Below are 56,915 nucleotides of genomic sequence, written 5' to 3' on the forward strand. Positions count from 1 at the left end.
GTCGTCGATGGGCGTCGAGGTCGCGTGGGGACGGTTCATGCTCGCGGGGCTCGGGGTGGCGGCGGTCGCCGTGCCGCTCGCGGTCGTCGCGACGGTCCTGGTCGTCTGAGGGGGCCGGTCGACGGCGCCCGACGTGGGTGTGGTCGCCAGGTGACGACGCGCGAAGGCGAGCGTCCGCCTCAGCTGGCCGAGCCGCGCCTCCTCGTCCCCGGCGGTGTGCACCTCGGCGGCGACGACGCCGGACCATCCCGACCGGGCCAGGTGGGAGAGGACCTCGGCGACCGGCTGCGTGCCCTGACCCGGCACGAGGTGCTGGTCGTGCAGCCCACCCGGCCGGGATGACACGACGCCGTCGGTCAGGTGGACGTGGCGCAGGCGGGGCCCCAGGGCCAGGGCGAGGTCGAGTGCGTCGCGACCGGCGACGGCGGCGTGCGAGAAGTCGAGGGTGGCCGCGTCGACGTCGGTCGCCACGGGATCGGGCCCGGGGCGGTAGGCGTCGAACCCCACGGGCCCGAAGCGGAGGGGGAACATGTTCTCGACCGCCAGGGTGACGCCCGTCACCTCGGCGATCTCGCGGACGACGTCCACGAAGCGGGCCGCGAACGACCTCTGCCAGACGAACGGCGGGTGGACGACGACGGTCGAGGCACCCAGCTCGAGGGCCAGCTCGGCCGACCGACGGAGCTTGTCGACCTGGTCCCGGCCGAAGGCGAAGTGCGCGACGGGCAGCACGGGGGCGTGCACCGAGAGCACGGGCAGGCCCCAGCGCGCGGTCGTGGCGCGGAGGAGGTCGGCGCGACGGGTCGTCCGGTCGGCCGTCACCATCACCTCCATCCCGTCGAAGCCGGTGAGCCGCGCGAGCCGGAAGGCCTCGTCGGTCGACAGCGGGAAGACGCAGGACGTGCTCATTCCGACCGTGATCACGCGGCCAGGCTACGACCGGGGCGGCAGGGCGACGTCGACCCCGCGGTGAACAGTGCGGGAACGGCGGACTACAGCCAGTCGCGACGCTTGAACTGCCACCAGAGCAGGCCGCCGATCGCCACGATCAGCACGCACGACGTGACGAAGCCCGCGGGGGACTGGAACCCCGGGTACGGCACGTTCTGACCGTAGAACCCCGTGATCGCCGTGGGGACGGCGATGATGGCCGCCCAGCTCGTCACCTTCTTCATGATGAGGTTCATGCGGTTGGACTGCAGGTTGAGGTTCGTGTCGAGGATGGTCGAGACGAGGTCGCGCAGGGAGTCGTTCTGCTCGGCCACGCGCAGCACGTGGTCGTAGACGTCCTGGAAGTACGGGTGCATGGCGGAGTCGACCTCCTTGAGGTCGCGGCGCAGCAGGGTGTTCAGCACCTCGCGCATCGGCGACGCGACCCGCCGCAGCTGGACGAGGCTCTTGCGCAGGGCGAACGAGCGCTTCTGCACGTCGATGGTGCGGGGCGCGGGGTCGAAGAGGTCGTCGGCGATGCCCTCGATCTCGTCGTCCAGCGCGTCCGTGGCGTCGAAGTGCCGGTCCACGACGCAGTCGAGCAGACCCCAGAGGAAGTACGAGACGCCGTGCGACGCCAGGTCGCGGTTCTGGTCGAAGGTCGCCTGCAGCCGGGTGACGTCGAACTCGGGATGGTGGATCGTCACGAGGGCGCGCTCCGTGATGAACGCCTTCACCTCGCTCGTGTCGAGCACGCCGCTGGCCCGGTCGAACCGCACGTCGTAGAGAGCGGTGAACAGATGGTTGTCGTACCGGTCGACCTTGGGTCGCTGTCCGTCCTGCAGCGCGTCCTCGACGGCGAGCTCGTGCAGACCGAGTTCGTCCTCGAGCGAGGCGAGGTCGCCTGCTGTCGGGTCGGTGAGGTCGATCCACACGTGGCAGCCGTCGGTCTCGAGGTGGTCGCTCACCTCGTGCAGCGGGAAGTCGTGGGCGATCAGCTCGCCCCCGCGGTAGGCGCGCGTGACGATGGTCGTGTCGGACTGGTCGCCCTCGTCGGCGGTGCCGTGGGGCCCCTCGGTGCGCGGGGGACGGGTGTCGGTCATGAGGCGCATGCTATTCCCGTGACCTCGTACACGAAGCAGCGTGCCGACGCCCCCGTCGGGTTCTTCGAGGCCGAGGCGGCCGGGCTCGCCTGGCTCGCCGAGGCCACACCCCGAGGAGGCGCGCGCACCGTGGGCGTGCAGGCCGCGTCCCCGGGGCGCATCGACCTCGATCCCGTGCACGAGGTCCACCCCACGGCCGAGGCCGCCCGGGCATTCGGCGAGGCGCTCGCGGTGACCCACGCGAGCGGCGCGGACGCGTTCGGCGCGCCTCCTCGGGGGTGGACGGGCCCGTGCTTCATCGGCAGCCGATCGATGACCGTGCGACCGAAGGCGACCTGGGGCGTCTTCTACGCCGAACAGCGAGTCCTGCCGTACGCCCGCGTGGCCGTCGAGGCGGGCAGCCTCGACCGGGCGGGCCTCGAGGTCGTCGAGCGGGCGTGCCGCGTCGTCGCCGACGGTGCCTTCGACGACGACGTCCCGCCGGCTCGCCTCCACGGCGACCTGTGGGCCGGCAACGTGCTCTTCGACGGCGGGGGAGTCGTGCTGATCGACCCGGCGGCCCACGGCGGGCACCCCGAGACCGACCTGGCGATGCTGGCGTTGTTCGGTTGCCCGCACCTCGACGACGTGCTGGCAGGCTACGAGACGCGCTCGCCGCTGGGGGAGGGATGGCAGGGCCGCGTGCCGCTGCACCAGCTGCATCCGCTGGCCGTGCACGCCGCCGGTCACGGGCCGAGCTACGGCGTGGCGCTGGTGCGGGCCGCCGAGGCGACCCTGCGCCTCGTCTGACCGGCGCCGCAGAGGGGTACGCCGGCCGCCAGGGGGCGTCTGGGCGCCGCTGATAATCTGGCCGTCCCGCGTCCGTGCGGGCGATCCGACAGGAGCTGACCCACCCCCATGCCTGACACCCCCGCACGCTACGGCTTCGTCGTCGTCTCCAACCGCCTCCCCGTCGACCGGGTCGTCGCCGACGACGGTTCGGCGTCCTGGCAGCACTCGCCCGGGGGTCTCGTCACCGCCCTCGAGCCGGTCATGAAGGCCAACGACGGTGCGTGGGTGGGCTGGGCGGGACAGCCCGACCTCGAGTTCGAGCCCTTCGAGGCGGACGGGATCGAGATCGTCCCCGTGCCGCTCAGCGCCGACGAGGTGCAGCGCTACTACGAGGGCTTCAGCAACGACACGCTGTGGCCGCTCTACCACGACGTCATCGCGGCACCGACCTACCACCGGGTCTGGTGGGAGTCCTACGTGCAGGTCAACCAGCGCTTCGCCGACCGGGCCGCCGAGATCACCGAAGAGGGCGGCACCATCTGGGTGCAGGACTACCAGCTGCAGCTCGTGCCGAAGATGCTGCGCGAGGCCCGACCCGACGTCACCATCGGGTTCTTCAACCACATCCCGTTCCCGCCGCTCGGCATCTTCTCGCAGCTGCCCTGGCGGCAGCAGATCGTCGAGGGCCTGCTCGGCGCCGACGTCATCGGCTTCCAGCGGGCCGACGACGCGTCGAACTTCTCGCGCGCCGTCCGACACCTGCTCGGCTACTCGACGACGCGCCCCTACATCGAGGTGCCGGTCGACGACGAGTCCGCGCCGGTGTCGCGCCGCGGCACGAAGGTGCGCCGGGTGCTGGCGAAGCACTTCCCGATCTCGATCGACGCCGCCAGCTACGAAGAGCTCGCCGCCCGACCCGACGTCCAGGCCAGGGCCCGCGAGATCCGCGAGGGCCTCGGCAACCCCAAGACGATCATGCTCGGCGTCGACCGTCTCGACTACACCAAGGGCATCCGGCACCGCATGAAAGCCTTCGGCGAGCTGCTCGCCGACGGTCGGCTCAGCGTCGAGGACGCCACGCTCGTGCAGGTCGCGAGCCCGAGTCGCGAGCGGGTCGAGACGTACAAGCAGCTGCGCGACGAGATCGAGTTGACCGTCGGCCGCGTGAACGGCGACTACGGCACCATGAGCCACACGGCCATCAGCTACCACCACCACGGTTACCCCCGTGAAGAGATGGTGGCGCTGTACCTCGCCGCCGACATCATGCTGGTCACGGCGCTGCGCGACGGGATGAACCTGGTCGCGAAAGAGTACGTGGCGGTGCGTCGAGACAACGACGGCGTGCTCGTGCTCAGCGAGTTCGCCGGCGCGGCCGACGAGCTCAAGAGCGCCCTGCTGATCAACCCGCACGACATCGGCGGCCTCAAGAACACGATCATGCGTGCCGTCGAGATGCCCAAGCGGGACCGCACCACGCGCATGCGGGCCCTCCGCCGCCGCGTGCTCGAGAACGACGTGGCCAAGTGGTCGGCGTCCTTCCTCCAGGCCCTCGAGAACGTGCGACCGGGGCAGCAGATCACCCCGGCCCCGGCCCCGGCCTCGGCCTCGGACGCGACGGGCGGCGACGCCTCGTGACCGGTTCCGACTCCCTGGCGCTCAGCGACGCGCTCGGTCGCCTCGCGACGACCCCGCGCCTCCTCGTGGCCCTCGACTTCGACGGCACCCTCGCCCCCGAGGTCGACGCGCCCCTGCAGGCCCGGGCGCTGCCCGCGGCCCTGGACGCGATCACGCGCCTGTCGGCCCTCGACCAGACCACCGTGGCCCTGGTGTCCGGGCGCGACCTCGCCTCGCTGGTCGAGGTCAGCCAGACCCCCGACGAGGTGCTGCTGGTCGGCTCGCACGGCATCGAGGTGCGGATCGACGGTCACGAGACCTCCTTGAGCGACGACGAGCGGGCTGCCCGCGCGCGCCTGTCCGACGCCGTCCACGGTGCGGCCGAGGGGCGTGAGGGCGTCTTCGTCGAAGAGAAGCCCGCTGGCCTCGCCCTGCACACGCGGCTCGCGGACGCCGCGACGACCGAGGCCGTCCACGGTGCCGCCCGCGAGGCCGTCGGTGCGCTCGGCGGCATGCACGAGCGGATCGGCAAGAACGTGCTCGAGTTCGCCGTCCGGGCGACCGGCAAGAACGACGGCATCGACCGACTCCGTGAAGCCGTCGAGGCCACGGGCGTCCTCTACGCGGGGGACGACGTGACGGACGAGGACGGCTTCCGAGCGCTCGGCCAGGGCGACCTGTCGATCAAGGTCGGCCCCGGACAGACGGGGGCGATGCACCGCGTCGCGGACCCCGCCGCGATGGCCGACCTGCTCGTCGAACTGGCCGGTCTGCGTGAGCACCTGGGGCATGCCTGACCCCGCATGTCTTGCACGGGTGTGATGATCCGGTCTGAGCATTCCCAGGCGACCGCAAGGTAGTCTGGACACTCCGCCGCGACTCCCCGCCGCCGCTCAGCCGAGCCGGTTCGACGAGGTCGCCAGCCGACGGAGGTCGCCGTGATCGTAGTCCTGACAACGTTCGCCGTGGCGGCCGTCGTCGTGGCCTGCGTCGGAGGGCGACTCGGTCGATCGCTCTTCCTCTGGGCGTCCGTCGTGCCCTTCGTCGCCTTCGTCTTCACGGCGTTCCAGGGGCCCGCGGTGCTGTCGGGTGAGGTTCCCACCGAGGCCGTGCCCTGGATCCCGCAACTCGCCATCTCGCTCACGCTGCGCATGGACGTGCTCGCCTGGGTGCTCGGGCTGGTCGTGACCGGCGTCGGCGGCCTCGTGCTCGTCTACTGCGCCCGGTACTTCGAGCGCGACGAGGCCGGTCGAGCTCGGTTCGCGGCCGTGCTCGTGGCCTTCGCGGGGGCCATGTACGGCCTCGTGACGAGCGACGACGTCTTCGTCCTGTTCGTCTTCTGGGAGGCCACGAGCGTCTTCTCGTACCTGCTCATCGGGCACTACACGGCGAAGCAGGCGAGCCGCGGTGCCGCGTTGCAGGCCCTCATCGTCACGACCGCGGGCGGGCTGGCGATGCTCGTCGGCCTCGTGATCCTCGCCGTCCAGGGCGGCACCAGTTCGCTGTCGCAGCTCGTCGAGCAGCCGCCCACCGGCACGGTGGTCACGGTGGCCGTCGTGCTCGTGCTCGTCGGGGCCCTCTCGAAGTCGGCACTGGTGCCGTTCCACTTCTGGCTGCCGGCCGCCATGGCCGCACCGACGCCGGTCAGTGCTTACCTCCACGCCGCGGCGATGGTCAAGGCGGGCATCTACCTCGTCGCCCGGCTCGCGCCCGGCTACCACGACCAGCCCGGCTGGCAAGAGATCATCGTCACCGTCGGGGTCGTCACGATGGTCCTGGGCGGCTACCGCGCCCTCCGCCAGCACGACCTGAAACTCGTCCTGGCCTACGGCACGGTGAGCCAGCTGGGCTTCCTGACGATCGTGGTCGGTTTCGGCACCCGCGACGCGGCCCTCGCCGGGCTCGCCCTGCTGGTCGCCCATGCCCTGTTCAAGTCGACGCTCTTCCTCGTGGTGGGGGTCATCGACCACCGGGCGGGCACGCGAGACCTCCGCAAACTGTGCGGGCTGGGTCGCCAGGCGCCCGTCCTCCTCGTGGTGACCATCCTCGCCCTCGCGTCCATGGCCGGCGTGCCGCCCACCTTCGGCTTCGTCGCGAAGGAGGCCGTCTTGACGGCACTCTACGACGACGCCGTGACCGGCTCGGCCTGGGGCGTGATCGCGCTGGTGGGTGTGATCGTCGGGTCGATCCTGACCACCGCGTACAGCCTGCGTTTCCTCTGGGGGGCCTTCGGGCGCAAGAAGGGCGTCGAACCGGTCGACTTCGTCCGCGAGCACGTGGACTTCCTCGCGTCGCCGATCGTCCTGGCCGTCGCCGGTGTGGTCCTCGGTCTGGTCTCGTACCAGGTCGGCCCGGTGTTCGCGCGCTACGCCGACACGCTCCCCGCCTCACCGGGCGAGCACGAGCCGTACTACCTGGCGCTGTGGCACGGAGTCGAGCCCGCGCTCGGTTTCACCGCGATCTCGCTCGTCGTCGGCGGCCTGCTGTTCTGGCAGCGTGACCGGGTGTCGCAGGTGCAGAAGGCCGTCTCGTTCCTGCCCCGCGCCTCCGACGGGTACGTGCGCATCATGGCGACCATCGACCGCACGGCGTCACGGACGACCGCGACGACGCAGCGCGGCTCGCTGCCGTTCTACCTCGCGACCATCCTCGTCGTGTTCATCGCCTCGTCGGCGGTGACGCTGGCGCTCAACAGCGACTGGCCGACCACCGCCGTGCTCTGGGACTACCCCGCGCAGCTCGCCATCGGCGGGTTGATGATCATCGGCGCCATCGCGTCGGCGCTGTCGAACAAGAGGTTCCAGGCCGTGGTCCTCGTCGGCGTGACCGGCTACGGCATGGCCGCGCTCTTCGCCCTGCACGGGGCCCCCGACCTGGCCTTGACGCAAGCCCTCATCGAGACCATCACCCTGATCGCGTTCGTCCTCGTGCTGCGTCGGCTGCCGGCCCGCCTGGGCGAGCGGAACGGGCGCACCCACCGCGCGATCCGGGCCGTCATCGGCGTCTCGGTCGGCTCCGTCATGGCCGCCATCGCCGTCGTCGCCCTCGGGGCGCGTTCGATCCCCACCATCTCCGGCGCCTTCCCCGATCTCGCCGTCGACGGTGGCCACGGCCGAAACGTCGTCAACGTGACGCTCGTCGACATCCGCGGGTGGGACACCATGGGCGAGATCGCCGTCCTCATCGTCGCCGCCACGGGCGTGGCGAGCCTCGTCTTCCTGACCTCCCGCGCCGACGTCCTGCCCCGGCCCGAGCGGCGGACGCGGGCGCAGCGCTTCCTGGCACGGGTCCGACCCGTGCGCGAGCCGGCTCCGGTCGTGCCCGTCGGTGGGGCGACGGCGCAGATCGGCGACAGCACGGAGGGCGACCGGCGTGCCTGGCTGTTGGCCGGGCGCAAACTCGCTCCTCAGAACCGGTCCATCCTGCTCGAGGTCGTCGTCCGGCTGATCTTCCACGCCATCATCGTCGTCTCGATCTACCTGCTCTTCGCCGGTCACAACCTGCCCGGCGGTGGCTTCGCCGGCGGTCTGGTCGCAGGCTTCGCCTTCGTGGCGCGGTACCTCGCCGGCGGGCGGTACGAGCTCGGCGCGGCCGCACCCCTCGACGCCGGCAAGCTCTTGGGCGCCGGTCTACTGACGGTCGCCGCGACGGCACTCGTCCCGCTCTTCTTCGGCGTCGACGCCCTCACGTCGACCTGGTTCGAGGCCGAGGTGCCGCTGCTCGGCCACGTCGAGTTCGTCACGTCGACGTTCTTCGACGTCGGCGTCTACCTCGTGGTCGTCGGACTGGTCCTCGACGTGCTCCGCAGTCTCGGAGCCGAGGTCGACCGTCAAGAAGAAGAAGACGCGTTCGGCCACCCGAGCGAGGTGTCCGAACCCGAAGAGGAGTCGCTCCCCGTGTCCGTCGCCGGTACGTCCCCGACCGAGCGGGGGCGCGCATGAGCGTCTCCCTCGTCCTGATCGTCGTCATGGCCGCGCTCTACGCCTGCGGCGTCTACCTGCTGCTCGAGCGCAGCATGACCCGGGTGCTGCTGGGCTTCCTGCTCGTCGGCAACGCCACGAACATCCTCATCCTGCTCATGTCCGGGCGACGCGGCGCGGCTCCCGTGGTCGACGGACAGGCCGATCCGGCCGACTTCGCCGACCCGCTGCCGCAGGCCTTCGTGCTGACGGCCATCGTCATCACCTTCGGCATCTCGGCCTTCATGCTCGCGCTGATCTACCGGTCGTGGCGACTCGCCCAGGGCGACACCCTCGCGGACGACGCCGAAGACCTCGAGATCGGACGTCGAGGCGTCCCGGCCGAAGAAGAGTCCGAGCAGGGCGACGGCGACGACGAGGCGGGTGGTGACAGCGAGTTCGGCAGCCGGGCCGAAGCGGCCGTCTCGGCCGACGATCGGCGGGCGAGCGACGACCGTCTGCCCCACAGCGACCGGCCCCACCACGACGAGAAAGGGCACCGAGCATGACCACCAGCTACCTCGTGCCGCTCGTCGTCCTGATCCCGCTGCTCGGTGCGGCCGCAGCACTGATCGCGGGTCGGCGGCCCCGGCTGCAGGCCGTCGTCTCGATCGTCGCCCTGGCCCTCGTCGTCGTGATCAGCCTCGTGCTGCTCGTCGTCGTGGACACGCAAGGAGCGATCGCCGTGCAGGTGGGCGGTTGGCAGGCGCCGTTCGGCATCACGCTCGTCGTCGACCGTCTCGCCGCGCTCATGCTCAGCATCTCGTCGATCGTCCTGCTGGCGGTGTTCGTGTTCTCGGTCGGGCAGGGCCAGGCCGACGGTGACGGCGAGGCCCCGGTCTCGATCTACAACCCGACCTACCTCATCCTCGCCACGGGCGTCTTCAACGCCTTCATCGCGGGTGACCTCTTCAACCTCTACGTGGGCTTCGAGATCCTCTTGGTGGCCAGCTACGTGCTGATCACCCTCGGCGGCACCGAGCAGCGCATCCGGGCCGGCGTGGTCTACATCGTCGTCAGCCTGGTCTCGTCCGTGCTGTTCCTCGCGTCCATCGCGATGATCTACGGCGCGCTCGGCACGGTCAACATCGCCGACATCGCCCAGAAGATGGACACCATCCCGCCCGACGTGCAGACGATCATCCACGTCATGCTGCTGACGGCGTTCGGCATCAAGGCCGCCATCTTCCCGCTGTCGTTCTGGCTGCCGGACTCGTACCCGACCGCTCCGGCCCCCGTGACCGCCGTGTTCGCCGGGTTGCTGACGAAGGTGGGCGTGTACGCCATCATCCGCACCGAGACGGTGTTGTTCGTCGAGAGCAACGTCAACGTCTATCTGTTGATCATCGCGTTGCTGACGATGATCGTGGGCATCCTCGGAGCGGTGGCCCAGGCCGACATCAAGCGACTGCTCTCGTTCACGCTGGTCAGCCACATCGGCTACATGATCTTCGGGATCGCCCTCGGCACCGTCGAGGGTCTGGCGGCGACCATCTACTACGTCGTGCACCACATCACGGTGCAGACCACGCTCTTCCTCGGGGCGGGGTTGATCGAACGGCGAGGCGGCACGGCGTCGATCACCCGGCTGGGCGGTCTGCTCAAGGCGGCGCCGATCGTGGCCGTCCTCTTCTTCATCCCGGCGCTGAACCTGGGTGGCATCCCGCCGTTCTCGGGTTTCATCGGCAAGGTGGCGCTCTTCGAGGCCGGCGCCCGGCTCGACGATCCGCTCGTGTACGTCCTCATCGGAGCCGGGGCGCTCACGTCCCTCCTCACGCTCTACGCCCTCATGCGTGCCTGGAACCTCGCGTTCTGGCGTCCCAAGGCCGACGTGGACGACCACGAGTCGCCCTTCACCGAGCATCTCGAAGAGGCCCCGGGGCGGGTGGCCGTCCAACAGCGTCGCACCAACCCCCGCACCATGGTGGGCGCGACCGCGGGCATGGTGCTCGTCTCGCTCGCCCTCACCTTCGCCGCCGGCCCGCTCTACGGCGTCGCCGAACGGGCGGCCGGTCGGGTGTACGGGTCGAACGACTACGTGCAGACGGTCTTCCCGGGCGGCCGAGGCGAGACGACGTCCGACCCGTCGTCGCCCGAGCCCGAACCGGCCTCGGACTCCGCCGACGAGGGGAGCACCCCGTGACCGGTCGTCCCACGCGCGGCGAGGTCGGCCGCAGCCTCGCCCGTCAGCTTCCCCTGCTCGTCGGGCTGGTCGTCCTCTGGATGGCCTTGTGGAACCAGTTCACCGTCCTGGCCTTCGTCACCGGCGTGGCCGTGGCTCTGCTCGTGACCCGGGTGTTCTTCCTGCCGCCGGTCGAACTGAGCGGCCGGTTCAACCTCTGGTACGCCGTGGTCTTCCTGGCGCACTTCGTGGTCGACCTGGTGCGCGCCTCCGTCATCGTCGCCTGGCAGGCCGTGCGTCCTCGTGGGGTGACCTCGAACGCCATCGTCGCCGTCCAGCTGCACACGAGGTCGGACTTCATCATGACCCTGGTCGCCGAGGCGATCTCGCTCGTTCCCGGGTCGCTCGTGGTCGAGGCCGACCGCGAACGGTCGATCCTCTACCTGCACGCCCTCGCCGTCGAGGACGTCGCCGGCGTCGAGGACGTCCGTGACGGCGTCCTGGTCGTCGAGGCCCGCCTCGTCCGGGTGCTCGGCAGCGACGACGACCGACGTCGCATCGCCGACGGCACCCCGGCCGCCGCCGAGGTCCACGAACCGATCAGCCCGTCCTCGTCCCACGAAGGAGGTCCCTCGTGACCGTCGTCGCCTACGTCGTCGGTGCGCTGTTCGCGTTCGCCGGACTCGCGTCGGTCATCCGCATCGTGCGGGGGCCGTCGATCCTCGACCGCATGATCGCGTCCGACATGCTGCTGACCACCCTGATCTGCGTCCTCGCCGCCGACATGGTGTTCAACGGCCACACGCGGACCATCCCGGTCATCCTCGGCCTGGCGCTGACGGCAGTCCTCGGTTCGATCACGGTCGCGCGGTACGTCTCGAAGCAGGACCCGTCGTGATCCCCGAGATGGTCTACGAGGTCGCCGCCTCCGTCATGCTGATCGGTGGGGCGCTGCTGTCGGTCGCGGCAGGCATCGGGCTCCTGCGGTTCCCCGACGCCCTGTCGCGCATGCACGCCGCGACCAAGCCACAGATATTCGGCCTCATCCTCGTGCTGGCGGCGATCGCGCTCGACCAGCACACCGTCGGCACGATCGCGTCCCTGCTCGTCGTCCTCGTCTTCCAGATGCTCACCGCCCCCATCTCGGCGCACATGATCGGGCGGGCGGGGTACCGCAACGGCGACCTGTTGCGGGACCAGTTGGTCGTCGACGAACTCGACGACGCCGTGGCCCGGGCCGCCGGCGAGATCGCCGAGACCACCGAGGGCGACGTCGCCGATCTCGACGTGTCCGACCTGCCCGTCGGGTCGGCCGACGCCCTCGCCGTCGAGATGGACCGGGTGGGCGACTCCTCAGGGCTCGACGACAGTGAGGGCGACGACGAGGCCCGCGACCACGAGGGCCGGCGCACCCGCTCACGCGACGCCGCGGCGGGGGAGCCGGGCGAGCTCTGAGGCCTCCGGCCACGATGGACGGCACGGGCCCGGTCACGGCCTAAACTCGACCCATGCCAGAGAAGCCCACCCCGGACGGGATCGACATCAAACCCCGCAGCCGCGTCGTCACCGACGGCGTCGAGGCCACCACGTCGCGAGGCATGCTCCGTGCCGTCGGCATGGGCGACGAAGACTGGAGCAAGCCCCAGATCGGCATCGCCAGCAGCTGGAACGAGATCACCCCCTGCAACCTGTCGCTCGACCGACTGGCCCAGGGCGCCAAAGAGGGCGTCCACGCCGGCGGTGGTTACCCGCTGCAGTTCGGCACGGTCTCGGTGTCGGACGGCATCTCGATGGGCCACGAGGGCATGCACTTCTCGCTCGTCTCGCGCGAGGTGATCGCCGACAGCGTCGAGGTCGTCATGAACGCCGAACGTCTCGACGGGTCGGTGTTGCTCGCCGGCTGCGACAAGTCGCTGCCGGGCATGCTCATGGCCGCGGCCCGCCTCGACCTCGCCAGCGTCTTCCTCTACGCCGGCAGTGTCGCCCCCGGCTGGGTCAAGCTCAGCGACGGCACCGAGAAGAACGTCACGATCATCGACTCGTTCGAGGCGGTCGGTGCCTACAAGGCCGGCAACATGAGCGACGACGACCTCAAGGCGATCGAGTGCGCCATCGTTCCGGGCGAGGGTGCCTGCGGCGGCATGTACACCGCCAACACCATGGCCAGCGTCGCCGAGGCCCTCGGCATGAGCCTCCCCGGTTCCGCGGCCCCGCCGTCGGCCGACCGCCGCCGCGACTACTTCGCCCACCGTTCGGGCGAGGCCGTCGTCGAGATGCTCCGCCTGGGCATCACGACGCGCGACATCCTCACGAAGAAGGCTTTCGAGAACGCCATCGCCGTGGCGATGGCCTTCGGCGGCTCGACCAACGTCGTGTTGCACCTGCTCGCCATCGCGTACGAGGCCGAGGTCGACCTCACCATCGACGACTTCAACCGCATCGGTGACAAGGTGCCGCACATCGGCGACCTGAAGCCCTTCGGCAAGTACGTCATGAACGACGTCGACCGCATGGGCGGCGTGCCCGTCGTCATGAAGGCCCTGCTCGACGCGGGCCTGCTGCACGGCGACTGCCTGACCGTCACGGGCAAGACCGTGGCCGAGAACCTCGAGTCGATCAAGCCGAAGCCGCTCGACGGCGAGGTGCTGCGGACGCTCGACAACCCGATCCACGCGACCGGCGGTCTCACGGTCCTCAGCGGCTCGATGGCTCCCGAGGGCGCCGTCGTCAAGACGGCCGGCTTCGACGCCTCGGTCTTCGAGGGGCCTGCGAAGGTCTTCGAACGCGAGCGTGGCGCGATGGACGCCCTCACCGAGGGGCGCATCGAGGCCGGCGACGTGGTCGTGATCCGCTACGAGGGCCCCAAGGGCGGCCCAGGCATGCGCGAGATGCTCGCCATCACCGCAGCCATCAAGGGCGCTGGGCTCGGCAAAGATGTACTACTCTTGACGGACGGACGATTCTCAGGCGGCACAACCGGCCTGTGCATCGGCCACATAGCACCCGAAGCGGTCGACTCCGGTCCGATCGCCTTCGTGCGCGATGGTGACTTGATTCGGGTCGACATCGCCGCTCGCTCGATCGACCTACTCGTCGACGCCGCAGAGCTGGACGCCCGCCGAGACGGCTGGGCACCGCTTCCTCCGCGCTACACCCGCGGTGTCCTCGCGAAGTACGCACGCCAGGTCCGTTCCGCGGCCGAGGGCGCCGTCACCTACTGACGCCTCCCGCCCTCGGGCCGAGCCGACCTGTCGTCGCACCCACGTGCACGGCGGCGTCCCGTACCGTCACCATCGATCACCGACCACGAACAGGGAACCGGCACTGATGCCTGCAGAGTCCACCCCCACGCCCGGCACCGCGACACGGACGGCCCGGCCGAGCGCTGGCGCGTCCGTCGGGGCGCCCCCCGCGCCTCCCGTGCTGACCGGATCGGGTGCCATCCTCAAGTCGCTCGAGCACCTCGGCGTGACCGACGTCTTCGGGTTGCCCGGCGGCGCCATCATCCCCTTCTACGACGAGTTGATGGCCTCGACCGCGATCCGGCACATCCTGGTCCGCCACGAGCAGGGTGCCGGCCACGCCGCCGAGGGCTACGCCGCCGCGTCCGGCCGCGTCGGCGTCGCGATCGCGACGTCCGGCCCCGGTGCGACCAACCTCGTCACGGCCATCGCGGACGCCTACATGGACAGCATGCCGCTGCTGGCCATCACCGGGCAGGTCTTCTCGACCCTCATGGGTACGGATGCCTTCCAGGAGGCCGACATCGTCGGCATCACGATGCCGATCACGAAGCACTCGTTCTTGGTGACCAAGCCCGAGGACATCCCGGCGACGCTCGCCGCGGCGTACCAGATCGCGAGCACGGGCCGTCCCGGCCCCGTGCTCGTCGACATCACGAAGGACGCGCAGCAGAACAGCGCCCCCTTCATCTGGCCGCCCGTCGTCGACCTGCCGGGCTACCGGCCGGTCACGAGGGCACACGGCAAGCAGATCACCGCTGCGGCCCAGATGATCGCCGATGCGAAGAAGCCGGTCTTCTACGTCGGCGGCGGCGTGATCCGCGCCGAGGCATCGGCCGAGCTCAGAGCCCTCGTCGAGTTGACCGGGGCTCCCGTCGTCACCACGCTGATGGCCCGCGGCGCGTTCCCCGACACCCACCCGCAGCACCTCGGCATGCCCGGCATGCACGGCACCGTCCCGGCCGTGCTCGGCCTGCAAGAGAGCGACCTCATCATCGCCCTCGGCGCGCGGTTCGACGACCGGGTGACGGGCAAGGCCGAACTGTTCGCGCCCGATGCGAAGGTCGTGCACGTCGACATCGACCCGGCCGAGATCTCGAAGATCCGCATCGCCGACGTCCCGATCGTGGGTGACGCCAAGATCGTCATCCCCGACCTCACGAGCGCCTTCGCCGAGGTCACGGGCGGCGTCAAGCCCGACATCGCCGCCTGGTGGGAGCACCTCGACGGGCTGCGCGAGCAGTTCCCGCTCGGCTACACCCAGCCCGACGACGGCTTGCTCTCGCCGCAGGCCATCATCCAGCGCATCGGTCAGCTCTCCGGCCCCGAGGCGATCTACGCCTCCGGCGTCGGCCAGCACCAGATGTGGGCGGCCCAGTTCATCGAGTACGAGCGACCGCACGCCTGGCTCAACTCGGGAGGCGCGGGCACCATGGGCTATTCGGTCCCGGCCGCCATGGGGGCCAAGGTCGCCCAGCCCGACCGGGTGGTGTGGGCGATCGACGGCGACGGTTGCTTCCAGATGACCAACCAAGAGCTGGCGACCTGCGTCATCAACGACATCCCGATCAAGGTCGCGATCATCAACAACTCGTCGCTCGGCATGGTGCGGCAGTGGCAGACGCTCTTCTACGAGGGGCGCCACTCGTTCACCGACCTCAACACCGGTCACGAGACGCGGATGGTGCCGGACTTCGTCAAGCTCGCCGATGCCTACGGCGCCCTCGGCATCCGGGTCCGCACCGAGGACGAGGTCGACGCGGCCATCGAGCTCGCCCTCGCGACGAACGACCGACCGGTCGTCATCGACTTCGTCGTCAGCCGCGACGCGATGGTCTGGCCGATGGTGCCGCAAGGGGTCTCGAACTCCGAGATCCAACACGCCCGTGCCCTCGCTCCCGAGTGGGACGACGAGGCGCCCGGCACGAGCGCCTCCGACACCACCCGTGACGGCGACATGACCGGAGAACACGCATGAGCCACGTCCTGTCCCTGCTCGTCGAAGACAAGCCGGGTCTGCTGACCCGGGTGGCCGGCCTCTTCGCCCGCCGCGGGTTCAACATCGAGAGCCTCGCCGTCGGCAAGAGCGAGGTCGAGGGCCTGAGCCGCATCACGGTCGTCGTCGACGTCGAAGAACTGCCGCTCGAACAGGTCACCAAGCAGCTGAACAAGCTGATCAACGTGATCAAGATCGTCGAGCTCGACTACTCGCAGTCCGTGCAGCGCGAGCACCTGTTGATCAAGGTGCGCGTCGACAACACGACCCGCTCACAGGTGCTCGAGGCCGTCACCCTCTTCCGCGCCTCGGTCGTGGACGTGTCGACCGACGCCCTCGTCATCGAGGTCACGGGCGACACGGGCAAGACGACCGCGCTGCTCCGGGTGCTCGAGCCCTACGGCATCAAGGAGATCTCGCAGTCCGGCCTGCTGGCCATCGGCCGCGGTGCGAAGTCGATCACCGACCGCGTCTTCAAGAACTGAACCCGCGAGGGGTCGCGCACCGCGCCTCCTCGCCCGCACGCCCCACCGTCACCACCCAAGGAGAACCACACCGTGACTGAAATCGTCTACGACAACGACGCCGACCTGTCGATCATCCAGGGCAAGAAGGTCGCCGTCATCGGCTACGGCTCGCAGGGCCACGCCCACGCGCTGAACCTCCGCGACTCCGGCGTCGAGGTCGTCGTCGGGCTGAAGGAGGGCTCGAAGAGCCGCGCCAAGGCCGAGGAGGCCGGCTTCACCGTGCAGACGCCCGCCGAGGCCTCGGCCTGGGGCGACGTCATCGTCATCCTCGCTCCCGACCAGGTGCAGCGCCACGTGTACGCCGACGACATCGCCCCCAACCTCGCCGACGGCAAGGCCCTCGTCTTCGGACACGGCTTCAACATCCGCTTCGGCTACATCGAGGCGCCCGAGGGCGTCGACGTCGTCCTCGTCGCCCCCAAGGGCCCCGGACACACCGTCCGTCGCGAGTTCGAGGCGGGCCGCGGCGTCCCCGTGATCGTCGCCGTCGAGAAGGACGCCTCGGGTTCGGCCTGGGACCTCGCCTGGTCGTACTCCAAGGGCATCGGTGGCCTGCGTGCCGGCGGCATCAAGACGACCTTCACCGAAGAGACCGAGACCGACCTCTTCGGCGAGCAGGCCGTGCTCTGCGGCGGCACCTCGCAGCTGATCCAGTACGGGTTCGAGACCCTGACCGAGGCCGGTTACCAGCCGCAGATCGCCTACTTCGAGGTGCTCCACGAGCTGAAGCTGATCGTCGACCTGATCTGGGAGGGCGGCCTGGCCAAGCAGCGTTGGAGCGTCTCCGACACGGCCGAGTACGGCGACTACGTCTCGGGACCCCGCGTCATCACCCCCGACGTCAAGGACAACATGAAGGCCGTCCTCGCCGACATCCAGTCGGGTGCCTTCGCGAAGCGCTTCATCGACGACCAGGACGCCGGCGCCCCCGAGTTCAAGGAACTCCGCAAGAAGGGCGAGGAGCACCCGATCGAGGCCACCGGCCAAGAGCTGCGGGCCCTGTTCGCCTGGAAGCAGCAGGACTCCGACTACGTCGACGGCAGCGCTGCGCGCTGACGCGAGGCGACACCGGAACCACCCGAGAGGGCCCCGCACCACCCGGTGCGGGGCCCTCTCGCCGTCCGTCGGCCAGGTGACGTCGTGGCATGATCTAAGGCATGGCTCAGAGCAAGAAAGCAGTGCACTTCGGCGCCGGCAACATCGGCCGCGGCTTCGTCGCCCAGTTCCTCCACGCGAGCGGCTACGAGGTCGTCTTCGCCGACGTGAACGACGACCTGATCGGGGCGCTGCAGTCGCAGTCGTCGTTCGAGGTCCACGAGGTCGGTGAAGACAGCCGCACGACGGTGGTCGACGGCTACCGAGCGATCAACAGCCGCACCGACGAGGCGGCCCTCGTCGCCGAGATCGCGACCGCCGACGTCGTGACCACCGCGGTCGGCGCCCGCATCCTGCCGTTCGTGGCACCTGTCATCGCCAAGGGGCTGGCCCAGCGGTCCGCCGACTTGGCGCCGCTCTCCGTCATCGCGTGCGAGAACGCCATCAACGCGACCGACTCGCTCGCGGCCGCCGTGCGTGAGCACGACCCTGCCGAGAACGCCGTCTTCGCGAACTGCGCCATCGACCGCATCGTGCCCGAGCAGGCCGGCGGCACGCTCGACGTCACCATCGAGTCGTTCTTCGAGTGGGTCGTCGAGAGCACGCCGTTCGGCGAGCACCGCCCCGACATCGAGGGCGTCACCTGGGTCGCCGACCTCGAGCCCTTCATCGAGCGCAAGCTCTTCACGGTCAACACCGCCCACGCCGCGGCCGCCTACCACGGGTTCCGCAAGGGGCTCGCGAGCATCCGCGAGGCCCTCGACGACGCCGAGGTCATGGCCGAGGTCCGCGGCGTCCTCGCCGAGACCAAGGGACTGCTCGTGGCCAAGCACGAGCTCGACGCCGACGAGCAGCAGGCCTACATCGAGAAGAACCTGGTCCGCATCGCCAACCCGCATCTTCCCGACACCACCGAACGCGTCGGCCGCAATCCGCTCCGCAAGCTCAGCCGCCACGAGCGGTTCGTCGGACCGGCGGCGCAGGCCGCCGAGCGCGGGCTGCCCTATGACGCCCTCGTGCGCGCCGTGCGTGCCGCTCTCGACTTCTCGGTGCCCGACGACGTCGAGAGCGTCGAGCTGCAGTCGCTGCTGACCTCGGGCCTCGGGGCCGACGAGTTCACGCGCACGCTGACGGGCGTCCAGGACGACCACCCGCTGTTCCCCGCGTTGCTCGCGGCGGTCTCGTCCAAGCTCACCGCATGACGCCAGCCGAGCCGCAGGCGCCGGCCGGTGGCGACCCCGACGACGCCCTGACCTGGGGCGACGAGGCCGACAGCAGTCACGTCGAAGGGCCCACGCCGACGGGTCGTCCGCGGCGCGGCAGGCGGTCCGACTCCACCGACGACGAGCTCGGCGTCGACCTCGACGACGAGTCGGGCGACGCGGACGACGAGGACGACGTCGACGACGGCCCAGCCGTGATGAGCTCGGCGTCGCTGGTCGTGCACGGCGTGCTCGGTGGCGTGTTCCTCCTCTGGGCCGCGGGCTGGATCGTCGCCGTGGGCGACTTCACCAACCCGTTCACCGACGCGATCTCGTCGCTCATGTGGAACCTCGGCGAGTTGTTCGCCGTGGCGGCTCCGATCGCGTGGTTCGTGGCGGTCATCGTGCTCGTCCCCGTCGACCGCACCGGGCGCCGTCTCGCCTGGATGGCCCTCGGGGCGCTTCTCGTGGCCCCCTGGCCCCTCGTGATCGGAGGCTCCGCATGAGCGACCACGAGCACGACGCCGTCTCGGTGACGGCCGGTGACGCGAGCGAACCGGGCCGCGCCTCCTTCTTCTTCTACCTCGCGGTGGCGATCGTCTTCGCCGTCTTCTTCGCCTTCGACCTGTTCGAGGCGATCTCCAACCTCGTTCTCGTGCCGCAGGTCTTCACGCAGAACAACGACTTCTACCGTGAGAACGGCCTCGACGGCCTCGTGGTGTCGCCGCCTTGGGTGCCGCTGATCGTCGGGGTCGTCGTGCCGCCGCTGGCGTTCGTGGCCGCGATCGTGGTGGGTCGCCGTCGCGAACTGTGGAAGTTCACGCTCGCGCTGTTCGCGGCCCTCGGTCTCGTGGCTGCCGTCTCGCTGACCCTCACGACGTACGTCACGACCGTCTGAGCGAGCCGAGGAGGCGCGGGTCGGGTCCTCGACGCCGCCCGTCGGGTCCAGCGTCATCCGGGCGTAACGATCCTCGCGAGTCGATAGAGTCGTCACCAGCCGCGCCCACGGCGCGTCGCGGCTCCTCACCGAACACCACCCAGAGAAGGACGTCCGCCCCGTGGCCAAGCCCGTCGTGTTGATCGCAGAAGAACTGTCACCCGCCACCGTCGACGCCCTCGGGCCCGACTTCGACGTGCGATCGGTGGACGGCACCGACCGCCCCGCCTTGCTGGCCGCCCTGGCCGACGCCGACGCGATCCTGGTGCGATCGGCGACGCAGGTCGACGCCGAGGCCATCGCCGCCGCTCCGTCGCTCAAGGTCGTCGCGCGCGCCGGTGTCGGGCTCGACAACGTCGACATCAAGGCGGCCACCACGGCCGGGGTCATGGTCGTCAACGCTCCGACGTCGAACATCATCTCGGCCGCCGAGCTCACGGTCGGCCACATCCTGAGCCTTGCGCGCCACATCCCGGCCGCGCACTCCGCCCTGGCACAGGGGCAGTGGAAACGGTCGAAGTACACCGGCGTCGAGCTGTACGAGAAGACGGTCGGCATCGTCGGCCTCGGGCGCATCGGCGCCCTGATCACGGCGCGCCTGCAGGCCTTCGGCGTGAACGTCGTGGCCTACGACCCCTACGTCACGCCGGCCCGCGCCCAGCAGCTCGGGGTCACGCTCCTGTCGCTCGACGAGCTGCTGGCCACGAGCGACTTCGTGACCATCCACATGCCCAAGACCCCCGAGACCACCGGCATGATCGGCCTCGAGCAGATGAAGGCCATGAAGAAGTCGGCATTCGTCGTCAACGTCGCCCGCGGCGGCCTCATCGACGAGGACGGCCTGTACGAGGCCCTCACCACCGGCGAGATCGCCGGCGCCGGGCTCGACGTGTTCGTGAAGGAACCCCCGGTCGACCAGAAGCTCCTGGGTCTCGAGAACGTCGTGGTGACCCCCCACCTCGGTGCCTCCACGGACGAGGCGCAAGAGAAAGCCGGCGTCTCGGTGGCCCGATCGGTACGGCTCGCGCTCGGCGGCGAGCTCGTGCCCGACGCGGTCAACGTCGCCGGTGGCGTCATCGACCCCTACGTGCGTCCCGGCATCCCCCTGGTGGAGAAGATCGGCCAGGTGTTCTCGGGCCTCGCCGACAGCCCGTTGACGAGCGTCGACGTCGAGGTGCGCGGCGACCTGGTCGAGTACGACGTCAGCGTGTTGAAGCTGGCGGCCCTGAAGGGCATCTTCACGAACATCGTCAGCGAGTCGGTGAGCTACGTGAACGCCCCGTTGCTGGCCGAGCAGCGCGGCATCACCGTGCGTCTGCTCACCGACCCGACCAGCGACGAGTACCGCAACGTCATCACCCTGCGCGGCTCGCTCAGCGACGGTTCGCAGATCTCGGTCTCGGGCACCCTCACCGGGACGAAGCAGGTCGAGAAGATCGTCGAGATCAACGGCTACGACGTCGAGGTGCCCATCGCGGCCCACCACCTCGTCATGGTGTACACCGACCGCCCCGGCATCGTCGCGGTCTACGGTCGCGAGTTCGGCGACGCCGGCATCAACATCGCCGGCATGCAGATCGCCCGACAGAGCGCCGGCGGTCAGGCCCTCAGCGTCCTGACCATCGACAGCCCGGCCCCCGACGAGCTGGTCGAGAAGGTGCGCGTCGCCATCGACGCGAAGACCCTGCGCGAGATCGACGTCACGCTGTAGTCGTCACGGCGCCCGACGACGAACCGCCCCTCATCCGGTCAGACCGGAGAGGGGCGGTTCGTCGTCGGGGGACCTACAGGTCGAGTGACTCGTGGGCCTCGAGCTTCACCGCGTCACCGCCGACCGATTGCGCGGAGGCCTTCATGCGGTCGAAGTGCATGGCGAGTCCGGGCGCGGAGAGGGTCTGCTCGTGGGTCGGGAACGCCAGTCGGGGGTTGACCGCCGCGACGTAGTCGATGACCTCGGACACCTTGAGCCACGGTGCTCCGACGGGGGTCGCGAGGACGTCCACCGGCACCGGCGGCACCGTGAACTGGTCGCCCGGGTAGAACAGCGAGCCGTCGACGAGCACGCCGACGTTGTCGATGACCGGGATGCTCTCGTGGATGACCGCGTGGCGCGAGCCGTGGAACGCGAGCGTGAAGGGGCCGACCTCGACGGTGTCGCCGTCGGCGACGACGTGCACGTCGAAGCCCTCGGCGGCCGTGGCCACGCCCGAAGGACCGTAGACGGTCGCGTCGGGGTTTGTGGCGAGCAGGTGGGTCAGCTGGTCGGGGGTCCAGTGGTCGGCGTGCTCGTGGGTGACCACGACGGCGTCGACGTCGTGCAGGTCGACGAGGGGGGCCGTGAACGACCCGGGGTCGACGACGAGCTTGCGCCCGTCCTTCTCGAGGATCAGGCAGGCATGTTCGAGCTTCGTGAGGCGCATGACAGCGACTGTACGCGTGTCGGGTGGCTCGATCTCGACGCGCCGGTGCCTCGATTTGTGACGGGCTCGCGGGGTGTGGCATACTCGACGAGTTGCAAATACGGCCCCATCGTATAGCGGCCTAGTACGTCGCCCTCTCACGGCGGTAACACGGGTTCGAATCCCGTTGGGGTCACCACCAGCACCGACAAGAAACCGCCAGGCTCTCGCCTGGCGGTTTTCTCGTTTCCGGGATGGCACGGGACGTCACGGCGCGGAACGGCACGACCCGAGACAGAACGAGACCGCCGGGCTCGCGCCGGGCGGTCTCGTTCCGTGCCTGCTGGCTCAGCCCTTCGTGGCACCTGCCAGCAGGCCGCGGACGAAGAACCGCTGCAGGGCGAAGAACACGATCAGCGGCACGATGATCGAGATGAACGCTCCGGCCGTCAGCAGCTCCCACGACTGGCCGTACGACCCCGAGAGGTCCTGCAGGGCCTTCGTGATCGGCAATCCCTGCCCGGACGTGAAGACGGTGGCCACGAGCAGGTCGTTCCAGACCCACAAGAACTGGAAGATGCCGAACGAGGCGATCGCGGGCATCGACAGTGGCAGCACGATGCGGAAGAACACCTGTCCGTGACCGGCTCCGTCCATGCGGGCGGCCTCGATCACCTCGGCCGGGATCTCCGAGATGAAGTTGTGCAGCATGAAGATCGCCAGCGGCAGCGCGAAGATCGTGTGCGCGATCCAGACCTTCGCGAACGAACCGTCGAGGCCGTTCACGCCGAGCCCCGGCAGGATGTACAGGCCACCGATGCGCAGGCCGTCCGAGAACAGTCGAAGCAGCGGCACGAGAGCCATCTGGATCGGGACGATCTGCAGGGCGAACACCAACACGAACATGGTGTTGCGTCCCTTGAAGTCGATCCAGGCGAACGCGTACGCCGCGAGGCTCGCGATCGTGATCGGGATCAGAGCGGCGGGCAGCGTGATGACCAGCGAGTTCAGGAACGCCTTGCCCAGCGTGAGGCTGTCACCCGAGTTCAGGGCGTTCACGTAGTTGTCGAGCGTGAACCCCGGGTTGGCGAAGACGGTCCACCATCCGGTGGTCTTGATGTCGTTCGCGGGCCGGAACGACGAGATGAAGAGGCCGGCCGTGGGCAGGGTCCAGATCACGGCGATGATCAGCGCGGCGATGGTGGCGCCGCGGCTGGTCGTGCCCTTCTTCAGCTTGCCGCTCGAGGTCTCGATCTTCGCGATTCCTCGCTTGAGCTGTCTCTCGGTGCCCGAGCCGACGGCGACCCCGACGGGGGTGGGTGTGGCAGTCATCGGATCTCCCTCTGCTTCTGGATCTGACGGGCGTTGTAGATCACGATCGGCAGCACCAGCACGAACAGGATGACGGCCAGTGCCGAGCTGTAGCCCGTGCGGCTGCCGAGCTGGAACTGCCGGACCATCTCGAACGCGAGGATGGTCGTGTCGTTGCGGCCCCCGGTCATGGCCGAGACGATGTCGTAGACCTTGAGGGACGCGATCGAGATGGTGGTGAGCACCACGATGATGGTCGTGCGGATGCCGGGGACGGTGATGTGCCGGAATGCCTGGAACCCGTTGGTGCCGTCGAGTGACGCCGCCTCGAGCTGCTCGGCGGGGACGCCCTTGATGGCGGCCGACAGCACCGTCATGGCGAACCCTGCCTGCGTCCAGATCAGCACGATCACGAGCAGGAGCGTGTTCCACGGCTCGAGCCCCAGCCAGTCCACGGGCTGGCCACCGAAGGCCACGAGGACACCGTTGAGCAGACCGATCTGCTCGCCCTGGCGGATGTCGTAGAAGAACTTGAAGATGATCGAGGCGCCCACGAACGAGATGGCCATCGGCATGAACACGAGCAACTTGAGGAACTTCTCGCCACGGCTCTTGTCGATGAAGACGGCGTAGGCCAGACCGATCGCGGTCGCCGTGATCGGCGCCAGTAGCACCCAGACGAGCGTGTTGCCGAAGGCGGTGAGGCCGTCCGGGCTCGTGAACACCCAGACGAAGTTGTCGAGACCGGCGAAGCCGGAGCCGTCGTTCTTCATGAAGGCCTGGCCGGCGGTCGTGATGGTCGGGTAGATCAGCCCGATCAGGAGGAAGAACACGGCCGGGGTCATGAAGGCGATCAGCTGCAGCGAGTACCCGGCTCCGCGCTTCGAGCGGTAGTCGAGCAGGAACAGACCGCCGCCGAGGACGGCGGCGACGGCGGCGACCCAGATGACCGAGTTGTAGAGGCCGAACGCCAGCAGCACGACGACCGGGACGACTACGCAGACGGCCAGTCGGATGATCGTGTACTGCAGGCCTCGGCGAGGGGCGAACTCGACGAAGACGAGCACCACGGCCACGAGGGCGGTGAAGGCGACGAGGATCAGGGGGATCTGCGCCAGGGGCGGGATTCCCGCCAGCCACTGGAAGAAACTGGACATCTCTGTCCTTTCACGTTCGGGTCCGAGCAGGACGCGGCCGGACGCCGTCGCCCAGGGCGGCGAGCGGGGCGGCGAGCGGGCGCGGGGTCAGGGGCCACCGACGTGCGGTGGCCCCTGTGGCGCGGGTGTTACGAGGTGTAGCCGGCCTGGATCTCGTCGAGCACCGTGTCGGTGTCGGTGCCGTCGATCCAGTCGACCATGCCCTTCCAGAAGCTGTCGGAGCCGACCGACTTGGGCATCAGGTCGGAACCGTCGAAGCGGAAGGTGGTGTCGGTGCCCTGGAGGATCTCGACGGCGCCCTTGAGCAGGTCGCTGCCGGCGTTCTCGGGGTCGAGGCCCTTGTTCGCGGAGATGACGCCACCGAGGGAGACGCGGCTGTTGGCCCAGTCGGCGCTGGCGAGGTACGCCTGCACCTTGGCGGTGTCGTCGTCGTTCGAGAACGCGGCGACGAACTCGCCACCACCGGTGACGGCTGCGGGGTCGTCCTCCTTCATCGGCGGGGTGAGGAAGGCCCAGACGTCGCCGTCCTCGGCGACCGTCGCCGGCTGACCGCTCGCGTTGTTCGCGGCCGTCAGGAAGCCCTCGAAGAACGAGGCCTGGTGGGTCAGGGCGCAGCTGCCGTTCGCCACGTTCGTCGCGACGTCGCCGAAGGCGGTCGAGTTGATCGACTTGACGTCGCCGTAACCGGCGTTGACGAGGCTCGGGTCGAGCAGGATGTCGCCCACCGAGTCGAAGGCGGCCTTGATCTCGGGATCGGTGAACTTCGTGTCACCCGCGACCCACGAGTCGTAGGCGTCGGGGCCGGCTTCGCGCAGGACGAGGTCCTCGACCCAGTCGGTGCCGGGCCAGCCCGAGGCCTCGCCCGAGTTGAAGCCGGCGCACCACGAGGGGCCGCCGGTCTTCTCCTGGATGGTCTTGGAGAGGGCGAGGAGCTCGTCGTAGGTCTTGGGGACCTCGACGCCCCACTCCTCGAACTTGGCGGGGGAGTACCAGACGTAGCCCTTGACGCTGGCCATCAGGGGGGCGCCGTACTGCTTGCCGTCGACCTGACCGTACTTCTGCCAGTCCTCGGACCAGCCCTCCTTGACGTTGGCCAGCGCATCGGCGGGCAGTTCTTGCACCTTGCCGGACGCGACCGTGTCGGCCAGCAGGCCGGGCTGGGGGAAGATCGCCAGGTCGGGGGTGTCGCCACCCTGGACCTTGATGCCGATCTGCTTCTCGAACTCTTTGTCGCCCGTGTACTTGATGTCGATGTCGTTGGCCTTCTCCCAGTCGGCCCAGGACTGCTCGAGGAGCGTGGCCTCGTCGCCGTTGATCGTGCCGTAGACGTTGACGACGCCGTCGGCGGTTCCGACGTCGCCGGCACCCGCGCCTCCGGCGTTGGGGTCGTTGGGGTCGGCCGTGCCGGAGCAACCGGCCAACAGGAAGCTCGACGCCGCCAGGATGGCCAGGGGGCCCGTGAAGCGGCGGTGCAGGGATGCTCGCATTGGTGTCTCCTCATTGAGTCGCAAGAGCGGACGGCCCGTGCTGTCGGGATGATCGTCCGCCGCACGTCGTCGTCGACGCGCGTCGACGATGAGTGTCACATACTCGCAGGAGGCGCGCAACCGGATCTGCTAGGTCGTCCGCTCGGGGGGAGCAGGCGCCGAGGTGCCCCGCACGACGAGCCGTGGTGCCACGAGGACGTGGGGGGCGTCGTGGCGTCGACCCTCGATGCGGTCGACGAGATCGTCGACCGCGGCGGCGGCGATGTCGGCGCCGGGCGGGTTCACGGTGGTGAGCGGGGGTGAGGTCATCTCGGCGGCCAGGTCGCCGATGCTCAACGCGACGACCGTGAGATCGTCCGGGATCGACCGGCCGGCCGTCGCCGCGGCCTGCACGAAGCCGGCGAGCGCCATCTCGTTGAAGGCGAGCACCGCCGTCGGTCGGGCCGCCGAGGCGACGAAGGCGTCGAAGGCCCGGCGGCCCCCCGGGACGGAGTCGTCGGCCGAATGCGTCTCGAGCGTCAGGCCCCTCTCGCCGACGGGGCGGACCAGCGCCCTCGACGTCCGGTCGAGCGGACCGGACCCGCGCTCGGGGGTCCGGATGCTCTGCCCGAGGAAGAAGACGCGCCGGTGGCCGAGGTCGGCGAGGTGGTCGACCGCCTGACGGGCCAGCGAGTCGTAGTCGGCGTCGACGAACCAGAGCCCGTCGACGTCGTCGGGGCGCCCGATGTTCGTGAACGGCAGACGGGACCGCGACAGCACGGCCACGCGGTCGTCGCGTGCCGTGAGCTCCATCAGGATCACGCCGTCGACCAGGCCCTCGCTCACGAGGCTGCCGAGTCCCTCGACGTCGTCGATGGGGTTCGACCACAGCAGCAGGTGGTAACCCCGGCATCTCGCCCGGTCGGTGGCCGCCGCCACGTACTCGAACTCGGACGACGTGACGCCGCGGCGTCCGTACGGGTAGTGCAGGGCGAGGATGCCGCCCCGTGCGCCGGCGAGGCCCCGGGCGAACGCGTTGGGCGTGTAGTTCAACTCGGCCATCGCCGCTTCGACCCGGCGGCGGGTGGCGGCGGAGATGGTCCGTCGCCCACTGATGGCGTACGACACGGTGCTCGACGAGACGCCTGCCAGACGCGCCACGTCGTCACGGGTTGCCGGCATTCTCGTCCACCTCGTCGTCGATCGTGTGCACAGCATACGAGCGACGGCCCGGTGGTCCGCGCGGCCGACCGGTCCGTCAGAGGCGGGTCAGGAGGGCCACACCGGTCGGAACTGCACGCTGATGCGAGGACCGACGGCCTTCTTGGTCTTGGCGATGGCGTGCTCGTGGGTCCGTTGGCAGCTTCCGCCCATCACCAGGAGGTCGCCGTGGCCGAGCGGGAACCGCCGGGTCGTGCCGGTCGAGCGGGACCGCACCGCGAGCGTGCGCGGTGCCCCGAGCGAGAGGATGCCCACCATCGTGTCGCGGTCGATCGTGCGCCCCACGTGGTCACCGTGCCAGGCGATGCTGTCGTCGCCCGTCCGGTAGAAACACAGCCCCGCCCGGTCGAAGCGCTGCTCGACGGGGGCACCGCGCTCGTGCGCGTAGTAGGCGTTGAGGTCGTCTCGAGCCTGGGCGAGCACGGGGTCCGGGAGTGCGTCGCCCACGTCGTAGGACGAGACGAGCCGGGGCACCTCGACCACCCGGTCGTACATCTGGCGGCGGTCGGCTCGCCACGGCACGTCGGTCACGAGACGCTCGAACAGGGCGTCGGAATTCGACGCCCAGCCCGGGACGACGTCCAGCCAGGCGCCCTCGCCGAGGTCGAGGTGGTCGACGCGCCCGACGAGCGGCGCGAGGTCGGGGCCGTCGGACAGGCCGTCGAGCAGAGAGGCGGTGAAGGGGAGGCTCATCCCGACACCCTACGCTCGATTCGAACACGTGTTCGAGCCGGGCGGACGAGGCGTCACCCTCCGGACGAGCCCGTCGGGACCGCGAGGCGATCGGGGGAGACCAGCACCCGCGCGACCCCGTCGACGTCCACGTCCACCAGCCGCCCCGCCCAGGCGTAGACCTGCAATTCCGCGGCGTGTTCCCAGAGGGCGCGCCCGCTCGAGAGGTCGAACGCCACGAGGGTCGACCGGCCGCCCGAGCTGCCGTACGCCAGGGCGTAGCCGACCGTCCGCCCCGCGGCCGCGAGGACGGCTCCGTCGGGCAGCGACACCCGTGCGCCGGCCGAGCCGGTGGACCCGTCGAGTGCGCGGACCACGACCGGGCCGGGGCCCGCGGCGGTCGCCGTCGCGAAGACGCGGTCGTCGGTCTGACCGGGCAGGCCCTCGAGGGCGGACGAGCTCGACGCCCGGTCGGTCCACCGCGCCTCCCCGGTCGCGAGGTCGAGGCACGTCACCGTCCGCGAACGCACGTCGGTGACGGCGAGGCACGACCGCGTCACCGAGTAGCCGCCCCGGACGTCGCGGTCCGAGCTCCAGAGACGCTCGCCGCCGGCGGTCAACGCGACGAAGCCCGCGTCCCCGCGTCCCGTGGCCGCGCCTCCTCGGGGGGCGTAGACGACGTCGTCGTGGACGACGTAACCGATCAGCCGGTCGAGCCGCGCACCCCAGGGGCGCTCGACGCCGGTGACGAGGTCGACCTGGACCGAGCCGTCCGCCCGGGCCACGACGAGCCGGTCGGTCAGGGCGAGGGCGACGCCCGTGGTCGAGGCGGGTCCACTCCACACCACCCGGTCGAGGTCGCGGGCGTCGCGCAGGTCGTAGCGGTAGACGCCTCCGACGCCCTGCTGTCGTCCGGTGACCACCACGGCTCCGACGGTCTGGAACTGGTCCCCGTCGCCGGCCGAGCCGGTCTCGACCACCTCGACGGGACGCCCGGTCTCGAGGGACAGCGTCGCCAGCACCTGTTCGCCGTCCACCGCCGCCCGGACGAGCACGAGTCCTGCCCCGGGCACCGTCGTCACGGACGACACGAGGGCGGGTCCGGTCAGGTCGAGCCCGGCGAGGTCGTCGGCGACGTCGTGCACCCAGCGGAAGGTGCCGCGGTCGACGTCGAGCGCACCGATCCGCGTGCCGACTCCCTGGGTCGGGGTGGCACAGTCGCCGTCGTTGGCGAAGCCGTAGGTCCAGGCCCCGGCGGCGCTCACGAGCGCGAGCCCCTGCTCGACGGGTGTGGCCCGGTAGCGGAGGCACTCGGCGGGGGCCTCGGGCGCGAGGGCGGCCCGCAGGTCGACCCGCCACCCGGTCGTGCCGGGTTCCTGCCGGAGGTCGTCGACCTCGACGCCCTGCCAGGGCGGGTCGGCCCCGTACTCGGGCTGCGTCGGTGCGACGAGGACCGTCGTCGCGAGCGCGGCCAGGGCCACGACGGCGTAGGTCACGGCCAGCCGGCGTCCCGGCCTCACGACGTCGCCCCTACGCGGGCGGTGTCGACGAGCCGCCGGGCGACCCCCTGCTCGTCGATCCGCACGAGGTGACCGCCCCAGAACGCCACGGTGCCCGACGTCGAGGTCGTCCAGAGCGGCCGGCCGTCGTCCAGGTCGAGGGCCGCCACGTTCCGCCCCGACGAACGACCGTCGTCCGTCTGCAGGTAGAGCACCGACCGGCCCGCCGCGGCGAGGTCGTCGAGCAGTCCGACGGACGAGCTGAAGCGGGTGTGTCCGTCGGTGCCGTCGAGGGCGAGCAGGCGTGACCCACCCGATCGCTGCACGACGACGAACACGTCGGCCGCGCGCTGACCCGGCACGGCCTCGACCGCGAACGGGGCACCCAGGTCGGTCGTCCAGCGGACCGTGCCGTCGCGGGGATCGAGGCACTCCGCCGCCGTGTCGCCGCCGGTGACGACGACCACGCACGACGGCGTGACCGCGAGCCGACGGCCGCTGGTCGGGCGGCTCCAGACGGCCTCACCGTCGTCGTCGAGGGCCTCGACGGTGCCGTTCGCACGGGTGCGCTCGATGCCGAAGGCGACGACGCGGCGCCCGTCCTCGGTCGTCACGGACGAGCCGACGGGCGGTACGGCGATCTCGTCCGGCGACGCCGCGAACGGTCGTTCCCGGCCCGTGGCGGCGTCGACGAACACGGTCTCGCCGCCCCGCGCCACGAGGGCGCCGTCGTTCAGCAGCGCCGGCGAACTGCCCGAGTCGACCCCGCCCTCCCACACCGGGTCGGCGAGACGCGAGGCCTCCACCAGTTGGTAGCGGTCGCCCGATCCGGCGATGCCCGAGAACGTGCGCAGTTGCAGAGGTCCCCGCGAGTCGACGCTGACGCTGGGCAGGTCTCGCCGGCCGCGGGTCGACTCGACGAGCGAACCGTCGCGCAGGTCGAGGGCGGCCAGCACGGTCGCCCCCGTGGTCTGGGTCTGCACCAGCACGCGACCGGCCGACGGGACGACCTGCGTCGCGGGGATGCTCAGGGCGTCGGTGTCGGGGACGTCACGGGCCAGGTCGTGCACCCAGCGGACCGTGCCCGTGGCCGTCTCCACCAGCCCGATCAGGCTCGTGTCCGCCGAGGACGCGTACGAGCGACAGGCCGGCGCGCCCAACGCGTCGCCGAAGTCGAGGTCGACCGAGGTGCCGACCGCCACGAGTCCGTCGACCGCCGGGGACGCCCAGAAGTTCAGGCACCGACGGGGTGCGTCCGGCGCGAGCGTCGCCGCCAGGTCGAGGGTCCAACCGGTCGCGTCCGGCGACCGTCTGAGGTCGTCGACCGCGAGCCCCGTCCAGGGGCGGCCGTCGCCGTACCGGGGTGCCACCGAGACCGCCCCGGCGGCCACGAGCGTGCACGCCACGACCAGTGCGCCCAGCACGCCGACGAGGCGACGACCCGGGGAGGCGCGGCGCCAGCGGCCGGCGACCCGCGCCTCCCGGGGGTGGTCGCGTGCGCGCTCGGGGTGGCTCATGGTCGGCCTCCTCGTCGAGCGCAGCCGTCGTCCGCCCGACGGGTGTCGTCATGCTATTCGGAGCCCTCGCCCCGGGCGCTCGCCGCAGCCGTCGGGTGCGCCGGGAATGGCCGTCGTGGGGGCGGGGTTCACCCCACGACCGTCGAGAAACCTGCCCGAAACACTGGCGTAGACTCCACGGATCATCTTGCCGTCGATACAGGAGAAGGGGCGTGCCCGTGGGTAGGACGCTGGCCGAGAAAGTATGGGACGACCACGTCGTCGTCAAGGGCGAAGACGGCGCCCCCGACCTTCTCTACATCGACCTCCACCTCGTGCACGAGGTCACCAGCCCCCAGGCCTTCGACGGACTGCGCCAGGCCGACCGGCCCCTGCGTCGCACCGACCTGACGATCGCGACCGAGGACCACAACACGCCGACCCTCGCGATCGACAAGCCGATCGCCGACCTGACGAGCCGCACGCAGATCGAGACGCTCCGCCGCAACACGGCCGAGTTCGGTGTCCGCCTGCACCCGTTGGGCGACGCCGAGCAGGGCATCGTGCACGTCGTCGGCCCCCAGCTGGGCCTGACGATGCCGGGCATCACGGTCGTCTGCGGCGACTCGCACACCTCGACCCACGGGGCATTCGGGGCCATGGCGTTCGGCATCGGCACGAGTGAGGTCGAGCACGTCATGGCGACGCAGACGCTGCCGCTCAAGCCGTTCAAGACCATGGCGGTCACCGTCGAGGGCACGCTGCGCCCCGGCGTGACCGCGAAGGACATCATCCTCGCGGTCATCGCCCAGATCGGCACCGGCGGCGGGCAGGGCTACGTGCTCGAGTACCGCGGCAGTGCGATCCGCGCCCTCTCGATGGAGGGGCGCATGACGATCTGCAACATGTCGATCGAGGCGGGTGCCCGGGCGGGCATGGTCGCGCCCGACCAGACCACGTACGACTACCTGCAGGGTCGGCCGCACGCTCCCACGGGTGCCGACTGGGACGAAGCCGTCGCCTACTGGGACACCCTGCCGACCGACGACGACGCCGTGTTCGACGCCGAGATCTTCCTCGACGCCGACACTCTCGAGCCCTTCGTCACGTGGGGCACCAACCCGGGCCAGGGCGTGTCGCTCAGCGACTCCGTGCCCGACCCCGAGTCGGTCGTCGACCCCAACGAGAAGGCCGCGGCGACGCGCGCGCTCGAGTACATGGCCCTCGAGGCCGGCACGCCGATGAAGGCCATCCCGGTCGACGCCGTGTTCATGGGGTCGTGCACCAACAGCCGCATCGAAGACCTGCGTGCGTTCGCGTCGATCATCCGCGGCCGCAGCAAGGCCGAGGGCGTGCGCGTCATGGTCGTGCCGGGGTCGGCTCGCGTCCGGCTCGAGGCCGAGGCCGAGGGGCTCGACCAGGTCTTCATCGCGTTCGGCGCCGAGTGGCGCTTCGCCGGGTGCTCGATGTGCCTCGGCATGAACCCCGACCAGCTCGCACCAGGCGAGCGGTGTGCGTCGACGTCGAACCGCAACTTCGAGGGTCGGCAGGGCAAGGGCGGTCGCACGCACCTCGTGTCGCCCCTCGTCGCCGCCGCCACCGCGGTGCGCGGGACCCTGTCCTCGCCGTGGGACCTCCGGTCGGACGACGACCACGCCGCCGCGGCGGCCTCCGACGCCCGGGCGACCGACGAACCCGTCCTCGCCGACGGCACCGATCGAGCAAGGGCCCTCTGATGCAGAAGTTCACCACCGTCACCGGGGTCGCCGCGCCGCTGAAGCGCTCGAACGTCGACACCGACCAGATCATCCCGGCGCAGTTCCTGAAGCGGGTCACCAAGACGGGCTTCGAGGACGCCCTGTTCTTCGGGTGGCGCAACGACCCCGAGTTCGTGCTGAACCGGCCCGAGTTCCAGGGCGCGCGCGTCCTCGTCGCCGGGCCGGACTTCGGCACCGGTTCGAGTCGTGAGCACGCCGTGTGGGCGCTGCGCGACTTCGGCTTCGACGTCATCATCAGCTCGCGCTTCGGCGACATCTTCCGGGGCAACTCCGGCAAGCAGGGACTGCTCGCCGCGGCCGTCGCCGAAGACGACGTCGAGCGCATCTGGGCCGAGATCGACCGCCGGCCCGGCGTCGAGATCACGGTCGACCTCGTGGCCCAGACCGCCACGGTCGGCAGCCTCACCGTCGGATTCGAAGTCGATGCCTACACTAAGTGGCGTCTCCTCGAAGGCCTCGACGACATCGGCCTGACGCTCCGCGACGAAGCGGCCATCACAGAATTCGAATCCCGCCGCGCCGCCTGGCGCCCGAAGACATTGCCGGTGAAGTAAGTGAACTCTCTCGTCCAAGACGCAGCAGCAGCAGGTGCCCGTGTGGGGTTGACCTCCGATGAGATCGTCATCCGCGGCGGCAAGCCGCTGATCGGTCGCATCGAGGTGCGTGGTGCCAAGAACCTGGCCACGAAGGCCATGGTCGCGGCCCTCCTGGGCGACACCCCCAGCATCCTCAAGGACGTCCCCGACATCAGCGACGTCAACGTCGTCCGCGGCCTGCTCTCGGTGCACGGCGTGCGCATCACCGACCCGGCTCGCGGCGAGATGATCCTCGACCCCTCCAACGTCGAGTCGGCCCACTTCGCCGAGATCGACGCCCACGCCGGCTCGAGCCGCATCCCGATCCTCTTCTGCGGACCGCTGCTGCACCGCCTGGGCGAGGCGTTCATCCCCGACCTCGGCGGCTGCCGCATCGGCGACCGACCCATCGACTTCCACCTCGACGCCCTGCGGGCCTTCGGTGCCGTCGTCGACAAGTCGTACAACGGCATCCACCTCACCGCGCCCGACGGCCTCACCGGCGCCAACATCGAGCTGCCCTACCCGAGCGTCGGCGCCACCGAGCAGGTGCTGCTGACCGCGGTGCTCGCCAAGGGCGTCACCGAACTGCGCAACGCCGCGATCGAGCCCGAGATCATGGACCTCATCGCGATCCTGCAGAAGATGGGCGCCGTCGTCTCGGTCGAACCGAACCGCGTCATCTTCATCGAGGGCGTCGAGAAGCTCCGCGGCTACACGCACCGGGCGATCAACGACCGCAACGAGGCCGCGAGCTGGGCCTCGGCCGCACTCGCCACCAAGGGCGACATCTTCGTCGAGGGTGCCGACCAGAAAGACCTGATGACGTTCCTCAACGTCTTCCGCAAGGTCGGCGGCGACTTCGACGTCCACGAGGACGGCATCCGCTTCTTCCACCCCGGTGGCGAGCTCAAGCCCGTCGTCGTCGAGACCGACGTCCACCCCGGGTTCATGACCGACTGGCAGCAGCCGCTCATCGTCGCGCTCACGCAGGCGCAGGGCACCTCCGTCGTCCACGAGACGGTCTACGAGAACCGCTTCCAGTTCACCGAGGCCCTCAACGACATGGGCGCCGACATCACGGTCCACAAAGACGGACTGCCCGACCACGACCGCCGCGTCGCGCGTCGCGAGTTCGAGCAGGCCGCGGTCATCAACGGACCGACCGCCCTGCACGGAGCCGACATCCGCGTGCCCGACCTGCGCGGCGGGTTCAGCCACCTCATCGCGGCGCTGACCGCCGAGGGCGAGTCGAAGATCAGCAACGTCGGCATCATCAGCCGCGGCTACGAGCACTTCATCGCGAAGCTCCGCAAGCTGGGTGCCGACTTCGACTTCAAGGGCTGATCGACCGGTGTCGACAGCCGACCCCGACGCCCCTGTCGTCCCGGTCCCGGCGCGCAGGCGTCGCAAGGAGAAGGGCGCGTTCTTCCGAGTCCTCGCGACTCCTGCCGCGCCCCTCTTCGACCTCATGGCCCGGATCGACATCGTCGACGGCGACAAGCTGCCGGCCGAGGGTGCGTTCGTGCTGACCCCGAACCACTACACGAACATCGACCCGGTGGTCGTCGGTCGAGTGATGTGGTCACTCGGGCGGGTGCCGCGCTTCCTCGCGAAGGCGTCCCTGTTCCGGGTGCCGGTGTTCGGCCGCATGATGCACGCGATGGGGCACATCCCCGTCGAGCGGGCGGGTCGTACCCACGACCACGACCCCCTGGCGGCCGGGCGTCTGCTCGTCGCCCGGGGCGGTGGCGTGATCGTCTACCCCGAGGGCACCCTCACCCGCGACCCCGACCTCTGGCCCATGAAGGGCAAGAGCGGTGCCGTGCGCCTCGCCCTCGCCGCCGGGGTGCCGGTCGTCCCGATGGCGCACTGGGGCAGCCAGCACCTCATGGGTCGCTACTCGAGTCGGCTGCACGCCTTCCCGCGCAAGCGCATCGCCGTCGTGATCGGCGACCCCGTCGACCTCTCGGCCTTCCGCGATCGTCCCCTCGACCAGGCCTCGGTCACGGCCGCCACCGCCCTCGTGATGGACGCCGTCACCGAGCTGGTCGAGCGGCTGCGGGGCGAGAAGGCACCCGTCGAACGCTGGAACCCCACCAAGAACCACCAGAAGGAGACAGGCCGCTTTGAGTAGCTCCGAGTCACGCGAAGGCGCCATCGAGGCCCTCGGAGAAGGGGCGGTCACGACCGAGGCGATCTCGATCGTCATGCGCGACTCGATCCCGCGCCGGGTCGCCGTCCTGGGATCGGGCAGCTGGGGCACGACCTTCGCCAAGGTCCTCGCCGAGGGGGGCGCGGACGTCACGCTCTGGGCCCGTCGACCCGAGGTGGCCCGCGAGATCACCGAGAGCAAGCGCAACAGCGACTACCTGCCGGGCATCAACCTGCCCCGCACCCTCGTCGCGACCCCGTCGGTCGAGCAGGCCCTGGCGGGTGCCGAGCAGGTCTACCTGTCGGTCCCCAGCCAGACGCTCCGCGACAACCTGACCGCGATCCGCGGCATGGTCCCGTCCGGCGTGCCGGTCGTCAGCCTGATGAAGGGCGTCGAGAAGGCCACCGGGTTGCGCATGAGCGAGGTGATCGAGGCCGAGCTCGGCATCGACCGCGACCTGATCGCCGTCGCGTCGGGGCCCAACCTCGCCCTCGAGATCGCGAAGCGGCAGCCCACGGCCGCCGTCGTGTCGTCGTACAGCCTCGACACGGCGACCCTGGTGGCGGCCACCGCCACCAACCCGTACTTCCGGTCGTTCGTGAACACCGACGTGATCGGCACCGAGTTCGGCGGCGTCCTCAAGAACCTGATCGCCGTCGCGATCGGCATCGTCGACGGCGTCGGGTACGGCGAGAACACCAAAGCCTCGATCATCACGCGCGGACTGGCCGAGATGACCGCGTTCGCCGTGTCGTTCGGGGCCAAGGCCGAGACCCTCGCCGGTCTCGCCGGGTTGGGCGACCTCATCGCCACCTGCGAGTCGCCGCTCTCGCGCAACAACACGGCGGGTCGGCTGCTCGGGCAGGGTTACGCCTTCGGCGACGTCGTGCGCCAGATGAACCAGACCGCCGAGGGGCTGGCCTCCGTCGCTCCGATCCTCGAACTCGCCCGGTCGCGCGGTGTCGACATGCCCATCGTCCAGCAGGTGGCCGAGGTGCTCGCCGGTACACTCGACCCGCGCAACATCGCCCCGCACCTCACCGAGACGGACGAGCCGCAGGGCGAGTGACCGCCGGTCGTCCTCGCCGGGGGCGTGCGACGACCAGAGCCCGCCCACCGCGGGTCGGCCCGCGGGCCGTGACACCGACGAAAGGCCCCTCATGGCGAGCACCGAGCCCACCGCGACCACCCGCCTCGCCGCGGCCGACATCTCGTCGGCCGACATCTCGTCGGCCGACATCTCGTCGGTCGACGTCTCGTCGGCCGACATCTCGTCGGTCGGGACCTCGGCACCCGGGGCGGCGAAGACCGTCGTGGTCGTCCTCTTCGGTGGCCGCTCCAGCGAGCACTCGATCAGCTGCGCCACGGCCGGGGGAGTCCTCTCGGCGATCGACCGAACCCGCTACGACGTGGTGCCCGTGGGCATCACCGTCGACGGGGCGTTCACCCTCCAGCCCGACGACGCGGCGAGCTTCGCGCTCGATGCCGAGACGCTGCCGACCGTCGTCGACAACGGCACGCGCGTGCACTGGCCCGAGTCGTCCACCACCCGTGAGCTGACCGTCACCGAGCCCGACGGCACGACGCGCCTGCTGGGCGAGGTCGACGTGGTGTTCCCGATCCTGCACGGTCCGTTCGGCGAGGACGGCACGGTGCAGGGCCTGCTCGAACTGACCGGGCTGCCCTACGTCGGGGCGGGCGTGCTCGCCTCGTCGCTCGGCATGGACAAGCACTTCACCAAGACGGTGCTGCAGGCGGCCGGCGTGGCCGTCGCCCCGTGGCGAACCGTCCGCCGTCGAGACTGGGATGCCGCGCCCGACCGTGTCGCCGGCGACGTCGAGGCGCTCGGCTACCCGATGTTCGTCAAGCCCGCCCGAGCCGGGTCGAGCGTCGGGGTGTCCCGCGTCGACTCGCCCGCCGATCTCGCCGCGGCCATGGCGAAGGCCTTCGCCGAGGACCACAAGGTGCTCGTCGAGTCCGCCGTCGTCGGTCGCGAGATCGAATGCGCCGTGCTCGGTGGACGCGACGGGGCGGCGCCCCGCACGTCGGTCGCGGGCGAGATCGTCCTCGCGGACGACACGTTCTACGACTTCGAGTCGAAGTACCTCGGTGCCCCCGGGGCCGACCTGGTCTGCCCCGCCGATCTCGCACCGGGCGACCTGGCCGAGATGCAGCGGCTCGCCGCCCTGGCGTTCGAGGCGATCGACGGCACGGGCCTGGCCCGGGTCGACTTCTTCTTGACGGACGACGGGTGGGTGATCAACGAGGTCAACACGATGCCCGGCTTCACACCCATCTCGATGTTCCCCGCCTGCTGGCTGGCGAGCGGCCTCAGCTACCCCGAGCTGATCGACGAACTCATCGCTCTCGGCCTCGAGACCGAGCGCTGACGGAGCTCGTCCGCCCCCGAGACCGGCCCTAGTGCGTCGGCGTCGCGGTCGGCTCGTCGGCCGACCCGGCGGAGCCGGGCAGGTCGCCGGCTCCGACGCACTCCTTGCCGTCGTTCGGCAGGTAGCCGACCGCGTCGGCCAGGTCGCGCAGCACGTTGCCGCCGTTCGCCTTGGTGGTGTCGACGATCACCTGCACGCCCGGCTCGCGGCCGTACGTGGTGAGGATCGAGGTCTCGGCATCGTCCGGGTCTTGATCGACGAGCCAGTCCACGCCCTGGATGTCGTAGCAGGGCAGGTCGGACACGGCGGGCGTCTCGACGCCGCAGTGCAGCAGCACGCTCGTGGGCGAACCCCAGGCGCCGGTCGCCTGGGCGTCCGTCTCGCGGCGGTCCTGTCCGTCGTCGACGACCTCGGGCAGGTGGACGGTGACCTGCGCGCACGCCGGGTCGTTCGCCCCCGCGGCGGGCTGCATCGGGACGGCTTGCGAGCAGCCGACGAGCGTCGTCGCGAGACCGGCCCCGACGAGCACGAGGGCCGGGACGCGAAGACGGGGAGGGAGGCGCGCGGTGAGGCGCGAGGACGGGTTCGACATCGCATCCAGGCTACCGTTCAGCACATGGAACGACGCTCCACGGACCCCCGCCCGGCCGACGCCGACACCGTCGAGGGCGTCGGCGAGCTCGCCACCCTCGCCCGCATCCTGCCCCGCCTGCCCCGCGGCGACGACACGCTGCTCGGTCCCGGTGACGACGCGGCCGTGGTCGCGGCACCCGACGGCCGGTTCGTCGTCACGACCGACCTCATGGTGCACGGCCCCGACTTCCGACGCGCGTGGTCGACGTCGTACGACCTCGGCTGGAAGGCCGCGGCGTCGAACCTGGCCGACGTGGCGGCGATGGGCGCTCGGCCCACGGCGCTGGTGGTCGCCCTCGCAGTGCCCGGCGACACCGGCGTGACCGAACTCGAGGCCTTCGCGGACGGTCTGCGTGCGGGTTGTTCCGTGATGGCCCCGGGCACGGGGGTCGTCGGCGGCGACCTCTCGGTGTCGCCGACCTTCACGGTCGCGGTGACGGCGTTCGGCGACCTCGAGGGGCGCCCGCCCGTGCGGCGGGACGGGGCGCGCGTCGGCGACGTCGTCGCGGTGTCCGGCGCGCTCGGCCGCTCGGCGCGCGGGCTCGACCTGCTGTTCCGCCTCGGCGTCGACCACGACGGGGTGCCCGACGCCGCCGCGGCCGCCGCCCTGCGCGAGCGCGACCCGGACGTCGGCTGGCACCTCGCTCCGAGCCCGCCCGTGGCCGACGGCCGCTCGGCGGCGCTTGCCGGGGCGACCGCGATGCTCGACCTGTCGGACGGCCTCGCCCTCGACGCCGGCCGGGTGGCCCGCGCCTCCGGCGTCGTGGTCGACCTGTCGGCCCGGGCGCTGGGCGACGACCCGCGGCTCGCGCTCTCGGGCGGTGAGGACCACTCCCTGTTCGCCACGTTCCCGCCCGACGTCGCGCTGCCCGGTGGTTTCCGCGCCGTCGGCACGGTCCGTGATCCGGCAGGAGGCGCGCCCCGCGTCACCGTCGACGGTTCCGACCTCGGCGAGTCCGGCGGGTGGGACCCGTACCGCCTGTGGTCGGGGGAGCAGGGCTGACGAGCCGGCCCGCGCCTCCTGCCGGGGGTCAGTCGCGCAGCGCGAACCAGACCGTCGTGTCGCCGTACTGTTTCTTGACGTCGAGGGTGAGGCCCTCGGGCCAGCCCGGTTCTCCGTCGCGCGAGGCGCGCTCGACGACGACGAGGGCCTGCTCGTCGAGCGAGGGCAGCAGGGCCGTGAGGTCGGCGGTGAGGTCGGCGGCCGACAGCTCGTAGGGCGGGTCGAAGAAGACGAGGTCGACGAGCGCCGAGCCGCCCTCGAGGTACGACCGCACGGGCTGGGTGACCACGTCGACGCGCGGGGGAGTGCCGCGCGGCGGTCGGGGGGCCCGTGCCAGCACGGACTCGACGTTGCGGCGCAACACCTTCGCGGCGGCCGGGGCCTTCTCGACGAGGACGACCGAGGCGGCCCCTCGCGACGCCGCCTCGAGCCCGAGGCCCCCCGTGCCGGCGTAGAGGTCGAGCACGCGCCGGCCCCGGATCTCGTCGCGCGCGTCGAGCGACGAGAACAGCGCCTCGCGCACCCGGTCGCTCGTGGGCCGCGTCCCGACCTTGGGGACGACGAGCGAGAGGTTGTCGGCGAAGCCGGAGATGATGCGGGACATGGGGTCAACCATGCCAGGTCGACGCGCGACACCCGGCGCGCACCGGGCACGCACCCGGCACGCACGCGGTTCGAGCATCCCGACAACGCATCACCGTCGACCGCCCCGCCCGGTCGTCGGACCTGCACAACCGAGTTGGCGGTGCCCGCCGACGTCGGCAGCATCGGTGCCATGACCAGCGTCGATCGTACCGTCAGGCCCTCCTTCACGAAGTCGCTCTTCGCGGGGCGCATCGCCTCCGAACTCGTCTTCCCGTACCCGCAGATGACGGCGGCCGAGAAGGCCCGGGTCGAGACGGTCTCGGCGTCCGCCCGTGAGGTGCTCGCCGGCTACGACCCGCTGAAGGCCGAACGCGAGGGATGGATCGGCGACGACCTGGTGCGCGAGCTGGGCGAGCGGGGCCTGATGGGACTCTTCGTCTCCGAGGAGTACGGCGGACTCGGGCTCGGCCAGAGCGCCTACTGCCGCGTGTACGAGGAGTTCGGTCGGGTCGACGGCACCCTGGCCACGGTCATGGGGGTGCACCAGTCGATCGGCACCAAGCCGCTGCACCTCTTCGGCACCGACGACCAGAAGGCCCGTTGGCTGCCCGACCTGGCGAGCGGCCGCAAGCTCGCGGCGTTCGTGCTCACCGAGCCGAACGTCGGCAGCGACGCCTACGCGCTCGAGACCCGGGCCGAGCGGCAGAGCGACGGCAGCTGGCTGCTGAACGGCGAGAAGCGGTGGATCGGCAACGGCGACAAGGACGTCCTGACGGTCTTCGCGCAGAGCGACCTCGGGCACGTCGCACTGATCGTCGAGAAGGGCATGGAGGGGCTGAGCACCGGCCCGCGGTTCGAGACGCACGGCCTCAAGGCCAACCACCTGCAGCGCGTGCACTTCAAGGACGTCCGGGTGCCCGCCGAGAACCTCCTCGGCGAGCCGGGCGACGGCTTCCGCATCGCGGTCAACACGCTCAACAACGGTCGCATGTCGATGGGCACGGCCATCGCGGGCGGCATGAAGAGGTTCCTCGAGCTGAGCCTCGACCACACGGAGGCGCGGCACCAGTTCGGCAGACCGCTCGCCGACTTCGAGATGGTCGGCGACAAACTCGCGTGGATGACCCAGCAGATCTACGGCGTCGAGTCGATGTCGTACCTGACCACGGGCCTCGTCGACCGCGGCGACACCGACTTCGCGCTCGAGTCCGCGCTGACCAAGGTCGCGGCGAGCGACACCGGCTGGTACGCCCTCAACCGGGCGGTGCAGCTGCACGGAGGCGAGGCGTACATGGAAGGTCACCCGCTCTCCAAGGCCCTGCGCGACTTCCGCATCTTCCCGATCTTCGAGGGGGCCAACGACGTCCTGCGCGCGTTCGTCGCCCTGAACGGCCTCAAGACGCTCAGCGAGGAGCTGCCCGACGTGGCGTCGCTCCGCATCGGTGAGCCCGGACGGGCGCTCGGGGTGCTCGCGCCGTACGTCGCGGGCCGCGTCCAGCGCCGCATCCGGCCCGAACGGCCGGTCGGGGTCCATCCCGCGCTCGCCAAGCAGGCCGCCGAGCTCGGAGACCAGGTCTCGCGGCTGCGCGAGCGCACCGAGGGGGCGCTCCGCAAGCACGGCAAGAAGGTGCAAGAGAAGCAGCTCGTGCAGAAGCGCCTCGCCGACGCGGCGAGCGGCATCTACGCGCAGACGGCCGTCCTGTCGCGGGCCTCGACGGCCCTGCAGGAGGCGCGGGCCGACTCCGACGCGGAGCGTCACCTCGCCGTCGGATTCTGCAAGCAGTCCGCGCGCGGGGTGGGGCGACAGCTGCGGGCCCTCGAGGTGAACGACGACGGGCACGTGGCCGACCTCGCGAAGGCGACCCGCGCCTCCGGCGGGTACTCCTTCTCGCTCTGACCGCGGGTCGGCCCGACGGGGCCGGCGCCGTTCGGCGAGGGGGCTGTCGGGGGCGGGCACTAGCGTGGGGTCCGTGCCCGACTCACCCCTCGACGCGTCGCTGGCCGGGGCCCTCGGCGGCCGGACGGCCACCGCCCTGCAGAAGGCCTTCGGCCTGCGCACGGTCGGCGACCTGCTGACGCACTTCCCTCGGCGCTACGCCCGGCGGGGCGAGCTCACGGCGCTCGACCAGCTGCCGCTGGGCGAGTCCGTCACGATCGTCGCCCAGGTGCTGGACGTCCGCGAACGCACGATGCGCGCCCGGCGCGGGTCGATCCTCGAGGTGCGCATCGGCGACGGCCAGGGCATCCTCACGCTCACCTTCTTCAACCAGGCGTGGCGGGCCAAGGACCTGGTGCCGGGGGCCCGGGGCATCTTCGCCGGCAAGGTCGGCGACTACCGGGGGCTGCGCCAGCTGGCGCACCCCGACTACGAGCTGTTCGACGCCTCGCACGAGGCCGTCGCCGGGGTCGGCGACCAGCAGGCCCAGAAGTGGGCGAAGCAGCCCATCCCGATCTACCCGGCCAGCGCCTCCGTGGCGTCCTGGCAGGTGCAGAAGTCGGTCGAGGTGCTGCTCGACGGCCTGCCGCCGATCGACGACGCGGTGCCGGCGTCGGTCCGGTCCGAACTCGACCTGATGCCCGTGTCCGAGGCGTACGAGCGCATCCACCGTCCCGAGACCGATCGCGACCACCTCACGGCCCGCGACACCCTGCGGTTCGACGAGGCCTTCGTGCTGCAGAGCGCCCTGCTGCAGCAGCGGGCGCTCGTGCGTCGGTCGGCCGCGACCCCCCGTCGGGCCGCACCCGACGGCCTGCTCGCCGCCTTCGACGCCGCCCTGCCCTTCGAGCGGACGGGCGACCAGCGCCTCGTCGGCGACGAGATCACCCGCGACCTCGAGGCCGAGGTGCCGATGAACCGCCTCGTGCAGGGCGAGGTCGGCTCGGGCAAGACCCTCGTCGCCCTGCGGGCCATGCTCGCGGTGGCCGAGAGCGGCGGCCAGTCGGCCCTGCTGGCCCCGACCGAGGTGCTCGCGGCCCAGCACCTGCGATCCATCACGGCCACCCTCGGTCCCGACCTGGCGGCCCGTCTCCGCCCGACCCTGTTGACCGGCCAGATGACGGTCGCCCAGCGCAAGAAGGCGCTGCTGTCCATCGTCAGCGGCCAGGCGCACGTCGTCGTGGGCACCCACGCCCTGATCAGCGAGGCCGTCGAGTTCTTCGACCTCGGCCTCGTCGTCGTCGACGAGCAGCACCGCTTCGGCGTCGACCAGCGTGAGGCGCTGCGCAAGAAAGGCGCCACACCGCCGCACGTGCTCGTCCTGACCGCGACGCCGATCCCGCGCACCGTGGCCATGACGGTCTTCGGCGACCTCGACGTGTCGACCATCGCCGAGCTGCCGAAGGGGCGCCAGCCGATCGAGTCGTTCGTCGTGCCCCTCGCCGACCACCCGACCTGGGGCGGTCGCATCTGGCAGCGCTCGGCCGAAGAGGTGGCGAAGGGGCGACAGGTGTTCGTCGTCTGCCCGGCGATCGACGCGGTCACGGCCGAACCCGGCGACCCGCCCGATGCCGAGGTCGCACCCGGCGACGACGCGCACGGGGCCGACGTGGCCGAGGCGCCGGCACCCGAACGCGCGAGCGTCGAGGGGGTCATGGCCCGGGTGCCCACCATCCCCGTGTTGGCCGGGCTGCGCATCGAGCCCCTCCACGGACGCATGTCGTCCGACGAGAAGGACGACGTCATGCGTCGCTTCGCGGCCGGCGACATCGACGTGCTCGTGGCGACGACGGTCATCGAGGTGGGTGTCGACGTGCCGAACGCCTCGACCATGGTCGTTCTCGACGCCGACCGGTTCGGCGTCTCGCAACTGCACCAGTTGCGCGGTCGCGTGGGCCGCGGCGGTCACCCGGGGCTCTGTCTGCTCGTCACGCACGCGGCGGCCGACACGGTCGCGCGTGAGCGGGTGGACGCGGTCGCGGCCACGCTCGACGGCTTCGAGCTCGCGCAGGTCGACCTCGACCTGCGTCGCGAGGGCGACGTGCTCGGCAACCTCCAGTCGGGCGGCCGTTCGTCCCTGCGTCTGCTGCGGGTGGCCCGCGACGGCGACCTCATCGGCCTCGCCCGCGAGCACGCGGCCGAGGTCCTCGACGACGACCCGCGCCTGGTCGACCACCCCGCCCTCGCGGCGGCCATCGCGCGTCGACTCGACGACCGGGGCCGCGAGGCCATGGGCAAGAACTGAGCACGCCGTGGTGCGTGACGCGTCCTCGACGCCGCCTTCGCCCTGGGTGTCCGTCCGGGGTCGGCGGGATACAGTGACCGGATGAGCAGGATCGCCGTCGTGCCGGGTTCGTTCGACCCCGTGACCCTCGGGCACGTGGACGTGATCGCCCGGGCCGCCAACATCTTCGACGAGGTCCACGTCCTCGTCGTCCACAACCCCGAGAAGAGTGCGCTGCTGCCCCTCGCGCAGCGCGTCTCCCTGCTCACCGAATCGCTCCGGGCGGCCGGGCTGCCCGAGACTGTCACGGTCCACAGCTGGAGCGTCGGGTTGCTCGTCGACTACTGCACCGAGGTCGGGGCGAGCGTGCTCGTCAAGGGCATCCGCTCGCAGGTCGACGTCGCCTACGAGACCCCGATGGCGATCATGAACCGCAGCCTCGCCGGTGTCGAGACCGTCTTCTTGCTCCCCGACCCGGCCCATGCCCACGTGTCGAGCTCGCTCGTGCGGCAGGTGGCCTCGCTCGGCGGGGACGTGTCGCCCTACGTGCCCGACGCCGTCGCCGCCTACCTCAGCACGACCTGACCCCGACCCCACCCATGAGGACGCCGCGATGACCACGACCAACGACCCCACCGTCGAGCCCGCCGCCGTCCGCGCGACCGGCTCCGGGCCCACGATGTCGCTCGCCGAGGTCCAGCAGCGCGCGAGGGGCATCCTCGAGGCCGTGGCCACCGTGATCGACGGCAAGGACGGCGCCATCTCGACGGCGCTCACCGTCCTGCTCGCCGAGGGCCACCTGTTGATCGAGGACGTCCCGGGGGTCGGCAAGACCCAGCTGGCCCGGGCGCTCGCCAAGGCGGTCGACGCGACCGTCACCCGCATCCAGTTCACCCCCGACCTGCTGCCGAGCGACATCACGGGCGTCTCGGTCTACGACCGGCAGAGCGGCGGGTTCGAGTTCAAGCCCGGTCCCGTCTTCGCCAACGTCGTCATCGGCGACGAGATCAACCGCGCCTCGCCGAAGACGCAGTCGGCGTTGCTCGAGAGCCTCGAAGAGCGCCAGGTGACCGTCGACGGCATCACGCACCCGCTGCCCTCGCCGTTCCTCGTCGTGGCGACGCAGAACCCCGTCGAGATGGAGGGCACCTACAACCTGCCCGAGGCCCAGCGCGACCGGTTCATGGCCCGCATCTCGCTGGGCTACCCCGACGCCCGCAGCGAGTTGCGCATGCTGCAGCAGCGTGAGCGGGTCAGCCCCCTCGACACCCTGCGTCCGCTCGTCTCGCTCGACGAGCTCACGCGCATGATCGCCGCCGTCCGCACGGTCTACACCGCGCAGGCGGTCGAAGAATACGCCGTGCGGATCGTCCAGGCGACGCGCGTCCACCCCGACGTGCGTCTCGGGGCCAGCCCCCGCGCGACCCTGCAGCTCATGAGGGCGGCCAAGTCCTGGGCCGCCCTCAACGGCCGTGGCTACGTGGTCCCCGACGACGTCGACGCCCTCACCGGTCCCGTCCTCGGCCACCGGGTCATCCTCGCCGGTCGAGCCGGTGCAGGGGCGGTCTCCGCGGCCTACGACCTCGTCGCCGAGGTCGTCGAACAGACCCCCGTCCCGCTCGGCGACGCGACCGACGCGCGCTGACCGTGAGACGGGGTGGGGTCCCCAGGCCGACCGGCCGAGGCGTCGGCGTGCTCGCCGCCGGGGTGCTCGTCGTGCTCGTGGGCTGGCTGCTGCAGGCCCCGGCCCTCGTGTTCGCCGGCTCGACGCTCGTCGTGCTGATCGTGGCCGTCACGGTGTCGCTGCTCTTCCGCACGGCCGACGTGCGGGTCGCCCGCCGTTTCACCCCCGACCGCGGCGTCGCGGGGTGGTCCGCCGTCGAGACGGTCACGGTCCTTCCCCGAGGGGGGCGGACCTCCGGCACGGTGCGGGTCCGCGAGCAGCTGCCGTTCGGGCGACTGTCCGACTCCGAGGCCGCGGCCGTCCTGCTCGTGCCGGGCCGTGCCTCCTCGGCGGTCTTCCGTCACCACGACCTGCCGCGCGGTCGGCACCGCATCGGCCCCCTGCACGTCGACCTCGTCGAGTCGTACGGCGTCGCCCGGCGACGGGTCGTGGCGGCCGGCGTGGCCGAGTTCGTCGTCGTGCCCGACGTCGTCGAGGTGGGGCTCGGGCGCGAGTCCCGTGCCCTGGGTGACGGGTCGAGACGGCAGCGCGAGCACAGCCTGGCCGGTGGCGAGGACGATCCGGTCACGCGCGAGTACCGCCGGGGTGACCCGATGCGTCGGGTGCACTGGAAGGCGACGGCCCGGCACGGTGAGCTCATGGTCCGACAAGAAGAGCAGCACGGCCTGCCCAGCGCGCGGGTCGTCATCGCCGTCGCGGCCGAGGGATGGTCCGACGCACGTCCGACGGTGCCGCCGACGAGCGGCGTCCGGGTGAGGCCGGCGACCGCCTCGATCCCGCTCGTCAGCGACGCGTTCGAGTGGGCGGTCTCGTTCGCCGCGACCATCGCGGTCGAGATCGGCCACGCGGGGTCCGCGACCGTGCTGACGACACCCGGCGGCACGCTCGTCGCCCGGCACGACCCGGAGTCGACCACGGGGTTCCTCGACGACCTCGCCGACCTGCGGCTCGACGACGCGCTCGGGGCACCGGCTCCCGCCCCGTCGCCCCGGGAGCCCGTCGTGGCGGTCGTCTCAGGCCTGGGCCGGCTCGACCTCGAGCTGCTCGTCGCCTCGAGGGCTCCCGGGTCGTCGGCGATCGCCGTCGTCGTCACGGCCGCCCTGCCCCTCGGCGCCGGCCTGACCTCACGACCCGCACGCCTCGCCGACGGTCCGGGCCGGGGCGACGACCGCGTGCTCGCCCCCGACGAGGTCGCCGGCGCCCTGCGTGACTCCGGCTGGCGGGTCGTCGAGACCGACTCGAGCGTCGACGTCGGCCGCCTGATCACGACCTCGGGGGTCCTCGATGACTGACTCGTCGACGCGCGTGGGGTTCTTCGGGGCCGAGCCCACGGGCGCGGCCCGCTGGCAGACCACGGCTCTGCTCTGGCTCGTGCTCGTCCTCTCGCTCGCGAGCCTGCACCCCGTCTTCGTCGGGGTCGGCTGGTGGGTCGCGGGTGCCGTCGTGGCCGCCGTCGTGCTGGGTGCGTCCCTCGCCGTGCGGGCGCTGGGAGGCGCCTCCTGGCTGGGCGTGGTCGGCGGGGCGGTCCTCGGCGCGCTCGTCACGACGGCCTTCGCCTCGGGGGGGACGGCCCTGCTCGGCGTCGTGCCGACGGGTGCCACCTTCGCGCGCATCCCCGAGCTCTCGGCTCAGGCCAACGCGGCCATCGTCGAGGGATCGGCCCCCGTCGAGGTCAACGACGGCCTGCTGGTCACGGTGGCACTCTCGGTCCTCGTCGTCGCCGTCGTCACCGACCTGCTGTCGTCGGTGGGGCAGCTGCCGGTCGTGACCGGGGTCTTCCCGGCCCTCGTCCTGGCCGTGCCGACCTTCGTCCCGGGCGTCGTGACGAGCTGGCCCTGGGTGGTGGCGACCGTGCTGGCCTACCTCGTGCTGCTGATGGTCTCCACGGGGCGACGACCCTCGCGCGCCGGTCTCGTCGGTGCCGCCGCGTCGGTCGCCGTGGCCGGGCTCCTGACCGCCGTCGTTCCCCTCACGGGCGTGGCGCCGTTGACCGGTTCGGGCACCGGTGCCGGCCTCGCGACCGGCGTGAACCCCATCATCGACCTCGGCGACGACCTGCGGCGGGGTGCCCCGGTCACCGTCCTGTCGTACCGGACCGACGATCCGCAGGGCACCTACCTCAAGCTCGTCGACCTCGTCGACTTCTCGGGCCGCACCTGGAGTCCGGCCGACGTGCCGCTCGACCCGCTCAACACGCTCGACACCCTGCCCGACGCTCCCGGCATCGACCCGGGCACCGCACGACGCGACGTCACGACGGACGTCACGATCGGGGCGCTCCGCAGTCCGTACCTGCCCGTCCCGGTGCCGCCGACCACCATCGAGGGGCTCGACGACGGGTGGCGGTTCGTCGACGAGAGCGGCGTCACCGTCCGCAGCGACTCCGAGGGCACGCAGGGCCTCGAGTACGAGGTGACGAGTCGGCCCGTCGACCCGAGCCCCGAACAGGTCGTCGCCTCGCTCGACGACACGGGGCCCGACATGGCGCCCTACCTCTCGGTCGACGAGGTGCCGCAGACCGTCACCGACCTCGCCGCCGAGGTGACCGCCGGCTCGGCCAACCCGTTCGACGCGGCCGTCGAGCTGCAGGACTTCTTCCGCGACGGCGACTTCACGTACTCGGAGGACACCCCTGTCCAGCGCGGCTACGACGGGAGCGGCCTCGACGCGATCGAGACGTTCCTGCAGGTCCGCAGCGGGTACTGCGTCCACTTCGCCTCGGCGATGGCGGTCATGGCCCGGACGCTGGGCATCCCCTCGCGGGTGGCCGTGGGCTTCCTGCCGGGCGACCTGCAGGGCGTCGGTGACGACGCCGCGTTCCGGGTGAGCAGCGACGACCTGCACACCTGGCCCGAGCTGTACTTCGCCGGGCTCGGCTGGGTCCCCTTCGAGCCGACCGTCGGCCTCGGCGCCCCTCAGCAGTACCTGCAGCAGACCGGCGTCGAGCCGAGCGACGTCCCCAGCGACGACGCGAGCACCGCGCCCGACGCGAGCACGGCCCCGTCGGCCTCGACCGCCCCGACCGGTGCGGCTCCGAGCGCGAGCGCCACGCCGACGTCCGCCGCCTCGGGTCCGGGCTCCGGCGTCGGACCGGTCCCGTCGATCGCCCTGTCGGTGCTCGCGGCGCTCGTGCTCGCCGCCCTCGTCGTCCCCTCGGGTCTGCGCGCGGGCCGCCGACGTCGCCGATTGTCGGCGTCCCCGCCCGACCTGGCGCTGCACGCCTGGCACGAGGTGGTCGACACCGCTCGAGACCTGGGTGTCCCGGTGACGGCCACGATGACCCCGCCGGCCGTCGCCGGCCTGCTGGCGCAGCGACTCGGGGTGGGGGGCGTCGGCCACGGTGCCGTGACCGGCACCGCGACGGCACCGTCCTCCGGCCGGACGAGCAGGGCCGAGGAGGCGCGGGTCGCCTCGGTCGCGCTGCTGGACGCCCTGCAGGTCGAGCGCTTCGGGGCCGAGCCGGCCGCTCGGCAGGTGCAGGCGGACGCGCGCCGCGTGATCGACGGGCTCCGCGCCTCCTCGTCCGTGGGGCAGCGCGTCGTGGCGACCATCGCGCCGCGATCGCTCGTCGGGGGCACGGAGGCGGCGTCCGGCTCGACGGCGTAAACTCTCTCTTCGTGCCTCATTTCAGCCAGACCCCCTACACCGTCCCGGTGTTCGACCTCGTGCACCGTCCGGGCGAGATGCGCGAGCACGAACTCGACGTCGTCGTGCCCGAGAAGCTCGGCGAGGGACAGATCTCGGTGCCGAAGGGTGCCGAGATCGCGATCGACGTCAAGCTCGAGGGGCTGCACGACGGCATCCTGGTGTCCGCGCACGTCTCGGGCACGGCGGTCGGTGAGTGCAGCCGATGCCTCCGTGACATCTCCGAGCCCGTCGAAGTCGATTTCGCCGAGCTTTTCGCGTACGATGTCGACGAAGCTTTTGACTATCAGGTTCAAGACGATCACGTGGATCTTGAACCCGTGGTCAGAGACGCAGTGGTTCTGTCACTGCCCTTCCAGCCGGTCTGTCGGCCGGATTGTCCGGGCCTCGACCCCGAAACGGGCGAGCGCGTGGACGACATCCCCGACTACCAGCCCCGCGAGATCGCCGACCCCCGCTGGTCGGCCCTGGCAGGGTTCCAGGCTGAATCGGCACCCGCCGACGGCACGTCACAGGGAACCGGTCACGACGACCAGCGCCCGGCCGACGAGCAGCACTGAACACCACCGCGTCACCCACCATCGTCAGACCCAGGCACCCGTGAGGGTGCCGACAGAGAGAAGAGAAACCCATGGCCGTCCCGAAGCGCAAGCAGTCACGCTCCAACACGCACGCTCGTCGTTCGCAGTGGAAGGCCACGCCGGTCCAGCTCGTCAAGACGATCGAGAACGGCAAGGTCACCTACAGCCTGCCGCACCGTGCCAAGGTCGTCGAGGACAGCGCCGGCACCGCCCTGTACATGGAGTACAAGGGCCGCAAGGTCGCCGACGTCTGATCACCGACGTGAACCCGTCCACCCTCGCGGTGAGCGCATGAGTCAGCCCGAGTCGAGCCCTGGTGCCGACCGGGCTGTTCTCTTGTCCCGACTGCAGATCGAGCTCAGCGACGACCTGATCGACCAGGCGCTCACGCACCGGTCGTACTCGTACGAGCACGGCGGCGTCGGCAACAACGAGCGCCTCGAGTTCCTCGGCGACTCCATCCTGGGCCAGGCCGTCACGGTCATGCTCTTCACCGAGAACCCCGACCTCGACGAGGGCGACCTCGCGAAGCGTCGGGCCAGTCTCGTCAGCACCGTCGCCCTGGCCGAGGTCGCACGGATCATCGGTCTCGGCCCGTACCTGCGCCTCGGTCGCGGCGAAGAGTTGACCGGCGGTCGGGACAAGCACTCGATCCTGGCCGACACCGTCGAGGCCATCATCGGCGCGACGTACCTCGAGGCCGGGGGCGAGGCTGCCACGGCACTCGTGCTGCGTCTCGTGGCGCCGCTGCTCGTCGACCCCGATCGTTTCGGTGCCGCGATGGACCCCAAGACCAGCCTGCAAGAACTGGCTGCGACCCTGGGTCGGGGCATGCCTTCGTACTCGGTCACCGACAGTGGTCCCGATCACGACAAGCGTTTCCACGCGGTCGTCGCCCTGGGTGACGAGCAGGGCGTCGCCGAGGGGTCGGGCAGCAGCAAGAAGCAGGCCGAGATGGCCGCCGCCCTCGGGGCCTGGACGTCGCTCAACGCGTCGGCCGCCGGGGTGGCCGCCGCCCGTCGGGCCGCCGCCTCCACCGCCTGACCGTGCCCGAACTGCCCGAGGTCGAGGTCGTCCGGGCCGGTCTGCACCCCGTGGTGGCCGGTGCCGTGGTGACGGCGGTCGACGTCCTCGACCAGCGGTCGCTCAAGCGGCACCGCGGTCCGAGCGACGACTTCGTCGACCGCTTGGTCGGTGGCACGATCGACTCGGCCGTCCGCCGGGGCAAGTTCCTCTGGTTCCCCTTCGAGCCGGCCGAGCCGCACGAGCAGCCCCTGGCCCTCGTGGCTCACCTCGGCATGAGCGGTCAGGTCCTGCTCCGCAGCCGGGACGCCGAGCCCGACCGTCTGATGCGCATCCGGCTCGAGGTCGACAGCCCGTCGCTCGGCCCCGTGCGACTCGCCTTCGTCGACCAGCGCATCTTCGGCTCGATGGCCCTCGACGAGACCGTGCCCACGCTGGACGGGCGGGCGGCGGGGTTCGCCGGCCCGCGCCTCCTGGGGTCCGACGCCGAGGCCGCGGTCGAGGCCGGGACGGACGCCCGGCCGACCACCACCGCCGGCACCGACGCCGATCCGGCCGCCTGGGTGCGCCGGGTGCCGCAGCAGGTCTCGCACATCGCGCGCGACCCGCTCGACCCGGCCTTCGACGAGCCGCGGGTGATCACCCGCCTGCTGGCCCGACGCACCGGTGTCAAGCGCGCGCTGCTCGACCAGGGTCTGCTGAGCGGGGTGGGCAACATCTACGCCGACGAGAGCCTCTGGGCCGCGCGGGTGCACCCCGAGCAGCCGACCGAGTCGTTGTCGAGGGCGCGGGCCCGCGTGCTGCTGGCCGAGGTGCGGGTCGTGCTGCTCAGGGCCCTCGGCGAGGGCGGGACGAGCTTCGACGCCCAGTACGTCAACGTCAACGGCCAGTCGGGTTACTTCAGCCACAGCCTCGCCGCGTACGGGCAGCAAGGTCGCCCCTGCCCGCGGTGCGGCACCCCCATCGTGCGCGAGGCGTTCATGAACCGCTCGAGCCACTTCTGCCCTCGCTGCCAGCGGGTGCGCACGCGCTGACCCCCGCCTCGTCCGGCGCCGCCCGCCTCCCCGGACGGCGGGGCCTCCACCCGTATCCTTGAGAACGGGTCACGACCTGCCGTCGACGCCCCGGTCCGCCCGGTCCACCACCCGTCACGAGCCCCGAGGAGGCGCGGCGCATGTACCTGAAGAGCCTCACGCTCAAGGGCTTCAAGTCGTTCGCCTCGGCGACCACGTTCGCCTTCGAGCCGGGGGTCACCTGCGTCGTCGGCCCGAACGGTTCGGGCAAGAGCAACGTCGTCGACGCCCTCGCCTGGGTGATGGGCGAGCAGGGGGCGAAGAACCTCCGCGGCGGCAAGATGGAGGACGTCATCTTCGCCGGCACCTCGACCCGCGGTCCGCTCGGTCGGGCGCAGGTGGTGTTGACGATCGACAACTCCGACGGGGCCCTGCCGATCGACTACACCGAGGTGACGATCAGCCGTACCCTCTTCCGCAACGGTGGCAGCGAGTACGCCATCAACGGCGAGGGGTGCCGGCTGCTCGACGTCCAAGAGCTGCTCAGCGACTCCGGCCTCGGCCGCGAGATGCACGTCATCGTGGGGCAGGGGCAGCTCGACGCCGTGCTGCGCGCCACCCCGGAGGACCGCCGGGGCTTCGTCGAGGAGGCCGCCGGCATCCTCAAACACCGTCGTCGCAAGGAGAAGACCCTCCGCAAGCTCGAGGCCATGCAGACGAACCTCACACGGCTCAGCGACCTCGCGGGCGAGCTCCGCCGTCAACTCAAACCGCTCGGGCGCCAGGCCGAGATCGCCCGCGAGGCGCAGACCATCGCCGCGGTCGTCCGGGACGCCCGCGCCCGTCTCCTGGCGGACGAGGTCGTCGCCCTGCGGGAGTCGCTCACGGCCCGGTCGAGCACCGAGGCCGAGCGCAAGAGCGAGCGCCTCGTGCTGCAGGACCGCCTCGACGAGAACAAGCAGCGTGAGCACCGCCTCGAGCAGGCCATGGTCGGCGACGCCGTCGACGACGCCCGCCGGGTGGTCTTCGGACTCGAGTCGGTCCACGAGCGCCTGCGCAGCCTGTCGAGCCTCGCGCAGCAGCGGCTCCAGCTGCTCGCCCAGCAGGCGGACCAGCCCGCCGTGGCGACCACCGTCAGCGCGGGCATGGTCGCCGACGCCCGCGACGAGGCCGAGCGCCTGCGCGGCGACGTCTCGCAGGCCGAGGCGGCGGTGGGGGCGGCCGGGGCCGAGCTGGCCACGGTCCGTGCGTCCCTCGACGCCCTCGACGTCGAGATCCAGGCGCAGAGCGTCCTCGTCTCGCAACACGACCTAGAGGCCACCCGCCTGCGTGGCGCCCTCGAGACGGCGCGGTCGGGGCTCGCCGCCGTCCGGGGCGAGCAGCTGCGTCAGCGCGCCGCGCTCGAGGCCGCCGAGGCGCGTCGGGACGCCGGACGGGCCGAGTACGCCGAGCTCGAGCAGCGGTCGCCGCGTGCCGACGCCGACGGGGTCGATCACGCCGCCGTCCAGGCCGAGGCCGAAGAGCAGCTGACGGCTCTCACGGCGAGCGTCGACGAGCTGCGCGACCGCCTGCACGCGGCCGAACGCGAGCGCGACGCCCTCGCGGCCCGGCGGAGCGCCCTGTCGCTCGCCCTCGACCAGAACGACGCCACGGCCGCTCTCGTGGCCGCGGCCCGACCGGGCATCCGCGGCTTGGTGGCCGAGCACGTGCAGGTGCGTCCCGGTTACGAGGCCGCCGTCGCCGCGGCGCTCGGCAGCGTGGTCGACTCGGTGCTGGCCGACGACGTCGAGGCCGCGGTCGACGCCGTCGCGCACGCCACCGAGGCCGAGCTGGGCCGGGTCGAGGTCGTCGTGGCCGAGCCCGTGCGTCCCCTGTCGACGCTCGACGTCGACCTCCCGACCGGAGCCGTCGCCGCCACCGCCGTCGTCACCGCGCCTCCCGGGGTGCTCGGGCTGCTGGCCGCCACCGTCGTGGCCGACGACCTCGTGGTCGCGCGCTCGGCCTGGCAGGCACTCGCCGGCCACCCGGTCCCCGTGACCGTCATCACACGGGCGGGCGAGGTGCTGACCGACTACGTGCTGCGCGGCGGGTCGGGTGCCGAGCGGTCGCGCCTCGAGCTCGTCGCCGAGCGCGACGCGGCCGCCGACCGGCTCACCGGCGTGGCCACCGAGATCGAGCGCCTCGCCCCCGAACTCGCCGAGCTGCGGGACCGTCTCGCCGCGACGCGCACCCGTGCGAAAGAGGCGGCGGCAGCCGCCCGGGACGAGGAGGCGCGGGTCACCTCCCACGGGCAAAAGCTCGGTCGTCTGCGTGCCCGGGTCGAGGCCGCCGAGGCCGAGGTCGACCGTCTCTCCGACGCCCTCGAGGCGTCGGTCGAGGCCGTCGACGCCGCGAGCCGTGCCGTCGACGCGGCGTCGGCCGCCCACGACGAGCACGCTGCCCGCCCGCGGCCGCTGCTCGACGCGTCGGCGCGTGACGGCCTGCTGGCCGAGGTCGAGAGCGCGCGGGCCGTCGAGACCGAGCGTCGCATCGCCCTCGAGACCGTCCGCGAACGGGTCCGCGCCGAGATGGCCCGGGCCGAGGCACTGCAACGCCAGCTCGACGAGCAACGGGCGGCTGCCGAGCTCCAGGCGCGTCGGACGGTGGTGCGGCAGCGGCAGATGGCCGCCACGTCGTCGGTGCTCGAGGCCCTGCCGCCGACCCTGGACGCGGTCGCCCGGTCGGTGGCCGAGGCGCGCGCGGTGCTGGCCGAGGCCGAGGCGGCCCGGGCAGAGCAGAACACCGAGCTGCAGGCGCTGCGCCGGGCCGAGCGCGAGCTGCGCGACCGGCTCGCCACCGTGACCGAGAGCGTGCACGGACTCGAGATGGAGATCTACGAGAAGAAGCTGCACCTGTCCGGGCTGCTCGAACGAGCCGGCTCCGAGCTCGGCCTCGTCGAGGACGTGCTCGTGGCCGAGTACGGACCACACGTGCCCGTGCCGGGTGACGACGAGGTCGTGGTCCGACCGTCCGTCGACGACGAGGTCGACCTGGTCGACGTCGAGGCCGCGGGCGACGTCGAGGCCGCGGGCGAGGACGACGCCGCGGGGGAGCATGCCGCCCGTGCCGCCGATCGCGCACCCGACGGCGCCACCGACCTCGACGACGCGACGCTCCCCGGGGGCGACGCCGCGCCTCCTCGGGGCGTGCCCTTCGAGCGGGCGGCCCAGCAGCGCCGGCTCGCCGTGGCCGAGAAGAAGCTCGCGCGGCTCGGGAGGGTCAACCCGCTGGCCCTCGAGGAGTTCGCGGCGCTCGAACAGCGCCATCTCTTCCTGACCGAGCAGCTGGCCGACCTGACCGGCACCCGCAAGGACCTGCTGACGATCATCGACGAGATCGACGACAAGATGCAGACCATCTTCGCGAGTGCGTTCGCCGACACCCAGGCCGCCTTCGACCAGGTGTTCCCGATCCTCTTCCCGGGAGGCAGCGGCTCGCTGCACCTGACCGACCCCGACGACCTGCTGGCGACCGGCATCGAGGTGACGGTGAAGCCGGCCGGCAAGAAGATCGAGCGGCTGTCGTTGCTGTCGGGCGGCGAGCGATCGCTGGCCGCCGTGGCGCTGCTGATCGCGATCTTCAAGGCCCGGCCGAGCCCGTTCTACATCATGGACGAGGTCGAGGCGGCCCTCGACGACGCGAACCTCGGCCGGTTGCTGACCATCTTCGAGGACCTGCGCGAGTCGAGCCAGCTCATCGTCATCACGCACCAGAAGCGCACGATGGAGATCGCCGACGCCCTCTACGGCGTCTCGATGCGTCAGGACGGCGTCAGCGCCGTCGTCGGTCAGCGCGTCGTCGCCGAGCGCGGCACCGCCGCCCCCGGCCTCTGACCCCCGTTCGCCCTCCCCGAGCGGAACCACCCGCCCTCACCCCTGCCCGCTCCGCCCGCTCGTCCCCGCCCGCTCGTCCTGTGCACATCGCGACCAGGAGGCCTCCAGCCGTCTGCTCAGGGAGAACTGAGCGGCGCGTCGCGCAGGAGTTGTCGGGTTCGGCACGCCGTGAGCCCTGCGAGTGGTCGGGTTCGGCATGCCGTGAGCCCTGCGAGTGGTCGGGTTCGGCACGCCGTGAGCCCTGCGAGTGGTCGGGTTCGGTGCGGCCCGATCCCTCCGAGCCATCGGGTTCAGTACGCAGTGAGCCCTCCCGTCGGTCGGCTCGGACCATGCCAGGGCCACGGGCCTGACCCGACACGACCAGACGAGAAACGCAGGAGGCGCGACCTGCGTGGCCGCGCCTCCTTCGTTCTCGTCGTGCCCCGTGGGGCACCGGGTGTCAGTCGATGGGCGTGTCGAGGACCCCGCCGTTGATGCTCAGCACCTGCCAGGCGGTGCCGTCCCACTCGACCGTGTTCGCCGCGGCGTTCTCGATGTGCGGGACCTCGCGGCCGAGGATCTCGGCGAGGGTGAAGCGGATGATCGTGCCGTGGCAGACGACGACGATGTGGGCGTCGTCACCGTCGAGCGGCAGTCGCGTGTCGCGGATCATCTCGAGCGCGCCGACGCCCCGGGCGGCGACCGACTCGCGGGGTTCGATGTCGGGGTAGTCGGCGTTGGGCTGGTCGGGGATCGGCGACTCGGGGGTGCGGCCCTCGTGCGAGGCGTAGTCCCGCTCGATCAGTTCGTCGTAGGCGTCGCCCAACTCGATGCCGAGCTCGGCGGCGATGATCTCGGCGGTCTCGCGGGCGCGCTCGAGCGGCGACGACACGATGGCGCTCCACTCGACGCCGGCCAGCAGCCGCGCCGCCTCGAGGGCCTGGCCGCGACCCGTGTCGTTCAGCGGGATGTCGGACGAGCCCTGGAGCTTGTCGGCGAGGTTCCAGTCGGTCTGACCGTGGCGGATGAGTTCGAGGCGCATCGGGGTGTTCCGTTCCATGGTGCGGCCGCGGCGGTGCCGCGGGGGAGTGACGGCGGGCGGCCCCGGATGGAGGCC

At 71.2% G+C, this 56,915-nt stretch carries 48 protein-coding genes and 1 tRNA gene; 36 read left to right on the plus strand and 13 right to left on the minus strand.

What is annotated here, in order from left to right:
• Both ASE87_RS02705 and ASE87_RS02710 read right to left on the minus strand, forming a co-directional pair.
• Positions 1 to 924, minus strand: a 924-nt coding sequence (locus ASE87_RS02705) for a sugar phosphate isomerase/epimerase (protein ID WP_157489709.1), incomplete at its 3' end; no start/stop codon positions are given.
• A 68-nt stretch (positions 925 to 992) separates the two neighbouring features.
• The gene (locus ASE87_RS02710; protein WP_082452362.1) at positions 993 to 2,033 is read right to left on the minus strand and encodes a magnesium transporter CorA family protein; all 1,041 of its coding nucleotides are present in this window, start codon (positions 2,031 to 2,033) and stop codon (positions 993 to 995) included.
• Positions 2,034 to 2,051: 18 nt separating this feature from the next.
• Here ASE87_RS02710 and ASE87_RS02715 point away from each other — a divergent pair, with 18 nt between their 5' ends.
• From ASE87_RS02715 to serA, 17 genes are all read left to right on the plus strand, one after another.
• The gene (locus tag ASE87_RS02715; protein WP_082452250.1) at positions 2,052 to 2,822 is read left to right on the plus strand and encodes a fructosamine kinase family protein; all 771 of its coding nucleotides are present in this window, start codon (positions 2,052 to 2,054) and stop codon (positions 2,820 to 2,822) included.
• Between the two features lie 108 nt (positions 2,823 to 2,930).
• On the plus strand, positions 2,931 to 4,442 hold the full coding sequence (gene otsA / locus ASE87_RS02720; RefSeq protein WP_056225746.1) for an alpha,alpha-trehalose-phosphate synthase (UDP-forming): 1,512 nt from the start codon (positions 2,931 to 2,933) through the stop codon (positions 4,440 to 4,442).
• On the plus strand, positions 4,439 to 5,218 hold the full coding sequence (otsB, locus tag ASE87_RS02725) for a trehalose-phosphatase (protein ID WP_056225747.1): 780 nt from the start codon (positions 4,439 to 4,441) through the stop codon (positions 5,216 to 5,218). The genes otsA and otsB overlap by 4 nt, the downstream gene beginning before the upstream one ends.
• Positions 5,219 to 5,359: 141 nt before the next feature.
• Positions 5,360 to 8,362, plus strand: a complete 3,003-nt coding sequence (locus ASE87_RS02730; RefSeq protein ID WP_082452251.1) for a Na+/H+ antiporter subunit A — start codon at positions 5,360 to 5,362, stop codon at positions 8,360 to 8,362.
• Positions 8,359 to 8,889, plus strand: coding sequence for a Na(+)/H(+) antiporter subunit C (locus ASE87_RS02735; protein WP_056225750.1), 531 nt, complete (start codon positions 8,359 to 8,361; stop codon positions 8,887 to 8,889). The genes ASE87_RS02730 and ASE87_RS02735 overlap by 4 nt, the downstream gene beginning before the upstream one ends.
• A complete protein-coding gene (locus ASE87_RS02740) occupies positions 8,886 to 10,523 on the plus strand; it encodes a Na+/H+ antiporter subunit D (protein WP_082452252.1) in 1,638 nt (545 codons plus the stop codon). Before ASE87_RS02735 ends, ASE87_RS02740 begins: the two co-directional genes overlap by 4 nt.
• A complete protein-coding gene (locus ASE87_RS02745) occupies positions 10,520 to 11,140 on the plus strand; it encodes a Na+/H+ antiporter subunit E (RefSeq protein WP_043593984.1) in 621 nt (206 codons plus the stop codon). The genes ASE87_RS02740 and ASE87_RS02745 overlap by 4 nt, the downstream gene beginning before the upstream one ends.
• Positions 11,137 to 11,400, plus strand: a complete 264-nt coding sequence (locus tag ASE87_RS02750; protein WP_043593982.1) for a monovalent cation/H+ antiporter complex subunit F — start codon at positions 11,137 to 11,139, stop codon at positions 11,398 to 11,400. The genes ASE87_RS02745 and ASE87_RS02750 overlap by 4 nt, the downstream gene beginning before the upstream one ends.
• On the plus strand, positions 11,397 to 11,957 hold the full coding sequence (gene mnhG / locus ASE87_RS15685; RefSeq protein ID WP_231567047.1) for a monovalent cation/H(+) antiporter subunit G: 561 nt from the start codon (positions 11,397 to 11,399) through the stop codon (positions 11,955 to 11,957). Before ASE87_RS02750 ends, mnhG begins: the two co-directional genes overlap by 4 nt.
• Before the next feature lie 53 nt (positions 11,958 to 12,010).
• The gene (gene ilvD / locus ASE87_RS02760; protein WP_056225753.1) at positions 12,011 to 13,723 is read left to right on the plus strand and encodes a dihydroxy-acid dehydratase; all 1,713 of its coding nucleotides are present in this window, start codon (positions 12,011 to 12,013) and stop codon (positions 13,721 to 13,723) included.
• Positions 13,724 to 13,829: 106 nt separating this feature from the next.
• The gene (locus tag ASE87_RS02765; protein WP_082059859.1) at positions 13,830 to 15,722 is read left to right on the plus strand and encodes an acetolactate synthase large subunit; all 1,893 of its coding nucleotides are present in this window, start codon (positions 13,830 to 13,832) and stop codon (positions 15,720 to 15,722) included.
• Positions 15,719 to 16,225 (plus strand): acetolactate synthase small subunit, encoded by a 507-nt coding sequence (gene ilvN / locus ASE87_RS02770; protein WP_043593980.1) that lies wholly within the window; start codon positions 15,719 to 15,721, stop codon positions 16,223 to 16,225. The genes ASE87_RS02765 and ilvN overlap by 4 nt, the downstream gene beginning before the upstream one ends.
• Positions 16,226 to 16,297: 72 nt before the next feature.
• A complete protein-coding gene (ilvC, locus tag ASE87_RS02775; RefSeq protein WP_043593978.1) occupies positions 16,298 to 17,323 on the plus strand; it encodes a ketol-acid reductoisomerase in 1,026 nt (341 codons plus the stop codon).
• Positions 17,324 to 17,424: 101 nt separating this feature from the next.
• Positions 17,425 to 18,564, plus strand: coding sequence for a mannitol-1-phosphate 5-dehydrogenase (locus tag ASE87_RS02780; RefSeq protein ID WP_056225755.1), 1,140 nt, complete (start codon positions 17,425 to 17,427; stop codon positions 18,562 to 18,564).
• Positions 18,561 to 19,070 carry a hypothetical protein gene (locus tag ASE87_RS02785; RefSeq protein WP_056225758.1) on the plus strand — a complete coding sequence of 170 codons (510 nt, stop codon included), beginning with the start codon at positions 18,561 to 18,563 and terminating at the stop codon, positions 19,068 to 19,070. Before ASE87_RS02780 ends, ASE87_RS02785 begins: the two co-directional genes overlap by 4 nt.
• Complete coding sequence (locus ASE87_RS02790; protein WP_043593972.1) at positions 19,067 to 19,462, plus strand: hypothetical protein; 396 nt, start codon at positions 19,067 to 19,069, stop codon at positions 19,460 to 19,462. Before ASE87_RS02785 ends, ASE87_RS02790 begins: the two co-directional genes overlap by 4 nt.
• Positions 19,463 to 19,622: 160 nt before the next feature.
• Positions 19,623 to 21,212: a phosphoglycerate dehydrogenase gene (serA, locus tag ASE87_RS02795; protein WP_043593971.1), complete on the plus strand. Its 1,590-nt coding sequence runs from the start codon at positions 19,623 to 19,625 to the stop codon at positions 21,210 to 21,212.
• A 73-nt stretch (positions 21,213 to 21,285) separates the two neighbouring features.
• Here serA and ASE87_RS02800 read toward each other — a convergent pair whose 3' ends face one another.
• Complete coding sequence (locus ASE87_RS02800; protein ID WP_056225761.1) at positions 21,286 to 21,921, minus strand: MBL fold metallo-hydrolase; 636 nt, start codon at positions 21,919 to 21,921, stop codon at positions 21,286 to 21,288.
• Positions 21,922 to 22,023: 102 nt separating this feature from the next.
• Here ASE87_RS02800 and ASE87_RS02805 point away from each other — a divergent pair.
• Positions 22,024 to 22,099, plus strand: a tRNA-Glu gene (locus tag ASE87_RS02805).
• A gap of 149 nt (positions 22,100 to 22,248) precedes the next feature.
• On the opposite strand, the gene ASE87_RS02810 is transcribed toward ASE87_RS02805, so the two are convergent.
• The 7 genes from ASE87_RS02810 to ASE87_RS02840 form a co-directional block, all read right to left on the minus strand.
• Positions 22,249 to 23,232: a carbohydrate ABC transporter permease gene (locus ASE87_RS02810; protein WP_043593968.1), complete on the minus strand. Its 984-nt coding sequence runs from the start codon at positions 23,230 to 23,232 to the stop codon at positions 22,249 to 22,251.
• The gene (locus ASE87_RS02815; RefSeq protein ID WP_043593966.1) at positions 23,229 to 24,368 is read right to left on the minus strand and encodes a carbohydrate ABC transporter permease; all 1,140 of its coding nucleotides are present in this window, start codon (positions 24,366 to 24,368) and stop codon (positions 23,229 to 23,231) included. Before ASE87_RS02815 ends, ASE87_RS02810 begins: the two co-directional genes overlap by 4 nt.
• A 128-nt stretch (positions 24,369 to 24,496) precedes the next feature.
• Positions 24,497 to 25,855, minus strand: coding sequence for an ABC transporter substrate-binding protein (locus ASE87_RS02820; protein WP_056225763.1), 1,359 nt, complete (start codon positions 25,853 to 25,855; stop codon positions 24,497 to 24,499).
• Positions 25,856 to 25,984: 129 nt separating this feature from the next.
• The gene (locus tag ASE87_RS02825) at positions 25,985 to 27,016 is read right to left on the minus strand and encodes a LacI family DNA-binding transcriptional regulator (RefSeq protein WP_043593963.1); all 1,032 of its coding nucleotides are present in this window, start codon (positions 27,014 to 27,016) and stop codon (positions 25,985 to 25,987) included.
• 87 nt (positions 27,017 to 27,103) lie between these two features.
• Positions 27,104 to 27,748 (minus strand): alpha-ketoglutarate-dependent dioxygenase AlkB, encoded by a 645-nt coding sequence (locus ASE87_RS02830; protein WP_056225766.1) that lies wholly within the window; start codon positions 27,746 to 27,748, stop codon positions 27,104 to 27,106.
• A gap of 53 nt (positions 27,749 to 27,801) precedes the next feature.
• Complete coding sequence (locus tag ASE87_RS02835; RefSeq protein ID WP_137847577.1) at positions 27,802 to 29,247, minus strand: hypothetical protein; 1,446 nt, start codon at positions 29,245 to 29,247, stop codon at positions 27,802 to 27,804.
• Positions 29,244 to 30,743, minus strand: coding sequence for a PQQ-binding-like beta-propeller repeat protein (locus tag ASE87_RS02840; RefSeq protein ID WP_056225772.1), 1,500 nt, complete (start codon positions 30,741 to 30,743; stop codon positions 29,244 to 29,246). Before ASE87_RS02840 ends, ASE87_RS02835 begins: the two co-directional genes overlap by 4 nt.
• Before the next feature lie 218 nt (positions 30,744 to 30,961).
• Between ASE87_RS02840 and leuC the strand changes: the two genes are divergently transcribed.
• From leuC to ASE87_RS02870, 6 genes are all read left to right on the plus strand, one after another.
• Complete coding sequence (leuC, locus tag ASE87_RS02845; RefSeq protein ID WP_043593956.1) at positions 30,962 to 32,458, plus strand: 3-isopropylmalate dehydratase large subunit; 1,497 nt, start codon at positions 30,962 to 30,964, stop codon at positions 32,456 to 32,458.
• Positions 32,458 to 33,054, plus strand: a complete 597-nt coding sequence (gene leuD / locus ASE87_RS02850; RefSeq protein WP_043593955.1) for a 3-isopropylmalate dehydratase small subunit — start codon at positions 32,458 to 32,460, stop codon at positions 33,052 to 33,054. Before leuC ends, leuD begins: the two co-directional genes overlap by 1 nt.
• Positions 33,055 to 34,422 carry a UDP-N-acetylglucosamine 1-carboxyvinyltransferase gene (murA, locus tag ASE87_RS02855; protein WP_043593953.1) on the plus strand — a complete coding sequence of 456 codons (1,368 nt, stop codon included), beginning with the start codon at positions 33,055 to 33,057 and terminating at the stop codon, positions 34,420 to 34,422.
• 7 nt (positions 34,423 to 34,429) lie between these two features.
• Positions 34,430 to 35,212, plus strand: a complete 783-nt coding sequence (locus tag ASE87_RS02860; protein WP_043593951.1) for a 1-acyl-sn-glycerol-3-phosphate acyltransferase — start codon at positions 34,430 to 34,432, stop codon at positions 35,210 to 35,212.
• A 73-nt stretch (positions 35,213 to 35,285) separates the two neighbouring features.
• Positions 35,286 to 36,299 (plus strand): NAD(P)H-dependent glycerol-3-phosphate dehydrogenase, encoded by a 1,014-nt coding sequence (locus tag ASE87_RS02865; protein WP_043594016.1) that lies wholly within the window; start codon positions 35,286 to 35,288, stop codon positions 36,297 to 36,299.
• Between the two features lie 91 nt (positions 36,300 to 36,390).
• Entirely contained in the window at positions 36,391 to 37,620 is a 1,230-nt protein-coding gene (locus tag ASE87_RS02870) for a D-alanine--D-alanine ligase family protein (RefSeq protein WP_082452253.1), read from the plus strand.
• Between the two features lie 28 nt (positions 37,621 to 37,648).
• Here ASE87_RS02870 and ASE87_RS02875 read toward each other — a convergent pair whose 3' ends face one another.
• Positions 37,649 to 38,212, minus strand: coding sequence for a DUF3515 family protein (locus ASE87_RS02875; protein ID WP_082452254.1), 564 nt, complete (start codon positions 38,210 to 38,212; stop codon positions 37,649 to 37,651).
• 24 nt (positions 38,213 to 38,236) lie between these two features.
• On the opposite strand from ASE87_RS02875, the gene thiL reads away from it, so the two are divergent.
• A complete protein-coding gene (gene thiL, locus ASE87_RS02880; protein WP_056225775.1) occupies positions 38,237 to 39,256 on the plus strand; it encodes a thiamine-phosphate kinase in 1,020 nt (339 codons plus the stop codon).
• A 28-nt stretch (positions 39,257 to 39,284) separates the two neighbouring features.
• Here thiL and rsmD read toward each other — a convergent pair whose 3' ends face one another.
• The gene (gene rsmD / locus ASE87_RS02885) at positions 39,285 to 39,860 is read right to left on the minus strand and encodes a 16S rRNA (guanine(966)-N(2))-methyltransferase RsmD (RefSeq protein WP_043593946.1); all 576 of its coding nucleotides are present in this window, start codon (positions 39,858 to 39,860) and stop codon (positions 39,285 to 39,287) included.
• 171 nt (positions 39,861 to 40,031) lie between these two features.
• On the opposite strand from rsmD, the gene ASE87_RS02890 reads away from it, so the two are divergent.
• The 11 genes from ASE87_RS02890 to ASE87_RS02940 all read left to right on the plus strand — a co-directional run bounded on the left by ASE87_RS02890 (position 40,032) and on the right by ASE87_RS02940 (position 55,819).
• Positions 40,032 to 41,738, plus strand: a complete 1,707-nt coding sequence (locus ASE87_RS02890; protein WP_157489654.1) for an acyl-CoA dehydrogenase family protein — start codon at positions 40,032 to 40,034, stop codon at positions 41,736 to 41,738.
• A gap of 73 nt (positions 41,739 to 41,811) precedes the next feature.
• A complete protein-coding gene (locus ASE87_RS02895) occupies positions 41,812 to 44,022 on the plus strand; it encodes an ATP-dependent DNA helicase RecG (RefSeq protein WP_157489655.1) in 2,211 nt (736 codons plus the stop codon).
• 81 nt (positions 44,023 to 44,103) lie between these two features.
• Positions 44,104 to 44,586, plus strand: a complete 483-nt coding sequence (gene coaD / locus ASE87_RS02900; RefSeq protein ID WP_043593942.1) for a pantetheine-phosphate adenylyltransferase — start codon at positions 44,104 to 44,106, stop codon at positions 44,584 to 44,586.
• A 28-nt stretch (positions 44,587 to 44,614) separates the two neighbouring features.
• Positions 44,615 to 45,646: an AAA family ATPase gene (locus tag ASE87_RS02905; RefSeq protein ID WP_369700689.1), complete on the plus strand. Its 1,032-nt coding sequence runs from the start codon at positions 44,615 to 44,617 to the stop codon at positions 45,644 to 45,646.
• Between the two features lie 47 nt (positions 45,647 to 45,693).
• Positions 45,694 to 46,977, plus strand: coding sequence for a DUF58 domain-containing protein (locus ASE87_RS02910; RefSeq protein WP_043593941.1), 1,284 nt, complete (start codon positions 45,694 to 45,696; stop codon positions 46,975 to 46,977).
• A complete protein-coding gene (locus ASE87_RS02915) occupies positions 46,970 to 49,291 on the plus strand; it encodes a transglutaminaseTgpA domain-containing protein (RefSeq protein ID WP_056225783.1) in 2,322 nt (773 codons plus the stop codon). The genes ASE87_RS02910 and ASE87_RS02915 overlap by 8 nt, the downstream gene beginning before the upstream one ends.
• An 11-nt stretch (positions 49,292 to 49,302) precedes the next feature.
• Positions 49,303 to 49,890: a DUF177 domain-containing protein gene (locus tag ASE87_RS02920; protein WP_369813988.1), complete on the plus strand. Its 588-nt coding sequence runs from the start codon at positions 49,303 to 49,305 to the stop codon at positions 49,888 to 49,890.
• 71 nt (positions 49,891 to 49,961) lie between these two features.
• On the plus strand, positions 49,962 to 50,165 hold the full coding sequence (rpmF, locus tag ASE87_RS02925) for a 50S ribosomal protein L32 (protein ID WP_043593937.1): 204 nt from the start codon (positions 49,962 to 49,964) through the stop codon (positions 50,163 to 50,165).
• Positions 50,166 to 50,202: 37 nt separating this feature from the next.
• Positions 50,203 to 50,955: a ribonuclease III gene (gene rnc / locus ASE87_RS02930; RefSeq protein WP_043593936.1), complete on the plus strand. Its 753-nt coding sequence runs from the start codon at positions 50,203 to 50,205 to the stop codon at positions 50,953 to 50,955.
• Between the two features lie 2 nt (positions 50,956 to 50,957).
• Positions 50,958 to 51,968, plus strand: coding sequence for an Fpg/Nei family DNA glycosylase (locus tag ASE87_RS02935; protein ID WP_056225785.1), 1,011 nt, complete (start codon positions 50,958 to 50,960; stop codon positions 51,966 to 51,968).
• A 140-nt stretch (positions 51,969 to 52,108) separates the two neighbouring features.
• Entirely contained in the window at positions 52,109 to 55,819 is a 3,711-nt protein-coding gene (locus ASE87_RS02940; RefSeq protein WP_056225788.1) for an AAA family ATPase, read from the plus strand.
• 439 nt (positions 55,820 to 56,258) lie between these two features.
• Here the strand turns inward: ASE87_RS02940 and ASE87_RS02945 are convergent.
• Positions 56,259 to 56,915: histidine phosphatase family protein (locus ASE87_RS02945; RefSeq protein WP_369813989.1), on the minus strand; the 657-nt coding region annotated here is incomplete at its 5' end.

Origin of the sequence: Frigoribacterium sp. Leaf44 (assembly GCF_001421865.1) — a bacterium.
In the GTDB taxonomy this organism is placed as follows: Bacteria; Actinomycetota; Actinomycetes; order Actinomycetales; family Microbacteriaceae; genus Frigoribacterium.

Excerpts from the sequence above, each read along its gene's own strand:
- ASE87_RS02905 (WP_369700689.1), top strand. The coding sequence starts at position 44,615 with ATGACCACGACCAACGACCCCACCGTCGAGCCCGCCGCCGTCCGCGCG.
- thiL (WP_056225775.1), top strand. The coding sequence starts at position 38,237 with ATGGAACGACGCTCCACGGACCCCCGCCCGGCCGACGCCGACACCGTC.
- ASE87_RS02825 (WP_043593963.1), bottom strand. The coding sequence starts at position 27,016 with ATGCCGGCAACCCGTGACGACGTGGCGCGTCTGGCAGGCGTCTCGTCG.
- ASE87_RS02790 (WP_043593972.1), top strand. The coding sequence starts at position 19,067 with ATGAGCGACCACGAGCACGACGCCGTCTCGGTGACGGCCGGTGACGCG.
- rsmD (WP_043593946.1), bottom strand. The coding sequence starts at position 39,860 with ATGTCCCGCATCATCTCCGGCTTCGCCGACAACCTCTCGCTCGTCGTC.
- rnc (WP_043593936.1), top strand. The coding sequence starts at position 50,203 with ATGAGTCAGCCCGAGTCGAGCCCTGGTGCCGACCGGGCTGTTCTCTTG.
- ASE87_RS02735 (WP_056225750.1), top strand. The coding sequence starts at position 8,359 with ATGAGCGTCTCCCTCGTCCTGATCGTCGTCATGGCCGCGCTCTACGCC.
- ASE87_RS02710 (WP_082452362.1), bottom strand. The coding sequence starts at position 2,033 with ATGACCGACACCCGTCCCCCGCGCACCGAGGGGCCCCACGGCACCGCC.
- ASE87_RS02820 (WP_056225763.1), bottom strand. The coding sequence starts at position 25,855 with ATGCGAGCATCCCTGCACCGCCGCTTCACGGGCCCCCTGGCCATCCTG.
- ASE87_RS02865 (WP_043594016.1), top strand. The coding sequence starts at position 35,286 with ATGCGCGACTCGATCCCGCGCCGGGTCGCCGTCCTGGGATCGGGCAGC.
- ASE87_RS02740 (WP_082452252.1), top strand. The coding sequence starts at position 8,886 with ATGACCACCAGCTACCTCGTGCCGCTCGTCGTCCTGATCCCGCTGCTC.
- ASE87_RS02915 (WP_056225783.1), top strand. The coding sequence starts at position 46,970 with ATGACTGACTCGTCGACGCGCGTGGGGTTCTTCGGGGCCGAGCCCACG.
- ASE87_RS02870 (WP_082452253.1), top strand. The coding sequence starts at position 36,391 with ATGGCGAGCACCGAGCCCACCGCGACCACCCGCCTCGCCGCGGCCGAC.
- otsA (WP_056225746.1), top strand. The coding sequence starts at position 2,931 with ATGCCTGACACCCCCGCACGCTACGGCTTCGTCGTCGTCTCCAACCGC.
- ASE87_RS02890 (WP_157489654.1), top strand. The coding sequence starts at position 40,032 with ATGACCAGCGTCGATCGTACCGTCAGGCCCTCCTTCACGAAGTCGCTC.
- ASE87_RS02875 (WP_082452254.1), bottom strand. The coding sequence starts at position 38,212 with ATGTCGAACCCGTCCTCGCGCCTCACCGCGCGCCTCCCTCCCCGTCTT.
- ASE87_RS02785 (WP_056225758.1), top strand. The coding sequence starts at position 18,561 with ATGACGCCAGCCGAGCCGCAGGCGCCGGCCGGTGGCGACCCCGACGAC.
- ASE87_RS02815 (WP_043593966.1), bottom strand. The coding sequence starts at position 24,368 with ATGTCCAGTTTCTTCCAGTGGCTGGCGGGAATCCCGCCCCTGGCGCAG.
- coaD (WP_043593942.1), top strand. The coding sequence starts at position 44,104 with ATGAGCAGGATCGCCGTCGTGCCGGGTTCGTTCGACCCCGTGACCCTC.
- ASE87_RS02810 (WP_043593968.1), bottom strand. The coding sequence starts at position 23,232 with ATGACTGCCACACCCACCCCCGTCGGGGTCGCCGTCGGCTCGGGCACC.
- ASE87_RS02765 (WP_082059859.1), top strand. The coding sequence starts at position 13,830 with ATGCCTGCAGAGTCCACCCCCACGCCCGGCACCGCGACACGGACGGCC.
- ASE87_RS02800 (WP_056225761.1), bottom strand. The coding sequence starts at position 21,921 with ATGCGCCTCACGAAGCTCGAACATGCCTGCCTGATCCTCGAGAAGGAC.
- ASE87_RS02940 (WP_056225788.1), top strand. The coding sequence starts at position 52,109 with ATGTACCTGAAGAGCCTCACGCTCAAGGGCTTCAAGTCGTTCGCCTCG.
- ilvD (WP_056225753.1), top strand. The coding sequence starts at position 12,011 with ATGCCAGAGAAGCCCACCCCGGACGGGATCGACATCAAACCCCGCAGC.
- ilvN (WP_043593980.1), top strand. The coding sequence starts at position 15,719 with ATGAGCCACGTCCTGTCCCTGCTCGTCGAAGACAAGCCGGGTCTGCTG.
- ASE87_RS02780 (WP_056225755.1), top strand. The coding sequence starts at position 17,425 with ATGGCTCAGAGCAAGAAAGCAGTGCACTTCGGCGCCGGCAACATCGGC.
- ASE87_RS02830 (WP_056225766.1), bottom strand. The coding sequence starts at position 27,748 with ATGAGCCTCCCCTTCACCGCCTCTCTGCTCGACGGCCTGTCCGACGGC.
- rpmF (WP_043593937.1), top strand. The coding sequence starts at position 49,962 with ATGGCCGTCCCGAAGCGCAAGCAGTCACGCTCCAACACGCACGCTCGT.
- leuD (WP_043593955.1), top strand. The coding sequence starts at position 32,458 with ATGCAGAAGTTCACCACCGTCACCGGGGTCGCCGCGCCGCTGAAGCGC.
- ASE87_RS02840 (WP_056225772.1), bottom strand. The coding sequence starts at position 30,743 with ATGAGCCACCCCGAGCGCGCACGCGACCACCCCCGGGAGGCGCGGGTC.